The sequence below is a fragment of the Brevibacillus fluminis genome (genome assembly GCF_003710825.1).
GTDB lineage: Bacteria > Bacillota > Bacilli > Brevibacillales > Brevibacillaceae > Brevibacillus_D > Brevibacillus_D fluminis.
The window spans coordinates 1-52,750 of the sequence record NZ_RHHQ01000033.1 but is presented as its reverse complement, the minus strand read 5'-3'; the positions used below and the strand labels follow the sequence as shown (position 1 = coordinate 52,750).

At 48.2% G+C, this 52,750-nt stretch carries 46 protein-coding genes and 1 pseudogene; 18 read left to right on the top strand and 29 right to left on the bottom strand.

The window, feature by feature from the left end; all coding sequences use genetic code 11:
* On the top strand, nt 1–79 hold a 79-nt coding region (locus EDM56_RS30620), incomplete at its 5' end, for an IS3 family transposase (protein ID WP_148040436.1).
* 63 nt (nt 80–142) lie between these two features.
* Here the strand turns inward: EDM56_RS30620 and EDM56_RS30615 are convergent.
* The gene (locus EDM56_RS30615) at nt 143–1,507 is read right to left on the bottom strand and encodes a D-serine ammonia-lyase (RefSeq protein WP_122921719.1); all 1,365 of its coding nucleotides are present in this window, start codon (nt 1,505–1,507) and stop codon (nt 143–145) included.
* A gap of 269 nt (nt 1,508–1,776) precedes the next feature.
* On the opposite strand from EDM56_RS30615, the gene EDM56_RS30610 reads away from it, so the two are divergent.
* The 3 genes and pseudogenes from EDM56_RS30610 (at nt 1,777) to EDM56_RS30600 (ending at nt 5,148) form a co-directional block, all read left to right on the top strand.
* Nucleotides 1,777–3,744, top strand: a complete 1,968-nt coding sequence (locus EDM56_RS30610) for a methyl-accepting chemotaxis protein (RefSeq protein ID WP_183192655.1) — start codon at nt 1,777–1,779, stop codon at nt 3,742–3,744.
* A 137-nt stretch (nt 3,745–3,881) separates the two neighbouring features.
* Nucleotides 3,882–4,262, top strand: a complete 381-nt coding sequence (locus EDM56_RS30605; protein WP_122921717.1) for a DUF1259 domain-containing protein — start codon at nt 3,882–3,884, stop codon at nt 4,260–4,262.
* A 76-nt stretch (nt 4,263–4,338) separates the two neighbouring features.
* Nucleotides 4,339–5,148 (top strand): annotated as a pseudogene (locus EDM56_RS30600) (DUF2935 domain-containing protein).
* Between the two features lie 360 nt (nt 5,149–5,508).
* Here the strand turns inward: EDM56_RS30600 and EDM56_RS30590 are convergent.
* Entirely contained in the window at nt 5,509–5,823 is a 315-nt protein-coding gene (locus tag EDM56_RS30590) for a metal-sulfur cluster assembly factor (protein WP_122921716.1), read from the bottom strand.
* Between the two features lie 166 nt (nt 5,824–5,989).
* On the opposite strand from EDM56_RS30590, the gene EDM56_RS30585 reads away from it, so the two are divergent.
* Nucleotides 5,990–6,562 carry a GNAT family N-acetyltransferase gene (locus EDM56_RS30585; protein WP_122921715.1) on the top strand — a complete coding sequence of 191 codons (573 nt, stop codon included), beginning with the start codon at nt 5,990–5,992 and terminating at the stop codon, nt 6,560–6,562.
* 5 nt (nt 6,563–6,567) lie between these two features.
* Nucleotides 6,568–7,023: a helix-hairpin-helix domain-containing protein gene (locus EDM56_RS30580; RefSeq protein ID WP_122921723.1), complete on the top strand. Its 456-nt coding sequence runs from the start codon at nt 6,568–6,570 to the stop codon at nt 7,021–7,023.
* A gap of 86 nt (nt 7,024–7,109) precedes the next feature.
* Here the strand turns inward: EDM56_RS30580 and EDM56_RS30575 are convergent, their stop codons facing one another.
* Nucleotides 7,110–7,463: a hypothetical protein gene (locus EDM56_RS30575; protein ID WP_122921714.1), complete on the bottom strand. Its 354-nt coding sequence runs from the start codon at nt 7,461–7,463 to the stop codon at nt 7,110–7,112.
* Between the two features lie 200 nt (nt 7,464–7,663).
* On the bottom strand, nt 7,664–8,539 hold the full coding sequence (locus tag EDM56_RS30570; RefSeq protein ID WP_122921713.1) for a sigma-70 family RNA polymerase sigma factor: 876 nt from the start codon (nt 8,537–8,539) through the stop codon (nt 7,664–7,666).
* 216 nt (nt 8,540–8,755) lie between these two features.
* Here EDM56_RS30570 and EDM56_RS30565 point away from each other — a divergent pair, with 216 nt between their 5' ends.
* A complete protein-coding gene (locus EDM56_RS30565) occupies nt 8,756–9,175 on the top strand; it encodes a VOC family protein (protein ID WP_122921712.1) in 420 nt (139 codons plus the stop codon).
* A gap of 203 nt (nt 9,176–9,378) precedes the next feature.
* Entirely contained in the window at nt 9,379–10,866 is a 1,488-nt protein-coding gene (locus EDM56_RS30560; RefSeq protein WP_122921711.1) for a hypothetical protein, read from the top strand.
* Between the two features lie 136 nt (nt 10,867–11,002).
* Here EDM56_RS30560 and EDM56_RS30555 read toward each other — a convergent pair whose 3' ends face one another.
* Entirely contained in the window at nt 11,003–11,662 is a 660-nt protein-coding gene (locus EDM56_RS30555) for a response regulator transcription factor (protein WP_221176019.1), read from the bottom strand.
* Nucleotides 11,663–11,914: 252 nt separating this feature from the next.
* On the opposite strand from EDM56_RS30555, the gene EDM56_RS30550 reads away from it, so the two are divergent.
* Nucleotides 11,915–12,460, top strand: a complete 546-nt coding sequence (locus EDM56_RS30550; RefSeq protein ID WP_122921710.1) for a hypothetical protein — start codon at nt 11,915–11,917, stop codon at nt 12,458–12,460.
* Nucleotides 12,461–12,591: 131 nt separating this feature from the next.
* Nucleotides 12,592–14,703 (top strand): sensor histidine kinase, encoded by a 2,112-nt coding sequence (locus EDM56_RS30545; RefSeq protein ID WP_122921709.1) that lies wholly within the window; start codon nt 12,592–12,594, stop codon nt 14,701–14,703.
* Nucleotides 14,704–14,761: 58 nt separating this feature from the next.
* On the opposite strand, the gene EDM56_RS30540 is transcribed toward EDM56_RS30545, so the two are convergent.
* From EDM56_RS30540 to EDM56_RS30515, 5 genes are all read right to left on the bottom strand, one after another.
* Nucleotides 14,762–15,418, bottom strand: a complete 657-nt coding sequence (locus EDM56_RS30540) for a response regulator transcription factor (protein WP_122921708.1) — start codon at nt 15,416–15,418, stop codon at nt 14,762–14,764.
* Nucleotides 15,419–16,111: 693 nt separating this feature from the next.
* On the bottom strand, nt 16,112–17,206 hold the full coding sequence (locus EDM56_RS30530) for a Ger(x)C family spore germination protein (protein WP_122921706.1): 1,095 nt from the start codon (nt 17,204–17,206) through the stop codon (nt 16,112–16,114).
* Nucleotides 17,199–18,284, bottom strand: a complete 1,086-nt coding sequence (locus EDM56_RS30525) for a GerAB/ArcD/ProY family transporter (protein WP_122921705.1) — start codon at nt 18,282–18,284, stop codon at nt 17,199–17,201. The genes EDM56_RS30530 and EDM56_RS30525 overlap by 8 nt, the downstream gene beginning before the upstream one ends.
* Nucleotides 18,284–19,612: a spore germination protein gene (locus EDM56_RS30520; RefSeq protein ID WP_122921704.1), complete on the bottom strand. Its 1,329-nt coding sequence runs from the start codon at nt 19,610–19,612 to the stop codon at nt 18,284–18,286. The genes EDM56_RS30525 and EDM56_RS30520 overlap by 1 nt, the downstream gene beginning before the upstream one ends.
* Before the next feature lie 67 nt (nt 19,613–19,679).
* Nucleotides 19,680–21,017 carry an aminotransferase-like domain-containing protein gene (locus EDM56_RS30515; protein WP_122921703.1) on the bottom strand — a complete coding sequence of 446 codons (1,338 nt, stop codon included), beginning with the start codon at nt 21,015–21,017 and terminating at the stop codon, nt 19,680–19,682.
* A 188-nt stretch (nt 21,018–21,205) separates the two neighbouring features.
* Between EDM56_RS30515 and EDM56_RS30510 the strand changes: the two genes are divergently transcribed.
* Entirely contained in the window at nt 21,206–22,042 is an 837-nt protein-coding gene (locus EDM56_RS30510) for a GNAT family N-acetyltransferase (protein WP_122921702.1), read from the top strand.
* Between the two features lie 106 nt (nt 22,043–22,148).
* Here EDM56_RS30510 and EDM56_RS30505 read toward each other — a convergent pair whose 3' ends face one another.
* The 7 genes from EDM56_RS30505 to EDM56_RS30475 all read right to left on the bottom strand — a co-directional run bounded on the left by EDM56_RS30505 (nt 22,149) and on the right by EDM56_RS30475 (nt 32,397).
* The gene (locus EDM56_RS30505; protein ID WP_122921701.1) at nt 22,149–23,192 is read right to left on the bottom strand and encodes a P1 family peptidase; all 1,044 of its coding nucleotides are present in this window, start codon (nt 23,190–23,192) and stop codon (nt 22,149–22,151) included.
* A 204-nt stretch (nt 23,193–23,396) separates the two neighbouring features.
* A complete protein-coding gene (locus EDM56_RS30500; protein WP_122921700.1) occupies nt 23,397–25,190 on the bottom strand; it encodes an ABC transporter ATP-binding protein in 1,794 nt (597 codons plus the stop codon).
* Between the two features lie 210 nt (nt 25,191–25,400).
* Nucleotides 25,401–26,204 (bottom strand): hypothetical protein, encoded by an 804-nt coding sequence (locus EDM56_RS30495; protein WP_122921699.1) that lies wholly within the window; start codon nt 26,202–26,204, stop codon nt 25,401–25,403.
* The gene (locus EDM56_RS30490) at nt 26,197–28,680 is read right to left on the bottom strand and encodes an FtsX-like permease family protein (RefSeq protein ID WP_246009594.1); all 2,484 of its coding nucleotides are present in this window, start codon (nt 28,678–28,680) and stop codon (nt 26,197–26,199) included. Before EDM56_RS30490 ends, EDM56_RS30495 begins: the two co-directional genes overlap by 8 nt.
* Entirely contained in the window at nt 28,677–29,369 is a 693-nt protein-coding gene (locus EDM56_RS30485) for an ABC transporter ATP-binding protein (RefSeq protein WP_122921698.1), read from the bottom strand. Before EDM56_RS30485 ends, EDM56_RS30490 begins: the two co-directional genes overlap by 4 nt.
* Before the next feature lie 182 nt (nt 29,370–29,551).
* A complete protein-coding gene (locus EDM56_RS30480) occupies nt 29,552–30,199 on the bottom strand; it encodes a response regulator transcription factor (protein WP_122921697.1) in 648 nt (215 codons plus the stop codon).
* A gap of 5 nt (nt 30,200–30,204) precedes the next feature.
* On the bottom strand, nt 30,205–32,397 hold the full coding sequence (locus EDM56_RS30475; RefSeq protein WP_246009593.1) for a sensor histidine kinase: 2,193 nt from the start codon (nt 32,395–32,397) through the stop codon (nt 30,205–30,207).
* A gap of 256 nt (nt 32,398–32,653) precedes the next feature.
* On the opposite strand from EDM56_RS30475, the gene EDM56_RS30470 reads away from it, so the two are divergent.
* The 4 genes from EDM56_RS30470 to EDM56_RS30455 all read left to right on the top strand — a co-directional run bounded on the left by EDM56_RS30470 (nt 32,654) and on the right by EDM56_RS30455 (nt 37,566).
* Complete coding sequence (locus tag EDM56_RS30470) at nt 32,654–34,045, top strand: DJ-1/PfpI family protein (protein WP_122921695.1); 1,392 nt, start codon at nt 32,654–32,656, stop codon at nt 34,043–34,045.
* A gap of 265 nt (nt 34,046–34,310) precedes the next feature.
* Nucleotides 34,311–35,021 (top strand): response regulator transcription factor, encoded by a 711-nt coding sequence (locus EDM56_RS30465; protein ID WP_122921694.1) that lies wholly within the window; start codon nt 34,311–34,313, stop codon nt 35,019–35,021.
* A complete protein-coding gene (locus tag EDM56_RS30460; protein ID WP_122921693.1) occupies nt 35,018–36,487 on the top strand; it encodes an ATP-binding protein in 1,470 nt (489 codons plus the stop codon). Before EDM56_RS30465 ends, EDM56_RS30460 begins: the two co-directional genes overlap by 4 nt.
* 5 nt (nt 36,488–36,492) lie before the next feature.
* On the top strand, nt 36,493–37,566 hold the full coding sequence (locus tag EDM56_RS30455; protein ID WP_122921692.1) for a LolA family protein: 1,074 nt from the start codon (nt 36,493–36,495) through the stop codon (nt 37,564–37,566).
* A gap of 267 nt (nt 37,567–37,833) precedes the next feature.
* Here EDM56_RS30455 and EDM56_RS30450 read toward each other — a convergent pair whose 3' ends face one another.
* The 9 genes from EDM56_RS30450 to EDM56_RS30415 form a co-directional block, all read right to left on the bottom strand.
* Nucleotides 37,834–39,246: a serine hydrolase domain-containing protein gene (locus tag EDM56_RS30450; RefSeq protein ID WP_183192654.1), complete on the bottom strand. Its 1,413-nt coding sequence runs from the start codon at nt 39,244–39,246 to the stop codon at nt 37,834–37,836.
* Nucleotides 39,247–39,332: 86 nt separating this feature from the next.
* The gene (locus EDM56_RS30445; RefSeq protein ID WP_122921690.1) at nt 39,333–40,961 is read right to left on the bottom strand and encodes an ABC transporter substrate-binding protein; all 1,629 of its coding nucleotides are present in this window, start codon (nt 40,959–40,961) and stop codon (nt 39,333–39,335) included.
* Nucleotides 40,962–41,398: 437 nt separating this feature from the next.
* Nucleotides 41,399–41,530: an efflux RND transporter permease subunit gene (locus tag EDM56_RS31715; protein WP_148040435.1), complete on the bottom strand. Its 132-nt coding sequence runs from the start codon at nt 41,528–41,530 to the stop codon at nt 41,399–41,401.
* Between the two features lie 96 nt (nt 41,531–41,626).
* On the bottom strand, nt 41,627–41,908 hold the full coding sequence (locus EDM56_RS30440; RefSeq protein WP_122921689.1) for a hypothetical protein: 282 nt from the start codon (nt 41,906–41,908) through the stop codon (nt 41,627–41,629).
* On the bottom strand, nt 41,905–43,479 hold the full coding sequence (locus tag EDM56_RS30435) for a sigma 54-interacting transcriptional regulator (protein WP_122921688.1): 1,575 nt from the start codon (nt 43,477–43,479) through the stop codon (nt 41,905–41,907). Before EDM56_RS30435 ends, EDM56_RS30440 begins: the two co-directional genes overlap by 4 nt.
* A 147-nt stretch (nt 43,480–43,626) precedes the next feature.
* Nucleotides 43,627–44,832, bottom strand: coding sequence for a methionine gamma-lyase (megL, locus tag EDM56_RS30430; protein WP_183192653.1), 1,206 nt, complete (start codon nt 44,830–44,832; stop codon nt 43,627–43,629).
* Between the two features lie 155 nt (nt 44,833–44,987).
* Nucleotides 44,988–45,827: an SGNH/GDSL hydrolase family protein gene (locus EDM56_RS30425; RefSeq protein WP_122921687.1), complete on the bottom strand. Its 840-nt coding sequence runs from the start codon at nt 45,825–45,827 to the stop codon at nt 44,988–44,990.
* Nucleotides 45,828–45,861: 34 nt separating this feature from the next.
* Nucleotides 45,862–46,626 (bottom strand): SDR family NAD(P)-dependent oxidoreductase, encoded by a 765-nt coding sequence (locus EDM56_RS30420; protein ID WP_122921686.1) that lies wholly within the window; start codon nt 46,624–46,626, stop codon nt 45,862–45,864.
* A 22-nt stretch (nt 46,627–46,648) separates the two neighbouring features.
* Nucleotides 46,649–47,011, bottom strand: coding sequence for a DUF6220 domain-containing protein (locus tag EDM56_RS30415; protein WP_122921685.1), 363 nt, complete (start codon nt 47,009–47,011; stop codon nt 46,649–46,651).
* Nucleotides 47,012–47,202: 191 nt separating this feature from the next.
* Between EDM56_RS30415 and EDM56_RS30410 the strand changes: the two genes are divergently transcribed.
* From EDM56_RS30410 to EDM56_RS30400, 3 genes are read left to right on the top strand one after another with little or no spacing between them, the layout of a single operon-like run.
* Nucleotides 47,203–47,901, top strand: coding sequence for a response regulator transcription factor (locus EDM56_RS30410; protein WP_122921684.1), 699 nt, complete (start codon nt 47,203–47,205; stop codon nt 47,899–47,901).
* Entirely contained in the window at nt 47,898–49,232 is a 1,335-nt protein-coding gene (locus EDM56_RS30405; RefSeq protein ID WP_122921683.1) for a sensor histidine kinase, read from the top strand. The genes EDM56_RS30410 and EDM56_RS30405 overlap by 4 nt, the downstream gene beginning before the upstream one ends.
* Entirely contained in the window at nt 49,229–50,494 is a 1,266-nt protein-coding gene (locus tag EDM56_RS30400) for a PucR family transcriptional regulator (protein ID WP_122921682.1), read from the top strand. The genes EDM56_RS30405 and EDM56_RS30400 overlap by 4 nt, the downstream gene beginning before the upstream one ends.
* Before the next feature lie 56 nt (nt 50,495–50,550).
* On the opposite strand, the gene EDM56_RS30395 is transcribed toward EDM56_RS30400, so the two are convergent.
* The 3 genes from EDM56_RS30395 to EDM56_RS30385 all read right to left on the bottom strand — a co-directional run.
* Nucleotides 50,551–51,522, bottom strand: a complete 972-nt coding sequence (locus tag EDM56_RS30395; RefSeq protein WP_122921681.1) for an ABC transporter ATP-binding protein — start codon at nt 51,520–51,522, stop codon at nt 50,551–50,553.
* A 10-nt stretch (nt 51,523–51,532) separates the two neighbouring features.
* Nucleotides 51,533–52,510, bottom strand: a complete 978-nt coding sequence (locus EDM56_RS30390) for an ABC transporter ATP-binding protein (RefSeq protein WP_122921680.1) — start codon at nt 52,508–52,510, stop codon at nt 51,533–51,535.
* 16 nt (nt 52,511–52,526) lie between these two features.
* Nucleotides 52,527–52,750, bottom strand: a 224-nt coding sequence (locus tag EDM56_RS30385; protein WP_122921281.1) for an ABC transporter permease subunit, incomplete at its 5' end; no start/stop codon positions are given.

Genomic DNA, 52,750 nt, shown 5'->3' with positions numbered 1-52,750 from the left:
TAACAACAAACGAATCAAGATAAAATTAAAAGGCTTAAGTCCAGTGCAATACCGGACTCAAACCTTACATGCTGCTTAAAAAAATACGAGTCTAACTTTTTGGGGTCACTTCACTGCTTTCGGTAGCGTTTTTTCGCTAGTCTTACTTGCCTTTTGATGCCTGCACGCCTTTCGCATAGTACTCTTCCTGAACCTCAGGCGGTACCATGCTTCCTCCTGTTGCCCAGACGATGTGCGTCGCATCTTTCATCTTGTCGGTCAAGTGATGCCGTGTGAGATAGGCTTGTCCTGCCTCTGTTTGCTGCAATCGCACCGGACCTGGCATACCGGCCAACGCAGACGGCTCCAGACGGATCGACTCGGTGTCGTAAAGGTCGCGCAGCAACCGGTACAGCTCCTGATCATCCACGGTGTAAATGCCGCTCAGCAGCGACTCGATGGCTTTTCCGACAAAACGCGATGGGCGGCCGACAGCCAGTCCGTCCGCATCCGTCTTGTTATCAATGCCGAAATCTTGTACGGAGACCTGGTCATGCAGTCCGGTCATTAACCCGATTAGCATGCAGGGCGAATGGGTCGGCTCAGCGAATAAGCAGTGGACATTTTCACCATAAATCAGCTTCAGTCCATACGCAACGCCACCAGGACCGCCGCCCACCCCGCACGGAAGATAGACGAACAGCGGATGCTCGCGATCGACCGTGATTTGCTGCTCGTCCAGCTGCTTTTTCAATCGATTTGCCGCGACGGCATAGCCGAGGAACAGATGCTTGGAATTTTCATCATCGATGAAATAGCAGGTCGGGTCCGCTTCCGCTTGCTTCCGGCCTTCTTCGACCGCTTTTCCATAGTCGGCTTCATATTCGACGACCGTTACTCCTCGCTTTCGCAGCAAGTCTTTTTTCCACGCCTTGGCGTCAGCCGACATGTGAACGGTCACGCGAAACCCTAGCTTGGCACTGATTACGCCGATGCTTAGCCCAAGGTTGCCCGTGGAGCCGACAGCGATTGAGTAACGGGAAAACAAATCCCGAAACGCATCCGAGTCCAAAACCGCATAGTCGCTCTCCTTGCTGAGCATTTGGTGCTTCCACGCCAACGCTTCCGCATGTGCCAGCACCTCATAGATGCCGCCCCGGGCTTTGATCGAACCGGAAATCGGCAGGTGGCTATCGCATTTCAACCACAGTGAACCCGGCAGTTCCTGACCGCTTTTTTCTGCGAGCAGGCTCTGCATGTCCTTGATCCTGACGAGCTTCGATTCGATCAATCCACCAGACTCCGCCGTTTCCGGAAACGCTTTTTCGATAAAAGGTGCGAACCGTTGCAGCCGATCGCTCGCATCCTGCACGTCCTCCGCGGTCACTTGAGCAGCGGTCCCATCGAACCCGGTATAGAGCGGGTTCGTCCAAAACACTTCCTCCGTCTCGGAGAGTGGCTGAAGCAACGGGTAGTCATCCTTCCATTCCCTGATTTGTTTTCCCGCAATGATCGTATCGTTCCCCATTGTACGTAAACCCTCCCTTTCGTTTTTCCTCACCTGCAAACAATTCGGACTATCTATCAATATACCGAGAATCGGTTACATTGCAATCCTGTGCGTGTGAAACGATGTGTTTTTTAAGCGTCATGGTAGTTCGCCCCGCCTATTATTAAGGCAAATTTAAGATTTTGTAAATTCGTTTTCATAGTTCTTCTATCCTAGGAATGGCTTTGTTACACTTTAACAGGCACACGTTCAATGAATCACGACTGGGATATGGGGAGAACGGGGAAATGAAAAAACAGCTTAGCTTGCCTTTGAAGTGGAAATTGATCCTTTTTACATCACTGTTGTTGCTGCTTCCGTGCGTGACGATCGGCGTTTTCTCATTCATCAATGCCAAGGCGGAAATCGGTCAACAGATGATGCAAACAGCAGATCAAAATGTTCGGTCACTCAGCAAGTATATCGATCAGATGATTTCTCCAAAAGTGAACGATGTCGGCTATTTATCAGCGACGTTATCTGAAAGTTCATTCGAAAAAAATGAACAGTTTTTGCACCGTGAAGAATTCAATAAGTACAATATCCTCCATCCGGAGGCACTGCTGCTGATTGCAGCGAATGAGGAAACCGCTATCTTGTCTCCCGACCGCAACTTACCAAGCGGCTACGAAGTGAAAAAAAGCCCCTGGTATGAGCAGGCGATGAACGCCGTCGGGAAAACAATCATCACGGCCCCTTACCTCGACCCGATTACCGGCGTACAAGTCATCACGATCGCCCGTACGGTCAGCGATGATTCGGCTGTCTTTGCCATTGAGCTTGATGTAAATGCGCTCGCAAAAGTCGCCGACGAGCAAAAAATCGGCAGCACCGGCTACGTCGCCATTCTCGATCAAGATCAAAAGCTGGTGATCCACCCGACCGAAAAATTCGGGACACAAGTTGCGGGTGACTGGGTGAGTCAGCTGTACAAACAAGATACAGGTACGTTTTCCTATGTGGACCGTGGTCAAAAAATGTGGATGTCATTCGTCACCAATAAATTGACCGGCCTTAAGCTAGCGGGAACCATCTATGACCAGGAGCTGGCACATTCGGCAGATTCCATTTTGATTACAACCAGCATTGTGGTTGCGCTTGCTTTGCTGGTCGGTTTCGGAGCCAACTATGCCGTCATCGCTTCCATCGTAAGGCCCATACATACGCTTGTGACCGCATCCAAAAAAATTAAGCAAGGCGACTTAACCGTTCGCATCGCTGTCTCTTCCAAAGACGAGATTGGTCAGTTGGCCGAGCATTTCAACGCAATGAGCGAGTCGTTGCGCAGTATCCTGCAGAAGGTGCGGGAGCAGGCAATGATTTTGGCGAGTTCATCGGATGAGCTTGCGGAAAGCACGGAAACGACGAGCAAAGCGACACAGATGATTACCGAATCGATCCAGGGCGTAGCTTTTCGGGCAGACAAGCAAGTCGGCGAAATCCAGCACTGTGTCGCCACGATGGAGCAAATGTCTGCAGGCATCGAACAAATCGCTGCCAATGCCAAAACGGTTTCATCCACCGCTGCACAAGCAGCAGAAAAAGCCGGCGAAGGAAATGAAGCGATCCATATCACGACTGCGCAAATGAACAGGATGAACGATACGATGCTTCATCTGGCAAAGGTTGTGCAAGGATTGCAGCACCGCTCGGTGGAAATCGGCCAATTTGTCGATTTCATTAAGCAAATCTCTTCCCAGACGAATTTGCTGGCGCTGAATGCTGCGATTGAGGCCGCCCGAGCGGGAGAGCACGGGAAAGGATTCGCTGTCGTCGCTGATGAAGTGAGAAAGCTCGCAGAGCAATCAGCCGGTTCTGCTGGTCAGATTGCTGAGCTGATTGCCGCCATTCAGGCAGAAACGCAATTGGCGGTGAAATCAATGAACACTGGAACCGAGGAAGTTGCGGTTGGGTTAGAAGTCGCGCAGCGATCCGGAGAATTATTCAAACAAATTCAGGACTACGTCATCACCATCGCGGAGCAAATCCATGAGGTGTCCACCTCTTCCGCGCAAATCTCAATCGGAACGGCAGACGTCGCACAGTCGATCTCGGCAATCGCCGCAGCAGCTGAGCAAAATGCTGCCGGAAACCAGCAGGTGTCATCCTCTGCCGACGAGCAATCTGCCTCCCTGCAAGAAATCTCCGCATCCTCTGCTTCATTAACAAGTATGGCGCAAGATTTGCAAAAACTGGTCACCAGCTTTACGCTGTGAGTGGCTGGAACGAATGGAACAAGGGGCGGATTTCCGCCTCTTTCGTTTTTCCTATGAGCCCTCTCAGCTATGAAACTATTACTTTTTTTCTTCCTCGACATAGTTTGTATCATGCAAACTCGAAGGGGGGAACAGAAGTGAAAATTCCAAAAGGCTTATGCAAGAAACTAGCTTGCATCTTGGGGGGCATGGGCATGTCCAATGATACGTGCAGCATTACGGTAAAACGAAACCTGAACGCAAGGATTCTGGGCAAAAAGTACGAAACCGAACACGAGATCACCATCCAGTCGTTAGGGCGTGATGGAAAATCGTTAAATACGGCAGAAATCACCGTTCTTCAAAAAGAAGTCCAACGTTTTGTCGATGCCGCTCGCAAGCAAAAACTGAAAGTGACTGCAATCCACAACCATTGGCTGTTTGATGATCCGCGTCTGATGTACATCCACTTAGAATCGGTGAGCGAGCCCGTAAAATTCGCAAAGAAGCTTAGAAAAGCGTTGGATGTTTTGAAATAAGCACGTTCGCACGCTCTTTCTTACACACTTATGGGCTCCAGCACATAGGTTGAAGTGTAATAAGGAGGGAACGACGTTGAACCGTGATGCAAGGAACGATTTATTGTTTGAACATCGTTTTTGGCTGCAAATTCTCGGGGATCATGCCCGGTTTATCCATCAATCACTGGCTCCGGTTGAAAAGACAGAGATCGAGCAAGCGAGCAATTTCATCGGCTCCTTTGACAGCTTGCTCGCGTACGCACGCACAAACATTTCTGACGACGAGCTTCAGTCGCTTACGCAGTAAGCGAACGAACTGACTCGCTTCTTTCGCGATTTCAAGCTACACCTGCTCGAACGACATCTGGTCGGAAAGATCTCCATCAGCTTGCCTCCGACTTTTCTCAACCATATGGTGAACGAATTGGAAGAATATCTGCGAATCTTGAACTATTACCTATCCACTGGCGGGATTCCCTCGTTTCAAACCATCCATCATCATTTGCTTTGGCTGTCGGATGCAGTAGGACACGCTGCCACCATAACATCGCTTCTCGATATGGTGGAGCATGATAGCCAGCAAAAAAGCAATCGCTTCACGAAACAATTTGAGCACTTTTATTTGAAAGCGATCGAGCTGGCTGGATATTTGCGCACCAATGTCAAGGATTTCCCCGCACTCAATCGCTTCAACCGCCAAGCCGAAATGGAAATCCAGCTGTTCCAGGTTTTTCTGCATGAATTGACAGAAATGCGGCTGCAGGATGAATTATTAGGCGTTTTGTCTCCCCTGATGGCTGACCATATGTCGCGGGAGGAATGCTATTATTTGATGAAGCTGTCCGAGGTGTCCGACGTGCAAACGCCAGACTGTTATCCGACTCGACCGAGACTTGAGCAATGATGTTCATGCTCGCTGAAAATAAGGAATAGACTGGCCCTAAAAATGAAACAGCGGAGCACTGAGACTGAGAAATAAAGTCTTAGACGGCCGCTGATTTTTTATGCGAATGAAGCATACCGCTGCATGGATGAATGCGAAAGTCTTTTGCATTTTCTAAGACCTATGCATCGTTCATTTTGTTAAAAAATGCTACATCGTCGATTAGCGGCCTCACCGTCGGATGACCGGGCTTCATCGCTTTGCCGATGCTCTGACGCTGCTGTTTGCCCTCCTCAGTCTGTTTCGTCGGAGGGCGCTCTCTATTCCATCCACACTACTCCACGGTACTATATTTGAAACAATTGTTATGCTCAGCTGCCCTTATGAGATGCTTTGACGCGACCTGATTTCTTCACGGGCCCGGTCATTCATTCGCGCGGGACTCCATTTCGGTTCCCAAACAAGCGAAACATTCGCCTCTGAAATCCCGGAAATGGCAGTAACCGCCTCTTTGACATTTTTGACGATGTCATCTGCCAAAGGACACTCGGGAATGGTCAACGTCATTTCAATGTTTGCCCGCCCGCTATCATCCACATTTATTTCGTAGACAAGCCCCAAATCTACGATGTTTACCCCGATTTCAGGATCGATCACTTCCTCCAATGCTGCCCATACCGCATCCTCTTTTTGCAAAAAAGCACCTCTTTTCTCTTATTGGTTATGGTATAAAATGCCCCATTTCGCTTCAATTAGCCTTCACGAAGCTACTGTTTTTTCCAGCCCCTACACGATACACTGATTGGGTAACCATTTTTCCAACTGTCATATCGCCTATCTGACGGCGCCAAGGAGGATCGCTATGGAGCTCTCGAAATCGATATACGCAAAAACACCCCGCCTCATTCTCAGACACATGTGCCTACAGGACGTAGTTCCCTTCTACACGTACCGTTCTGCCCCATCGGTCGCGGCCTTTCAATCTTGGGAAAACTATACGATGGAAGAAGCCGAGTCATTTGTTCATAAGCAGATTGCTCATTCGCCCAACCAGCCCGGGACATGGTTCCAGTTCGCCATCGCTCTGGCAGGAACGAATGAACTGATTGGAGACTGTGCACTCCATACGCCTATGCCTGAACCGAGAATCGTGGAAATTGGTTTCACCCTCGCACCCGAACATCAAGGGAAGGGGTATGCCAATGAAGCTGTTACCGCGCTTTTGCATTACATCTTCCAAACGCTGCAAAAACATAAGGTGATCGCTTTTGCTGATGTGCGCAACGAAAAATCCATTCGTGTATTGGAACGTCTCGGCATGAGACGGGAAGGGCATCTCTTACAAAACTACATGTCTAAAGGGAAGTGGGTCGATGAATATCAATATTCCATTCTCCAGTCTGAATGGATCGAGATGAAAGGAGGAGGCGATTGAACGCGATGAAAACAACGAAAAAAACGCCAAAGCTTGATCTATCCACAACCGAGCGTGCTGCCCTGCGGTCACATCACATACGGCTAAATGAACTCCATGACATCGATGCCCAGCAGTTGAGTGCGCAGCTAGACATTTCCCTTCAGCGTGCCAAAGAACTAAAAGCAATGGCTGCGTTCCAACGCATTCCCTCTATCGGCCCACTATTCGCAAAAGATCTGATGCTGCTCGGATACTATCGCTTAGAAGACATAAAAGGGAAAGATGGGGCACTGCTGATCGAACAATTGGAGCGTCTTTATGGCGTTCAGATCGATCCTTGCGTGGAAGATCAGTTTCGCTTGGTCGTCCATTTTGCCGAAAATCCGGATAGCGACAAGCAATGGTGGGATTTTACCGAAGAGCGAAAGCAGTACCGCTTGCTGCATGGCTATCCCGCAGATCGCCCGAGTAAGGCATAAACACTTTCCAAAAAACAGGAGGCGGCCAACCGTCTCTTTTTTTCATACACGCAATCTCCCCTTTTTGACACGCCCCCATCGGACATTTACTGCTTTTCGATCAGCTCGCCGAGTTTCATTTGCGCAGCAGGCTGGAGCAGCTGGTCTGCGATTCGATACATATCCGGACGTCCTCTCTGCTTCCACCAGACAAAGGTCTCGCCGCGATCCTCTTTGACCCCTAGCACAGTAATACCGCCTGTCTGCATCGCGGTATAAGCCGCTTGCTCACGCGTAGTCGCTGTTTCTGACAGCTCACGCAGAACCAGTCCATAGCCGATCCCCAGTTTCAGATGTGAAGCAGTCTCCATCACACCGGCATCCTGTCGAAGTGACTTCATCGTCAACCGCCAAGCAAGCCATTCAAGCAGCTTTTCATTCACTTCACTTTTGGTAAACATGTTGTTACCTCGCCTCCGCAAATACAAGAACGTTTGTTCCTGTAGTATATGCAATCATAAGAACGACATGCAAATTAGAAAACCTGGTTACGACATGCTTTTGGCTTAAGCCGCGGTTGCCCTTATACTGGATAAGAATTTTATAAATTCTTATCTGTATAAAAAACTCCACGCATTCGTGGAGTATGTGCTGATCTTCATCATTCCAAAATCGCCAAGTCGAGCTCGTTAAGGCGTGTTTGATCAGCAATCATGCCGATTTCGGTAATTTTACCGTCAGCAATCGTAAACTCGAGCACGAGCAGCATTTTGCCGCGAGGTGCCACAAGGACACCCACTGAACCGTTTACGAGTACGGGTCGTGCTCCTTGGGCGCGACCTGCGAATTGCTTGGCAACCGATTGCGAACCGTAAACCTCTGGCACTGCGGAAACCGGTGCGAACGAAATGTCATTTCTGAGCACCACATTCGGGTCTAGCACCGACAGCAGCTTGTCAAAGTCACCGGTGCGCGAAGCGGCGAGGAAGGCATCGATTAGCTCCCGCTTTTGCATGACCTCCGCAGCATCGACCGCCAAATCCGTCCCTTGAACCCGTCGACGCGCGCGGCTTGCAAGCTGTCTTGCCGCGGCCTCATTACGTCCGACGATCGGTGCGATTTCTGAAAAAGAAAGGGCAAAAATATCATGCAGCACGAACGCGATGCGTTCAGCGGGATTCAGTTTCCCGAGAACCACAAGCATCGCAAGACCGACAGAATCGGCCAACAGTGCTTCTTGCTCGGGATCGCTTCCATCATGACGGCTTGTTGCCGGTTCGGGCACACTCTCCATCATCGGCTCCTCGTGCCGCGATTTCCGGGAGCGCAGCATATCAAGGCACACCCTCGAAACAATCGTCGTTAGCCAGCCTCCCATATTCTCCACTCCGCTCGTATCGGAGCGACTAAGCCTTATCCATGCTTCCTGCACCGCATCATCCGCTTCACTTAAAGAACCTAACATCCGGTAAGCTACCGCTTGAAGATGGTTGCGATACGACTCGAATTGTTCCACAAGCCATTTGTGATCGCTCATTTGCACGTTCCTTTCATCGTTCCCTTTACCTTATATGTCGTACCAGCCGAAGCAGATGTGACCAAAAATATAAAAAATCATTTTTTCGCTCATCGGTCACATTTCCTGTCGGCCTTTCGACATCAATAGTGACAGGGAAAACCGGTCAACCAACTTGAAGCAATGCCGGGCCGGTTATCCCGCAAAAAAACATTTAATCCATAGGAGATGATTCTTATGAAAACAAGTCTGATCCCTTTTTTAGAAATGAACGGTAACGCCAATGAAGCCATCGATTTTTATGTGAAAGCACTGGAGGCCAAAGTCCTCTACACACTTCGATTCGGAGATATGCCTGAAAATCCAGTATCTCCGCTGCCTCAAGAAAAGAAAGAGTGGGTGTCATTCGCCATCTTGAAAATTGGCGAATCGGAGCTTCACCTGACCGACAACGTCACCGGCAGTGACTACCAGAAGGGCACACAGGTGACCATCGTCGTTCAAACCGACGACAAAGAAAAAGCTGCACAATATTTTGAAGCGTTAAAGGAAGGTGGACGTGTAAACGATCCACTGCAGTCCAGTTTCTTCAGCCCAGCTTATGGCAATGTCACGGATCCGTTCGGCGTCACATTCCGGATTTTGGCAAAAAAATAGCAGTAGCAAACGCTGGTTGGCCTTACTATAGAATAACGCAGTACATGCCGAGCGCTCCTTGGGGGTGGCTCGGCTTATTTACATTGCCAACGTTCCTGAAAAACTTCCCAGATCGGCAAGGAAGAGATTCCCTTGTTCCTGGGAATTCCGTGCAGTTATATTGATACCATTCGAAATTGATTCATCAGGGAGCGTGTGTACAAATGAAGTGGGAAATGACAAGAAAAGCATTGTGCGTGTTTCTGTGCGCCATGCTAATGAGCGTATTTGCAGGATTTGCACATGCAGCGGAGTCGGATACGGCAGCAGGTGTAAGCATTACGAAGTTTGCTTTACTTGAGAAAAAATTCGATAAGACCGGCAGCGCGGAATTCAAACCTGATGGCACACGGGACGGTCACTTTCAAGTGAGCCTCACCTTTTCGCAAAAAACCGTCGTGAATGCCATCATCCTGCGTTCTACCGATGTATTTGGCAAAGAAAACTATCATGGAATCTGGAGAACCAACCGTGTGGGAGTTGGCTGGCTATTGGGGATCGTACAGGGGGAGAAAGTGATCACGCCTGCTTTCCGGCCAACTCCGACAGATCCTGTCGGAACGTTTGAAGGGGCGGTTTCCTTCGATTTGTTTGCGAATGACAACGGGACGATGAAGGAAGGACAGTATTACGTCCTGGAAATCGAAACGCCCGAGGATACGATTATCTCGCAGCCGATTACGTTCGGAAAGCCGATGAATGATTCCGCAAGTGGGGGTACGAATGGCACAGCCGGTGGAGGAACAACACCTAATCCGAATCCTACGCCTATTCCGAATCCTGTGCCCTCTCCTGCACCCGTGACAGATTTGACGATTACGGGCGGACAGGGGACGATCACCGTTCAAGGAGCAGCACCAGGCGCAACGATCACGCTATTTCAAGACAAAGTCTGCTACGGCGGTGCATATTGCGACGCCAAAAACGGCTCCAATTACGGCTCCAATTACGGCTCCAAGACCGCGGACAGCAAAGGCAGCATTACCTTTTCGAAATTGCCGAGCATTGGCGGCAAATATTACGTAATGGAAAGCGTGAACGGACAGAGAACCAGGACATCAGGGGAAACCACGGTTACGGATGAAAAAAACGCCGATTTGATCAAAACCGATTTGACTGGCGGTTACGTCACCTTCGTGAAAGGGAGCAGCCCGCAGGTAAGGCTAATGCTATACGGGAATGTAACGGATAGCGAAATCAAATCGGTCGATGTGTCGTATGCGGGCGTGTCTTCAACTATACCGGTCAGTGACAAAAAGAGTTTCGTCTTGCAAAAGAATTACGACCTGTATTCCCCACTAGATATTGTCACCGTTACGGCGACAGGGGCAAATGGGAAAAAGCATGTCATGCACATCAAGCTCGGCTATGATATTTTCGATTATAAGACCGTGAAAGCGGAGCGAAACGGAAATGAAGTGACACTTCAAGCTCGTAATGGAATCTCCCGCACGTCGGCTTTACGTGTGTACCTGCTCGACGGCAATAAGTTGATCCCCTTGGATGGGAAAGTAGAGCATGAGACAGAGTTACCCACATCGATGGTGACCGGCTATCAAGTGAAGTTCACGACAGAGAAAGCAACGCAGGACATTCGTTTGCTTGTAGAAATACCGGATTCCGTGATAGAAATCGTGCCGATCATGCCATAGGACGACGTTTTCCTAGGAACTCCCCCAGTTTATCGGACAGAGATTAAATCAAGTTAAGACGCCAGTCGTCGGATTCAACCGGCGGCTGGTTGTTTCATGTAAACACCCCCAAAGGTATCCCCTATCATACGACTTCTCATGTCAAATCAAGTTGATCCTCATCCCGCATCTTCTTCACCAGACGTCCGGCTTCACTGCGATCGACGACTTGCAGTTTGTTGAGAATCGTTGAGACATAGTTGGCGACAGTCTTTGTACTCAAATGAAGACGAAATGCGATTTGGGCATTGCTGTCCCCCTCCGCAATACGTTCGAGAATCTCCCGTTCACGCTTCGTCAATTCGGACAGGCTGGCATCCATCAGCGGTTCAACAGGAGCCGGATTCGAAAAATAATGAATCATCCGCGACGCGATATCGGAGCCGAAGACGGCCCCACCGTTTCCCACCATGCGAATGGATTGAATCAGTTCAATTTCATCCGCATCCTTCAGAACATACCCGCGTGCTCCTGCTCGAATGGCTGCAAAAACAGACTGGTCGTCCTTGAACATGGTGAGGATGAGGATTTGCATGTGCGAATGCTTTTCCAAGATCTGGCGGGTCGCTTCAATGCCGTTGCATCCCGGCATGCGTATGTCCATTAAAATCAGATCGGGTTGCAGGCTGGAAGCGAGGGCAATCGCCTCTTCGCCAGTCGATGCTTCACCAACCACGCGCAAGTCGTCAGTGGTGCGCAAAAGATTGATGACTCCATTGCGAAACAGGGGGTGGTCATCAGCGACAAGAATGTCCAACGAAGATCACTCCTTTTCTTTTTCCGTCATTCCGAATTGCCAACTTCACTTCCACAGGATACTGGGAATGGCTTCCATCGCGTAACTCATTATAGCAACTTTGCAAAATTTCGAATACTGCTCATCGTACCCTTCCCGAAAGTTCCCGAGCTTCTTCCTTGAAAGGAAGGTAGCCATTGCTCTACACGGTGGGAAACCTCGCTTGATACGATTGCTTTAGAAAAAATCAATCTTACGAGATGGAGGGTCTTTATGGAATGGAAAACGGTAGTGAAATGGTTAGGCATGATTTGTTTGCTGGCAGGGCTCACGCGGATGGGAATGACCCCGAGCGCATTGATCTGGGGCTCGGATAGCCCACAAGAATTAACATTTGGATTCATCGCTTGCGTATTGATGTCCGTGGGGACGATCGGGACGTATCTGGTGCAATCGCGGGAAACAGGCATCGTCGGCTTTTTGGCAACGCTCTTGATTATCGTTGGCAACATTATCATCACCAGCATGGTATGGAACGTATTTGCACTCGGTAATATCTTGCCGGAAAATCCAGGTATTTTTGTCACGATCACACGCATGATTGGCATGGTAGGGACCATGATCGGCACGTTGCTCTTTGCGATTGTGACGTTTCGGGCAAAAGTATATCCCCGCTGGATCGTCGCCCTGCACGTCCTCATGATGTGCTCAATTGTTCTACCCGAATGGTTTGCCTTTTTCTGGGGATTGTCTTATGTCGCGATGGGCTACCTCATTTGGACCGGCAAACTTGAAAATAAAATCACGGCACGTGCCTGACCGCTCACACGGGAACTTTCGAGAATAAGCAGGAATATTCGGGAACTTATTCCCGGGGTATATCCAAGCATTTTTGCCGTTGCTATAATAAGGGAATCCACTTACTGCCAAACCGCAAAGGGGATCTTCTAATGCATGTTCGCAAGCTTTTGCCCATTCAAATCATTGTTGTCCTATTCTGCCTCGCAGTGGTTTCCTGTTTTCTTGTCAGCGTCCCCCGCTATTATGAACGGTTGGTCGCCGAGTGCATTCTGTCCGCCTGCAAGGTGACGCCAGCGCCACCGATGCCGCTTGCGGTACTGCAGCAGGAGCATCTGACTGTCGAAGGCTACGCCATGACTTTCACCGTGATCGATGCATCCTTTACGCTTTTGTTTTATCTCGCGGCCTTGATTATTTTGTGGAAGTGTTTCCGTGAACCGCTCGGCCTACTCGCGTCACTGATGTTGGTTTCGTTCGGAACGACATTTCCTTCGCTCGTCTGGGCTGCAGCGGAGCTCACGCCAGCCTTGTGGCATTGGTACGACCTGGTGGACATGATCGGCTGGATTACCTTGATCTCATTCTTTCTCATCTTTCCCGATGGCAGGTTCGTCCCGGCCTGGACAGTAAAAGTCTTGCTGCTGATCTGCCTGGTTTACCTGTACAGCGGCCTGTTTCCGGGCGCCCCGTTCAGATTCACATCATGGCCCAATCTCGCAAAGGCGTTCTGGCTTCTCTCGATCATTCTCTTGCTGGTAAGCACCCAGATATATCGCTACCGGAAAAAGTCGCTTCCTTTGCAGCGCCAACAGACCAAATGGATTGTTTTCGGCATGTCGTGCGGGTTGGGCGGTTTTATCAGCATCAGTTTTTTGTTTGAGCCCGCACTGTTTCAATGGGGCGCGACTGCTTATATTTACTTGAACGGGATTCTGGAGCTGTTTCTGCTTATCATTCCGCTGACTTTGACATTGGCAATCGTCCGCCTCCGTCTGTGGGATATCGATCCACTGGTTAAGCGAACACTGGTATATATCGGCCTTTCCGTCTTTGTGGTCGCGGTCTACATTTTATCTGTTCTGTACCTCAGCCGCTTGTTCCAGACAAAAGACAATGTCGTAATCTCCCTGCTTGCTACTTCCGTGGTAGCCGTGCTGTTCGCTCCTTTGAAAGAGCGGCTGCAGCGTCTTGTCAACCGCATGATGAAAGGGCGGCACGATGACCCATATGCCGTTCTCGCGGAGCTTGGGAACCAATTGGTCAAACCGATCTCGCCGGAAGCCATGCTTGAAGTTGTTGTCACGACCATCAAGGAGTCGCTCCGGCTGCCCTACACAGGCATCTCGATTTCCGTCAACGGCCAAAACACGCTGGTGGCATCCGCCGGAGAGCGAACGGACGAACTTTTGCCATTTCCGATCATCCATCGGGGGGAAGAATTGGGGACGCTGCTCGTGGCCAACCGTTCGCTCGGTGAGACGTTCACTGCTGCAGACTACAAGCTGCTCGACGTGCTGCTTACTCAATCTGGCCCGATCATTCAAAACGTGAACATGACCATCGGAATGAAGCTGTTGGCGGATGCCTTGCAGGAATCTCGTGAAAAACTGGTGTTGGCGCGCGAAGAAGAACGCAGGCAAATTCGTCACAACCTACACGATGACCTCGCGCCTCGTCTGGCCGCACTTGCGCTGAATGCCGCCGCAGCCGAAAAGCACGTCGTCCACAATCCCGAGACTGCCAAAGAGCTGATGGTCGAGCTCAGAAAAGTCATTCGTTCCACTGTTGATGAGATTCGCACATTGGTCCATGACTTGCGCCCGCCCACCCTGGATGAATTGGGATTGATCGGGGCCGTGCAAGAGAGAATCAACGAGCTTGGCCAATCCACCCGCCATCTCACTGCGGCTGGCATGCTGGCTGGGATGGAATTCTCCCTTCATGCGCCCGATCATCTACCGCCTCTGCCTGCTGCCGTCGAGGTTGCTGCGTATCGAATCATCACCGAGCTTGTGGTGAATGTCGTGCGCCATGCGAACGCTACCGCCTGCACCGTCCAGATCAAAATTACCCCTTCCCACCAGTTGGTTCTGGAAGTGACGGACAACGGCGTTGGCATCCAACCGCGACCAAAACCCTCCGAAAAAGGCGGGCTCGGCCTCGTGTCCATTCGCGAAAGAGCGGCCGAGCTCGGGGGACATTGCGTCTTTGAACGACTGGAGACAGGTGGAACTCAGGTGACGACCACCCTGCCGTTATAAATGAAAAAGTCCTTGATCGTTTCTGATCAAGGACTTTTCTGTTGAGACTTCCTCGTTACTACTCTTCCGGAAGCTCTACGCCCAAATTCTGCCGATTGGCCAATAGTCTCGCCGCGTGGCGGTCCGTTACATGAAGCTTGTTTAAAATCGTCGTCACGTAATTCGCCACTGTCTTTGAGCTCAGGTGAAGCTTCGCCGCGATTCTCGCATTCGATTCGTTTTTGGCAATCAATGCGAGAATTTCACGTTCCCGCGCCGTCAAGTTCGCAAATAGCGGATCTAGCGCGGTAGGAGTGCGGGAATCCGCGAAATAATCCATCATCCGCGAAGCGATATCTGCCCCGAACACCGCTCCGCCGTTCGCCACCATCCGAATGCTGTATAGCAGCTCATCCTCGTCGACATCTTTTAACGTATATCCTCGTGCGCCGGCACGCATCGCTGTAAAGACCGATTGATCGTCTTTAAACATGGTCAAAATCAAAATGTGCACCTGCGGCAACGCTTCTCTAATCTGCTTCGTCGCCTCAATTCCGTTCAAACCTTGCATCCGAATATCCATCAAAATCACATCCGGCTTGAGCGCCAGCGCCTTTTCGACCGCTTCCTCTCCGCTTGAAGCCTCGCCGACGATCTGCATGTCATCCGTTGTTTCCAGTAAATTACGCACCCCGCTCCGAAACAACGGATGGTCATCAGCCAACAAAATCCGCATTCTTTCCTTTTCCCCCTAAAAATTGTTTCCTCTTCTCACAATAGTATCATATCAACATTGCCGCGAGCTGCCGGTGATAAAAATAATGTGAATTCTCTTGCAAAAACGGGTAGTACATTGTCTTTACGCGAAGCTGGCTGCTATCCACTTCTCTCGCTTGCGGATGCTTAAACAACTCTCTGGACTTCCTGTTGGGTTTTACAATGTGGTATTTTCACCACATTATTCGTCCAAGCAGAAAATGCTCTCCTAGCGTAGAAATATAGCATCCCGTTAAAAAGGAGGAATTCTTCATGAGCAAACATTGTCACGTCATTACTTTAAAACGTGGTGAGTGCATTCTGGTGAAAACCAAAAAACGCCGCCGCACACATCGTCGTTGCACCTGCACTTGCCATTGCCGCCGTCGCCGCACTCATAAAAAATGCGGCTGCCATTAATCGTTTCAAGAGCATCTGTCTTGAACAGGTGCTCTTCTACATAATGCTGATAGCTGTACAATCTAGCGCCCTAAAGAAAAACCTCTAGGAAATCTCCTAGAGGTTTTGCCCTGAATCAGACTGATTTCCCCTGCCCTGATCCATCTTAAGAACTTCCGTCTCAAACGACTGGTACCCATTTTGGATGCCCATGATGACGTCTTTGATTTTAAAATAGCCTTGCGAATAGGCAACGGTATCCGCCTAAATCGCTTTATTCAATCAGACCTGTGGAGCGAATGCAAAGATTGGTTGTAACGTTGAATACAACTTTCGGATATAACTGTTGCCACTTTTTCCATTCGTCGTCAGGATGGTCATGGTGTGACGCTCGATACTGCAATCCAAATCCAATGGGATCAACTCCCCCTTTTTGCAGTTTTTGCAGCAAACGGCGAATACGGTCATTAGACGTCTTGTTGATCTCTTGCTCAAACGCATGCAGATTCACCTTAATCGATCTATGGGATTCTTCCAGTGTCCCCCGCATTTCCATGTGAACGCGGATGATCGGGCTTTCTTGGTTCCAATCAAATTGATACTTGGTTTTCAAGTCTGAGATAGAAACCGCAACCCGATCGCGTTTATTGGCAGAGACAACATCTACTTTCTTAAAATCATACATCAATTCATGTAATAATCGCGTCTCTTGTTTGGTCAGTTCCATGACCATTTTTTCCTTGTTAAAAAGAGCCACCTTGTCCACAATGTAATGCTGATCACTGGCCTCTACGATCGGTAAAAAGGGGTCTTTCCCACGCTCTTTTAACCTGCGGTGAAAATCGGCTAAATGCTCGGTGAGAGTAAAGGCCGATTCTGTACCCGACTTATCAAAAAACAAAATCAGTGCATTAGCCGCAAGCTTTTCATTCACCGGTTTCACTTTTAATACATCGAGGGCACGTGGTCGCCCCATCGTCATTAAAGCGATTTTTTGTATATCACGGCGTCGAAGGAGCCAATCGATCACATCATGCACGTTCTTCTTGGCCAAGCCTTCCCCAATAATGACCATTTTCGCTTGCCCAAAATCTAATTCTTTGCTGACCTTTGACTTCAACAAGCGAACTGCTTCCGTGATCGTAAACGCTTCTTCTGAAAGTAAAATAAATGGATTGCTGGCAGCCTTTTGCGTTTCGGCGCTTGGTACGGCAATCTTTACTGTAATTTTGTAGGGCAATTTTTCACCTTGATCTACCCCAATGCTGACAACCAATGCTCGTTTGTCCAAATCCTTGAACCCGCACGAATAAAGGGGCAACAAAAAGACAAACAAGAAGAAGCCAAAAAGAAAGCGCTTGTTATTCATTTGTTTTCCCCCGTTTTGCCAGAACTAACAAAATAATGACAGAAACGAATTCGGTTGCAAAACGAATGTTTAACCATATCTTACTTGCCTTAACAAAATCTTGTTCATTGTTAATGAGGTTGTACCAGATCGTGAATGTACAAAAGAGAAGCAAAACCAGGGTTTTTTTGAGTGGGAAGAATTTCGTTTTTTCAAACAAGCTTTGAAACAACTGGATCGATACGTGCCAATGGACACATGCGCTAAGGAGCGAAATGCTGATGTAAAGGGTTAAAAACATAAAAACCACTCGTTCCACAATTCCGTATTCGAAACGAATCGAATCTGCACTAGAGATCCAGGGAAACGTCAAATCGCCAACGGCATCAGTGCCATAAAAGCCGATCGGGATAAAAAAGGTTGTAACCAGCGTGATGAATCCCGTGATCGGTATCAACCATGGAACACGTACAATAAATTCCTTCTTCATGTATCGATTGAAGATTAAAAAATTGGTATATCCACTAAACAAATAAGAAGCTGCCGCCACCGTCGAATAGGAAGGGATTGTGTACGTAGATGAACTGATCACTTCTTTTACTGCCACCCAATCCATTGTCGCCGAACTGAACGCTTTCGAATAAATAATAAGAATCAACGGTATGTTGATCAAAAATAAAAGCTCGACCGTAAATATCAAGGCAATCGATTTCCGACTCGCAATCCAGCCAACCAAGAGTAAAAAAAGCAACAACGTTTGCGTCGTCGAAATTTCAGGATTGATGAAGCGAACCGAAATCGTCGAAAATCCGATAAGCGTGATCGCACCAGCGAAAAAAAACATCAATGCATTTATAAATAGAAAAGGCCAGAAAAACCAAGGGGCTGTTGCTTTTTGCAGAATTTCCGGCAAACCTTCCTCAGGAAACGCTTTCATGAAACGAACAAACAAAAACATAAGGATCGTACCTATGACAAAGCCCGTAACCAGCCCGATCGTTGCGCTATCAAAGCGGTGCTCAATCAACACCTTTGGCACCAATATAATGACATTGGAAATCATATTTAAAAGAACAAAAAAATAAAAATAGCGAACCATCACGGCCCCCTCCCTTGATCCCTCATATTCGGTTTTCTACGCAAGAAAGGTTCCCCCAGACTATCGAGAAGTGCCAGACGATGCACCAAAAAGATCAAACTTATGACGACGCCCAGAAGACCAAATAACGTAGCAACCAACAAAATGGGATACTTCATCACACGCATGGAGAAGCTCATCGTGTTAATCGGGATGACAAAGTTTGAAATGGCTACCGCAGCGACCAAGATAATCATGATATTCGAAACCAGACCGGCTGCTGTTGCGGCTTGTCCCAAAATGAGTCCACCAACCGTTGTCGCTGTTTGACCGATCGATTTGGGAAGACGTAAGCTTGCCTCCGTCAACAATTCCATCATCAGCAGCATAAATAAAACCTCTAAGAAAGAGGGATACGGTACCGCTTCTCGACTACCTGCAATTGATAAAGCTAGCTGGATACGAAATATTTCGGGATTATACGAAGTGAACACAACATAGAGTGCGGGAAGAAATAAGGAAATGAAAAGACCTATATAACGCAAGCAAACCAAAAAATGAGTGATCCAATAGGGTAAATTTAAATCGTCCATGGCAGAAAAAAAATCCCAAAAAACACTCGGTGCGAGCAAGGCAAATGAAGTGCCGTTTAAGAGAATCACGACTTTTCCTTGTGACAAATTCAAAACGACGCGATCTTGTCGCTCCGTAGATAACAAGGTCGGAAACAAGGAGGTCGATCGTCCATTTAAGAGTCGTTGCAAATGCCCGATCCCTTGCAGCGAAGGAACACAAATCGAATCGATTCTTTTTTCAATTTCAGAAACGATGCTTTCATTTGCGAAGGATTCATCATACAAAATGGCTATCTTCGCATTCGTTTTCGTACCAATTTCTTTCGTGATAATTTGCAAATTTTTGTTTTGGTATCGTTGTCTCAGGATAAACAAACTGGTTTCAATGTTTTCACTTAATGCATATTGAGGCCCCTGGATGATCGATTCAACGGTAGCTTCCCTTACATTAATAGAAATTGTTTTTTTCACATCGACAAAGTAATGTCGATCGAGAACAAAAACCGCAGCGTTTCCGGCCAATAGCTCGACATCAAGGGGGAAGGGATCTTCCCTTCTTGTTCGAGGGTTCGATATCAAAGCGTGTTCGAACTCGGTTTGATCGTTCGCACGCAAAAATGGTTTCGTAATCACTTCTTCGATAATCGATTCATCACACAACGTCTTAATATAAACCATTTCACCTTGTAGTTGCTTGGAGCGAAGCGGATGTACATGAAAGTCATAGGAGGCGAGTGATTCTTTGATTTCTTTCAATTGTTCCTCATTAATCATTCGTTGCTCACCTCTTTGGACATAGAGTTACCAAGGTTGGCCATTCTATGCAAAAAAAGGCCATCGCTCAAAGCGACAGCACCTCTGCTTCCTCACAGATCATTGCGATCCCTGCCCGTATTTGCTTTGTAGATAACTTGGCGATACAGATGCCATAGCTATTTTCATCCCAGGCCTGACCGATATAATTTTTCTCTGGCGATGCGATATAGACGTTTCTCTCTTTCAGCCGACGGATCAATGCCGCTCGATCTATTTTTTCATTCAATCGGATCCATACAAAAAAGCCCATATCCGGGACGGCAAACTCAATAGCCGTCGTTTTTAGATGCGTGACGCACTCGCGCAGACAGGTCATCTTTTTCCCATATTCAAGCCGTGCCTTCCGAATCTGTTTCTTGTACATCCCGCTGTTGATAAAAAGCTCCAGCGCCCCTTGCGCCAAAACGCTCGTGTTTACATCCGCGCATTTTTTATGGATGAGAAACTCCCGGTGCAACGCTTTGTTCATCACCACTGCACCTAATCGAATGCCGGGCATAAAAGCCTTTGAAAAGCTTTTGACATAAATGACCTTGCCTGATATGTCGTAAAAATGAGCCGGAAGGACGTTTGTCTGGCGATCCAGATCGACTAAATAGTCGTCTTCCACGATATAGACATCGTATTTTTCCGCTAAAGCAACGATTCTTTTTTTGTCCTTTTCCGAAAAACTCGTTCCGAGCGGATTATGGAACCTTGGCATGGTATAAAAAAACTTAACTTCTTCGTTTTTGAAAATTCTTTCTAATTCATCGAGATGGATGCCATTGAAATCTCGCGTAATCCCGATCGTCTTTTCTCCAGTTAGTTCCGCGGTCTTCTGAATCAGGCTGTAGGTTGGTTGTTCCACTAGGATCGTTCGCTTCCCATTCGGAAAAGGCATCTTTGCCAAAATGCTCAATGCTTGTTGAGAGCCAGAAGTAATATAGATGTCTTCCTCACAAGCAAATATTTGCTGATCTGCGAAGTGGCCGATCAAAGCTTTTCGCAATGATAACAGTCCTTGTGGATCACAATAGGTAAACAAATGATCTTTATACTGCTCTACAGCACGGTTCATGCAGTGAGTAAACTCTCGATAGGGCAGCAATGTCGTATCGGGCATGACCTCCGTAAAATCAATTGCCCCCTGGCTTACACGTACTTCATTCATTTTCTCGAGAACATAATAACCGCCTTTGGGGATCGAGTAGATCTTATGGTTGGATTCCAGTTCCTTATATGCCCTTATCACTGTTGTTTTTGTACAAGCGAATTTCTCCGCCATAGAACGTATGGATGGTAGCCGTTCGCCCTGCTTCAACTGATTTTGCGCCTGCAAATCCTCGATGTAATCGATGATCTCCTCGAACTTTCTTTTCATCCGCTCCCCCTTATTGCAGTTATCCCTGTGACCATTTTACCACCGTGCAAGAGCATGTGACGAGTTGTCCCGCGCCCTCTTTCCTTGTCTTTGTACCAGTACAGAGCGTGATAATCCAAATTGTACCGGTTCGTTCCAGCTATTTATAATCAGCATAGAAAAAAAGAACATTGGAAGGAGAAAGCACAATGATTCAACTAAACCCGCTCGATTATGCAAAGGTAGCTCCGATGGTAAGGAGCGTTCCCTTCAACAACCTATTTGCTCGCGTTGTTATCGAAAACAAAGTAGACGGGCATGTTTTTGTCGATGACGTCAGCAATCCGTCTGTCAGCTTGATCGTGCATAAATATGGGATGGCGCTTTTATGTGGCAGCTATGAAAATGACGCCTTCAATCACCAGCTCGTTCGGTTCTTGAAACATCCAACGGTCGAGTTCCCGGCCAAATATTTGCTAACGCACCCGGAGCAGTGGGGGCAAAAGCTCGCTGCTTTGCTCGGATCAGTGAAGCTAAAGGTCGACGGCAAGGAGCTGGAGCTGGAGCAGGAGAACAATGCTTTTTGTCTGCAAACCCAACGAATCAATTATGCCTTCGCTTCTCCGTCCCGCTTGCATGATATCCTGGTCCCCGCTTCGTTTACCGTCGCAAGAATCGATCAAGACATTTACCGGAAAATTCATGAAGTACAAAACTCGGTAGTACCTGACCATTTCTGGAATTCGGCAGAGGACTTTCTTGAGAATGGGATCGGCTTTGCCCTGCTATACGATGATCAGATCGTCAGCGCATCGTTTGCCTCGTACATTGTGGATGACCAATTGGAGCTGGGTGTCGAAACGACAGCGGCGTTCAGAAAAAAAGGATACTCCGTCTATGCCGCATCCGCATTGGTTTCCTATTGTCTGACCAATGGCTATAAACCGTTGTGGGCATGCAGGCGTGAAAACATCGGCTCATCACGCTTGGCAGAGCGGTTGGGCTTTGCTCCTGCTTCTTATCATCCTTATTTTTGCATGACTTAGCGTTAAGATGAGTCTTCCTCGATCACCTGATCAAGTTTCGCGTGGCAAAAATAAATCCCCCACCTCAGCGAGGGAATGGTTGCTACATTACGATTGTGCTGCCTGCTTACGCTTTCGATGATGAAGTGCTTTCGTCTTGCTTCAGTTCACGATTAGCTGCTATGACCCCGCGAATAATGGCCTCTTCCAATACAACCGCAGCAGTTGTGCCGATTGCGGTCACGGCATCATCTCCTACAAGGCCGCTTGTGTCGGTACCGGTGGCAAGACAGAAGATCGTGTCACCATCTCCTTGCGTATGCACAGGGGAAATCGCGCGGGCCATTCCGTCGTGGGCAAGTGTCGCAACTCGGCTAGCCTCGGCTTTGGTCAATCGAGCTGTGGTGGCCACGACAGCGATCGTCGTATTTCTGTTTGCACCAGTTAGCGGGCGCTTTCCTTCCAGGATCGCCCGTGTTTGATTGACAAAAGTGCCATTCGGCCGCCGCGCTCCTGCGATAATGTGATCCTGATACCAGATATCCCCCAGCGCGTTGACAACAGCCAAGGCTGCCACCACTGGCCCACCCGGGATTTTCCAGGAGGCTGTTCCCACTCCTCCCTTCATCGGGACTCCGTAAATTTTCCCTACCGTTGCACCCGCCCCAGCCCCGACGCTTCCTTCCGGTACTGGTCCCTTATTCGCTGCTTGACTGGCCGCATACCCCATTTCCGCATCGGGTCTGCGGGCTCCTTTCGCATAAGTCAGGTCAAAGATGACAGCTGCAGGCACTGTTGGAAGGATCCCCCCATCCGTTTTGGCCCCTATTCCTCTTTCGGCAAGCCAATTCATCACACCCGCTGCCGCCGCCAGCCCAAAATTGCTGCCTCCCGTCAGAAGGACGGCTTGCACCCTTTTTGTCGCCGTGCCAGGATGGAGGGCGTCGGTCTGCTCCGTCCCCGGAAACCCTCCTCTGACATCCACCCCAGGAACAGCTCCCTTGGGACAGATAATGACGGTGCAGCCTGATCGCCCACTTTTATCCATTGCATTCCCTACAAGGAAGCCGGGAACATCGGTAAGTCCTCCCTTGAAGTCGATTCCTTTTTTCTTGCCAATCAGGCTGTCTGGACTTGGGCCGATCGGCTGCGTTAGTATGCTTTTTGCCATGAACTGCACCTCTCCTCACTACATCTCACCAACGTCGATCTCTATATCGCCGTCAATAGCTGAAACCCCTTCGTCCGCGTGCCGATAAAGGGGAAAATGCCATTCAATGGGGATAGTAAAGGGTATGGTTTTCTAGACACATGTGGATAGGCGAATGGAAGGGGGGCATTCGCACATTTTTTTTTGCAGCCTCGTTCCTTTCAATTAAAACGAAACGGATACGGCATACTTCTCCTGTAGGCTCTTATTTTCTTGCCCACCATCCATTTGCTTCGCATACAGCTCCTTGTAATAACCATTCCCCTCCATCAACATCTGATGGTCTCCACTTTCGATAATCCTTCCATTCTTGATGACAAAAATCGTATCCGCATGCAATACCGTAGACAATCGGTGGGCAATCATCACGATCGTTTTCGCACGACCGATTTGTTGAATGGAACGTTGGACCAGTTCTTCGCTTTCGTTATCCAGTGCGCTCGTTGCTTCGTCCAGCAAAATCAATGCAGGATCCTTCAAAAAGACGCGGGCAAGCGCGATCCGCTGCTTTTGTCCCCCTGATAATTTCATCCCTCTTTCCCCAACTTCCGTATCATAACCGTCTGGCAGCGCTTGGATGAAGTCATGCGCGAAAGCTTTCTTTGCGGCGGCAATGATCTCTTTATCCGTCGCGTCCAGCTTCGCCATCCTGATGTTATCTTTGACCGATGAGCTGTACAAAAAGTTATCCTGTGTCACAATTCCCATCAGATTCCGTAAACTCGCCAGCGAATAGTCTTTGATATTCACACCGTCGATGAGAATCTCCCCTCGGCTCACATCATACATACGGGTCAACAACTGCAAGACCGTGCTTTTGCCTCCGCCGCTCTCCCCAACGAATGCATACGTCTTTCCTTTCTCGATGGTGAACGACATGCCTTTGATCACTTGATTTTGATCATTATAAGAAAATGAAACTTCATCGAATGTAATCGATTCTGAAAACGTGTCTAATTTTTTCGGTCGATCGGTTTCCACTATTGTGACAGGCGTCGATAAGAATTCGAATACCCGATGAAGAGCGACGCTTCCTTCGGTGATCGCGGGAAATGCTTGCACGAGAGCCGCAACAGGGCCCCGCATCCTGTCTACGTAGGCAAAAAAGGCGATCAGACTACCGAGGGTCAGTTTCCCATCGATCACAAACAAACTCCCAACCAGCACCACGAGAAAAGGGGTTACATCGCTTAGCACGTTAACCGCAGCCAATGAAAATGCATTGATTCCGGCCTGTTGATCCGTGATCCGTTCGTAGTGTTTCAAATGTTGATCGAGCTGCTCTTTATCTCTTTTTTCAGCTGAGAATAATTTCGACAATAACGCCCCCTGAATTTTTTCAAACACAAAACCGCTTAATACGGAACGATAGCTCATCATGTGGCGCGTGGTTTTTTTCAGCTTTTTAGAGAGAATGTGGGCCAACGAAAATTGGACTCCGACAAGCAAAACGGCGAGCAGCGTCAACGATAGATCCAAAGTAAGCATCACACCAATGACAAACAGCAACACAATGATTTCGATCCAAACGTTCGAAAAAACGGCCGTCATATACCCCCTTATTTTTTCGATATCATCGAAAAACCGAGTTCCGATTTCTCCGCTTTTGTTTTCGGCAAAATATTTCGTATCGAGGGAATGCACTTTACGAAACGCATCCTTGCGCAGCTGCATGATGATATTGTTATTCGCCTTGTTCAAGAAAAACTGCCTGACATATTCCATCGGTGCGCGAACCACAAAAAATACCGCAACCATGAAAGCCGCAATGTACAGAAGATGCTCTACTTTGTCCGTCCGGGAAAATGCTTCGTTGCGAAGCAGCTCATCGAACAGATACTTGATGACCAACGGCACAGACAGCGGGATCAGAAAGCGAAATAAGCTACCGATAAACCCCAATAAATACAGCTTCTTTTCTTTGTTCACGTACGGTAAAAACTGACGCAACTCTCTCATATGAAAAACCCCTTTATCGGTTTTATTGACTAAAAGGATCCAGTGTCTCTTGCAACCATCTTATCGCGGTGGGATGACTCGCATCGCGCAAACGATAACCATCTCCACGCAAAAGATTGCGCTCCGCACGCAAAAGACAAATTAGAAATAAAAAAAGCTCCCCACAGGAAACAGCCGGGCTGTTTACAAATGGGAAAGCTATTTTCATGTTTATTGCACATTCACCACGTAGGATGTCGTAAATACATGCTGATTTCTTTGAAATTGCCCCCAGATCTTATAGATCCCTTTCTTGGGAAATTCCGCTTCAAAACGGGCTTCCGGTCCCGAGCCCTGGTCTTCCTCCGCGTGGGCGTGCACATAGTTTTGGCCGTCTTCCGATAAAATGACCACATGTCCGATTGCCCCTAAATAAGGTTCCAGATCGGAAATCGGTTTTTTGGTTTTTTCATCCAAAAAGGAAAACGTTACGATTACCTCTTTTTGTGCCTCTAAGGCGCTGCTTGTAAGTGTAACCTGATTGCCTTCGATTGTTTTTTCCAAGCTTGTGTCAGGAACTAGCGGAACCGGTGCAGCAGGAGTGCCTTCAACGCGAACCCATTCCATTTTGGTCATCGCATCTCCGTCTGTCGGCTTGAAATCAGCAATGACCTTGTACTCGCCACCGGCCGGAAAATCATTGGTTATGTCGAAAACACCATTCCCTTCATACACGGGATGAATATGATTGAAATACGATAAATCTTTGCTGACCACGATGAGGTGCAGCAGTTTTTCGTGCGTTTGATCAAATTTTTCAATCGGCGTGCCGTCTGTCTTTTTGATCGCAAGGCGAATCGCCGTCTTGTGGTGCCCCGCTGCTGCGTCCTGATCTAGCTTCCATTCAACTTTCACGTTGTCAGCCATGATTCGCTCGCTGACAAACGTTTCATCCTCCTTGTCCCAGGAAGAATTCGTGCCGCAAGCTGACAGCAACAGGGACATCACGATCAAAATCAGAAATCGTCTACTCATAGCGAAGCGCCTCACTCAAATGGGTTTTTGCGGCTTTAGATGCCGGTGTGAAACTGGATATCAGGCTGACCAATAGACCAAACAAGGCAATCGATAGAATGATGATCCACGGTACGCCAAATTGGTAGGTTAATGCGTTAATTTCAAAGAAAGAAGAAGTCAGATAGATCAGCAGGATGCCGAATGCGCAGCCGATTACGGTAGCGGCAAGCCCGATACCGAAGCCTTCCAAGATGACCATGTGGATCACCTGTCGTCGCGTAACCCCGACCGCCCGCATCATCCCGAGCTCACGGATTCGCTCCATAATATTTAAGAGAAGGGTATTGGTAATGCCGACACCAGAAATGATGATCGACAATACGACAAGGAAGTTGATGACCGAAAACGAACCCGTCAGCATGGAGCTAACGACAGATACTTGATCCTCCGGTCCGAACATTTTCATGATGCGAACCCCGAATCGGTCAAAAATCTTTTCCCTCAATTCGAGCGGATTGGTGCCCTCTTTTTTGAGAACAAGCGCATTTTTTTCATAGGTGAGCCCGAAGCTGTCTTTAAACAGATTTTTTGTCATAAACGCGCCATATCCACCATTCTTCATCGTCTCCACAACGGCGACCACTTTGAACGATTGGGCTCCTTGAAGCGTATCTAGCATGATGCTGTCCCCGATTTTCCCGCCCCAGACGCTGTATGCGACCTTATCCAAAATGAGCTCGCCATTACCCAAGCTGCCGATCAGTTGACTGCGGGTGCTGCCGGTAGTCGAGAACAAGGGAAAACGGTCGATCCGCGCCGCATCCACCGCAAATACTGGGAGATTGCGTTTTTGCCCATTCAATGTCCAGATCACGGAATGCATGCTGTACATTTCCGCATCGGCCACTCCTTCAATCTGCTTCAGCTGCTCCAGATCCGTTTTCTCCGAATGATGAAACATGACGTCCAAATTGCCGCCGTAGGACGCGTAAATGAGCTTTTCATACGTCTGCACGAACGCCGAGTTCAATGAGCTCATCAAGACGATCATGGCAATTCCCAGACAGAGAATAACAGAGGTCATCGCTGTGCGGCCCAAGTTCCTGTGCAGGTTGCTAACAGCCAGTGTACCGCTAAAGCCAAACAGCAGCGTATAGACCGGTCTTAACACAAAAACGAATCGTTTGAACAAAGAGGGATACAGCAATACGATGCCGATCGATAACGGTACAACCAGTAGCAAATGCTTGATGAAAAATGCCGACAGGATCAGAAGCGCACCGAGAATCGGCTGCCACTTTTTCTGAGCGGCCGAAACGGCAGCGGTTTCCTTCAATGCCTGGATCACGCTGACTTTCCCGGCTTGACGGATCGGGTACAGGGCGGCTACGATCGGCACCAGAATACCGGAGGCCGCGGAAATGACGATCCCTTTGCCGAGCAGCATGCCGCCATCGTCACGGATGCTGAAGATCATATAGACAACGGCTTTTAGCAGGTAGGCAAGCCCGAACCCAAACACCAACCCCAGGGCAGTGCCAATGACGGCAAGCAGAATGACCTCGGACAAGACAAGTCCCTGCAGCTGTGCGGGTGTATAACCGATCGTCTTGAGCGTGGCAAATTCATTCTTGCGTTCTTTGATGCTGACATAGAGCGAGTTGAAAATAACGATGGCGCTTAAGGCAATCCCCAAAAATCCCGCGATATACAACGCCATAAAGAACGTGTTCATCTCATTCGATGTGGAATCGAACTGGATCACGACCGGCTGTGTATAAATATTGCCGTACCGTTTCGCCAGTTCGTTCAACCGCTCCTGTAAAACATGGGAATCTGCTTGAGGGAGCGCCTTGATTTGCACGTTTTGAATTTTCCCGGGTAAATCAAACCACTCCTGTGCTTCGTGCAGAGGAACGGCAACCGCCCACGGATGATATTTGGCCATGCTCCAGCTGGATGGCCCCATCAGCTCTGCCGTATACTTGACGATTGCAGCGATTTGAATCTGCTTTTTCCCGTTCACCGTGTCGAACGTGATGGTATCGCCCACACCCGTTTTCCAGACAGAAGCCGTTCGATCCGTGATGACGGCGCCGCCCGACGACAGATTTCCTTCGACCACCTGAAACGCGGTAACCGGTGTGTCCAAATTGCTGTAGCCGCTTATTTCCACTCTTTTCTGAATGGATGCTACACCTTCTTGTTCCCAATGCAATGTCGTGGGTTGTTTTAACACCGCAACGGAAGCGATATGTTGCAGCTTCTCGATATCGTCTTGGACCGTCTCAGGAAAATATTCCGCCGTACCGGAGACGGTATAATCCGCTTTGCCGAAAGCTGCCTTCAAATAGAGGGGAAATGTCCTCTTTGCGGTGTCGACAGAAGCAATGACCCCAAACGTAGCGCTGACCCCGATCACGATCGAGATGATGGTCAACAACGTCCGGAGCTTCCGGCGCATGAGATTGCGCCAAGCTGTTTGCAGATTCAACGCAGCTCCACTCCTTCCAATCTCTCCTGCACCACTTCGCCGTCCTGTATCGTGATGATTCGATCCGCTTTTTCTGCTGCTTGCCGATCATGGGTGACCATCACGATGGTGATTTGCTCCTCTTTGTTCAACCGCGATAAAAGCTGTAGAACGTCCTTGCCGTTTTTCTGATCGAGATTGCCTGTCGGCTCATCCGCCAAAATGAGCTTCGGCTTCATCGCGAGAGCTCTGGCGATTGCCACCCGTTGCTGCTGTCCTCCGCTTAATTGAGCCGGAAAATGATTTTCTTTGTCGGCTAGGTTCACGTCCTGCAGCAAGCGCTGCACTTTCGTCTTTATATCGGCCTTCGGTGTCTTATTGGCAGCCAACGATAGCGACACATTTTCCGCTACCGTCATCATGGGAAGCAGCTGATAGTTTTGGAAAACGAATCCCACTCTCGTTCGGCGAAATATCGTTCTTTCGATTTCGTTCAGCTTGCTTATTTCAACACCATCGACGGTGATGGAGCCGTAGCTGGGAAGGTCTAGGCCCCCGATCAACTGCAGCAGCGTGCTTTTGCCGGAACCGCTTGGCCCCATGATGGCGATGAATTCCCCCTTCCGAATGTGAATGCTGTTTTCCTTCAATGCGGTGTAACTGCCCGCTTCCAATTGAAACACTTTGGATACTTTATCAAGGATGATCATGGCTTTGTCGTCCCTCCATTTAGTAAAAGTCCTGTTCGTTATCCGATGAGACCATCTTACAAGAGGACGACGCCAGCCAACGCGCAAAGGATGAACACCCTTCCGCAAAAATTTGCGGTCATCACGCAAAGCATCTTTGGCTAAAAAAAGAAAGAGGCCAGCATATACCGGCCCCATTCCTGTCAATATAAGTCCTCCGTAGGGAGGATCCCCAAGCTTTTCGCTCTTTTGATCAAATCGACTCGTGAACTGACATGCAGCTTCTGAAACAGCTCCGTCAAATTATATTCCAACGATCGCTGGCTGATCATGAGCGTTTTGGATATCTCTTTGTTGCTTTTCCCTTTCGCTAACTCGCGGAGAAGTCGATCTTCCTCCTGGGTGATCGTTGTTGGTTCATGATCCGTTTCCCCCTGCACGATGACCTCCTGACGCCTCAGCTGCCTGAGCAGGCGCATCGGGATGATGGCTTGTTTCCTTGCCGCGCAGCGGATCGATTGAATCAGTTCCTCCCGGGTGGATGTTTTGGAAATAAAACCGGACACGCCCGATTCCATGAGCAAATTGAAATGTGGCGCAATTTCAAAACCCGAATAAATCAAAATGACTGCATCTGGCACATAATCGAGTACTTTTCGCGTCAAATCGGCACCATTCATGTGTGGCATATATAAATCGAAAAGAATGACATCAAATTTCTTCAGCCGTACCAAATCCAATACGCAATAAACATCCGTTTCAACCGTGACATTGATGTCAGGCTCTGATTCGATCAGCATTTTGGTTCCTTCAACTACCGACCGATGATCGTCTACAAGTAATACCTCCATCCCGCTCACCTTTCCGCTTGATTTTTAGGAAAATGTATGTGTACATGAAAACCTCGTTCAGGGGCAGACTCAAACCTGACTTTCCCTTCCAAACTGAGCACCCTTTTCTCGATCCCTGCAATCCCCATATGCTGAAACGAGCCTTCCAGCGCAGATAAGTCAACCCCTACCCCATCATCGGAATAGGAAAAATGAAGATGATCATCGATTCTCGCCAATGCCATCGTTATCTTTGTCGCCCTGGAGTGTTTAGAAGCATTGTTTAATAGCTCCTGTACAATCCGATAAACCCCGAGAATCTGCTCTTCATCCAGCAGGCAATCCAGCTCCTGAGCCGAAAAGTCAATCTCGTAATTCGCAAACATGCGCGTATAGGAAAATAAGCTTTTCAACGATTCAACCAGCCCCATTTTCAGCAGGAATGGCGGCCGCAGCTCATTGCACGTGATGCGGATCTGATGAATCGCATCCAAAAGCCCCTCTTCAATTTCGCTCAATTCACGCTCTATTTCTATTTCAAAGGGAGTGGATGACCGAAGTGATTCTAGCTTTCGATACCAGATGATTAAATCTTGCAAAACCGAGTCATGCAAATCGCTGGAGAGTGAGGAGCGCTCCTTTTCCGACAGCTTGAACAGGAGCCTTAGCATCCATTTTGGTGTTTCATTCGAGGCTACCAAAACCTCCAGACGCTTCATCAGGTCTTCGATCCGGTGTAGATTATCATAAAGAATCGTTACATAATGAACGGCTGTCTCCAACCATTCTTCTTCAATTTTGAGCAGCTGTTTGTCCATTTCGACCCGCAAATACACAGGGTGCTGCTTCTCGCCAATTTTCACCAGAATGTGATTCGCGCTTGTCTGTTCGAGCTCCTGGCCCTTTGGCACCTCTTCAATCGAAGCATTGGGCACTTGCAGAACAGTCCTAACCTCATCTAGCAACCGGTTTTCCAACTCCGAGACTTTCATGACATTAGCCAGGTCGTTCGAAAATCGATTTAAGCTCTGCTGTAGAAATTTGGATCGTTCTTCACTCTTGATTAACTCCCGCTCCTCACGCTTGCGTTTGGTAATATCTTTGATGATTCCATGAATGCCATTCAGTTCTCCAGCCAAAAAGATCGGAACAAACGTGATGCTGACAATCCTCTCTCCCTGCTGCATATTGGCAAGCCTGCATTCAATATCTCGCGGTTGCCCGTGCTGCATGACTTCCAGAAGCGTCTCATACACCGCTCCGTGATCTTCGTCAAAAATCAAACCGATAAAGCACCGATCCGTCAGCTCATGGAGCTTGATTCCGGCAATTTTTTCAAAGGAGCGGTTGGCATTGATAAAGTAAAAATGCTTCAATTCGATCGAAAAAACGCCATCCAAATTATTTTCAAACAATGATTTATAACGTTGCTCGCTTTCTTCCAATGCCATCTCGGCCCGCTTTTTATCGGTTATATCGAGGATGATTCCGTCGATCCGTTCACTTATACCAGTCTTGTCCCGATAAGGATGGACGATCATCTGCCCCCATCTTGTTTCTCCAACATAGTGGTTCCAGCGAAAGTCAACGCGAGACGGTATCCCCATGTCCAGCTTACGTTTTACTTCTCCCATGAGAATTTCGTTATCATCCGGGTGGATATGATCATGTGCACGGATCGGATTGTTCCAAAGCTCCTCTTTCGGAATTCCGCCAAGCTTTTCCATGGTGTCAGAACAGTAGATGTAATGGGTAAAATCTTTGTCGGTTGCCCAAACCGCGGCGTTTACATTTTCCAATATTTTCCCCAACAATTGTTCTGCCGTTTTCCGTTTGGTCACATCCCTGGCGACAGCGACAACATATTGGACGTTGTCTTCTGCATCCAAAACCGGTTTGACACGGGCTTCAACGTCAATCAAATAGCCGTGAGCATGGTAGACATGATACTCCACATCCACCGGTGTTTTTGTTTGTACGGCAAGGGTAAGTGATGCTCGAACGTGCTCCCTCTCTTCAGGAGGAACGACCTCGAAAGCATCCTTCCCAAGATACTCCTCTACACTGCCCCCTGTAAGCGACTCGTATGACGGTGAAACATAACGAACGATCCCCCTGTTATCGACGACGACAATCGTGTCCGAAGTATTTTCTGCGACAATTCGGAACATTTCAGCCTTGTCGTCGTACACGTCCCTTTTCGCGATTCCTTCGCCCATCGCACCCATCTTCTCCTTTTCCCCGCTTTGCTTGTCGGTTTCACCAAGCGCTTGAGCCCATTATAAAAGAGTTCGCCCGTTTTACCACGCAAATAAATGCGGAACACCCGCAAATTATGTCATTCTCCTCTGCTTTGAGCTGCAAGTTGCGCGCAGACCGCAAAAATTTGCGGTGGGCTGTGCATCGTTTGCGCGGTAACAAGGCTATTTCGGTTTTATCCTAGTTTACAGAAGCACGTTTCGAGGAGGAAAAAAAATGAAGAAGTTTTTATTACGTTTCACTGTTTATGTAGTGAGTTTGCTTTTGATTGTAGGAGGGCTTGGGTATTATGGCTTAATGCGTACGCAGAAAGATTTTTATTTAAATGTCCGCCATGAGCCCGTTCCATCCTTCCCAGCAGTAGAAGCCCCTCCTTATGATCCGACGAAGCCCACGGTGGCCGTCGTATTAGCGGATACGACGCTCCCCACTGAAGATTTCGATTTTCTCATTCCCTATACGCTTTTTTCGATGACGGATGCATACAACGTATACGCCGTTGCCCCGGATCATAAGGTGAAGTCGTTATCCGGCGGGCTCGATGTGATGCCGCATTACACCTATCAAGAATTGGATCAGATCGTAGGGAAAAGTCCTGACATTATCGTGGTTCCATTCATGCCGATCATCGATGAAGCGAAATATCTACCCACCCGCAAGTGGATTCAGCAGCATGCAAACAGCCAGACGACGACGTTCTTGAGCATCTGTGGCGGATCAGGAAATCTTGCCGATGCCGGCTTATTACAAGGGAAATCAGCCACCTCACACTGGCAAGCAATCCCAGATTTACGAAAGCTGTATACCGATACCCACTGGAAGGAAGACGTCCGGTACGTGCATGAGGGCAACACGTTAACTTCAGCCGGTCAAAGCGCCGGGTTCGATGCCGTTCTCCATCTAATTTCCCAGAAACTTGGTGAACCCGTTGCGGCAAAAATAGCGAAAGAAATCAGCTATCCTTCTTACCACTTTGTTGCGAATCCAAAGGTCGATCCGTTTTATGTGGACGTGAAATTTGCGACATACATCCTGAATAGCGCATTCCACTGGAATAAGACGCAAATGGGTGTCATGCTCTATCAAGACATGGATGAACTGGCTTTGTCCTCGATTTTTGATTCCTACGCAGATACAGGAACGACACAGATTTTAACCATTTCGAGCTCGGAGGAACCTGTCGTCACGAAACATCATCTCACGGTAGTTGCAAGGCATTCAATCGCCAGCGCTCCCCGTTTGGATAAAATGATCGTGCCAGGCGGTGATGCAAAAACACTTGCAGCGGAAGATCTCAAGCTATGGAGCGAAAAAGGCCATGCGGGTGAGACCCTGCTGATTCACAGCGATGCGCCAATCCGCTATGTTTTTGAGGCGCCGTTGGAGGACTTGGCCAAACAAGATGACCTGCTGACTGCCGCGCACGGTGTGAAGCGATTCGAATACCGTTCGGATAACATCCATCTTGAAGGCAGCCCGTTTCCGCTTGCAACCTACGGCTATATGCTTCTGGCATGTTTCGTCGCTTGGATGGTAGCCTTTATGATTGATCGACGATTCATTTTAAAGAAGGCCGTTTTCAAATCAGCTAAACAACGCACCCTGTGACGCTTTTTTCCACTTTGCCATTGAACGTAATCGAGTTTCCCGCCTCTGGCATAACTTCCAACAAAAATCCTCGCATCTGCACAGATCGCGAGGATTTTTCATTTTGATATCTTTTGTATCAGGTGTTCAAAGATGGTAGACTTTCACTTGGTAAAAAGCTGGAACTTCATACAAAGCAGCTTACATCGAAAATAAAGAATTTCTTAAGTCAAAAGAAATGCCGCAGGTGGCTTTTATAATAAAAACCGAGGAGAGGAAATGGTTCATGCTTACAACGGCTCAAATTTTACTGGTAGAAGACGATCCTGAAATCGCGCGAATCGTACGCGATCATTTGCGGAGGGAGGAGTATGGCGTAACGTGGTCAACAACGGGAATGGAAGGATGGGCAGATTTTCAAACCGATTCGTTCGATCTGGTCATCGTGGATCTCATGCTTCCCGAAATGGACGGCTTCACGCTCTGCAAAAACATTCGTCTGATCAGTGAAGTTCCACTGCTGATCATGAGTGCAAAGCATGAGGATGAAAGCAAGGTTAGGGGCCTTGAACTCGGTGCGGACGATTATTTGACAAAACCTTTCAGTCTGACGGAGTTGTCTGCTCGCATATCGTCTCATCTCCGTCGCTTTCGTCGGTATCAAAACAAACCTGACAACGGTAAACGAAGCGAGTACAAACAAGGGCTAACGATCGATTTCGAAGTGCGTGTCGCGTATGTAAACGGAGAAGAAGTGGCATTGACATCCAAAGAATCTGCATTGCTGTTCTTGCTCGCGAGCCATCCGAATCGAACCTTTTCAAAGAAAGAGTTGTACGAACACATCTGGCAGCAGCCCGACACGAATGGTAACAATACGGTGACCGTCCATGTAAAAAGCCTCCGCGACAAGCTAAAGGATACGATGCGTCAGTCCTCTTTCATTCAAACGGTTTGGGGAATCGGCTATCGCTTCGTTGGCGAGCAAGTGTCATGAAAATTAAGCGCTGGCTGATGATTACCTATCTTGTTGTCATGCTTTTACCTCTCGCAGCGGTTTGCTCTCTTTACTTGCTCATCAGCGCTTTTGATGAGCGTCGAGATTTCCTGGAGTATTTTGAAGTCAGTAATAAGATGTCTAGCATCGAACAAAAGCTGCAGGACCCTTCTCTTTATCAGATTCAGCCTTCGGAACGGTATCGTGACATTCGTTCCTTCGCCGGCGAATCGGTCAAAATCACGTTATACAACGCTGACGGGATCACGCTGTTTTCATCAACTGAAGATGGGATTCTCCCCTCGCTCACACGGGTGCAAACTGATTTTTTACTGGGTCACTTATACGAGATGCGTAAGACAAACCGCACATATTCGTTGAAAAAACCTGTTTTTACAAACAACCGGATGGTCGGAATTTACGAAATTACGCTTGCCCGCGCGGAATGGATCGAGGGCGTTCAAGTGCGGACATTTTGGTTGATCAGTTCTCTCATTCTCTTTTTTATCCTGCTCTATTTGTCGGTTGTCTTTTTGTTAAATCGGAAATTAAATCGCCCGATCGCTTTTTTGATGAAACAAATGACGGCTTTTGCCCATGACAAACCAGTCCCATCCCTTCAACACCATGGAAAAGACGAAATAAGCGAGCTGCTTGTTCATTTCGAGAAAATGCGGGAGCTAATCGACATTGGCAGACTGGAATTAGCAACTACCCAGCAAGAGAAAGAGTATATGATCGCTTCACTGTCGCACGATTTAAAAACGCCATTAACTTCCATTCGTGCCTACGCAGAGTCACTCGCTACCCATAAGGGGGTATCCCCTCAGGAACGAGACGAGTATGTTGCCATTTTGTTCAGTAAAATCGACTACATGCAGCAAATTCTGGATGATTTGACGATGTATACGACGCTACGCTCTTCCCAGCAATCGACGAATATGGTTCGCGTAGATGGTGGCGAATTTTTTGACATGCTCCTCTCCGGCTATGACGAGCTTTGCAAACAGCATCGATTTCAATTGACGACATTCGTGGCTGTAACCAGCGAATACCAGGTCGATGTACAACAGATGCTGCGACTGGTTGACAATCTGATGAGCAATGCCATTCGATTTACCCTTGGAGAAGAGTCGATTTGGCTTGCTGCACTTTCAGCGGAATGCCCCCTTCCAGATTGGGTCTTTCCTCCCTTTCAACAAGCGGTAACGGAATGGCGGCGCGATGGAGTCATTCTGCTCGTTCAAAACGTAGGGGAAGCCATTCCGCTGCAGCAGCAAGACCGTCTTTTTGAGCCATTTTTCCAAGCAGACCCGGCGCGAACGAAAGCGGGTGCTAGAGGTTCTGGACTTGGTTTGAGTATTGCCAAAATGATCATGGACAGGCATCAAGGAGATATACGGATCTGGTCAGCAAATGGCTACGGTACGCTGGTAGCCTGCTATCTCCCAATAATGAAAGGATGATTTGCATGAATATGAAGAAGATTTTGCTTGGCAGCTGTTTATTGTTCGGGGTAATGGCTTCGGGATGTGAAGAGAACCAAACCGTATCCACGGATGAGATTGTCTCAAAGACGCTGGAAGCGCGAAAACAAATTGCCTCGTACGCCGCAGAGGGTCATATCCGTACGTATGAAGGCAAGAATCTCACAGATGATTCCGTGATTCAAGAATGGTACGACACCAATGGGGGAAAAAGGCGGATTGAGCTGAAAACAAATGACAAAGTAACACGCACCGTTTCAGATGGAAAGCAGATTACAATGTACCAGGATGGGAGCGATACCGCTTACACAATGGATGTATCTGCAGATATTCAAGATGGCATGCCGTCCCAAAAAGACCAGTTAAAAACGATTTTGGAAAAAGTAAAAGGAACTCATCAGGTTGATGTGGTCGGCAATGAAAACATGCTAGGTTTCAACACCATTCATCTCAAGGCTGTACCGAAAGAAAAGAAAACATTGTTTGGTGAATCCGAGTTCTGGATTGAAGAAAAAACATGGCAAATTTTAAAAGGAACCATGGAAAGCGGCAACACAAGAACCGAGTTTCTTTATACCAAGTATGATTCGTCACCGGTTTTTACTGACAAAACGTTCCAACTGGATCTGCCGAAAAACGTAAAGATTACTCCCTTACAGGATGCGAATCCTTCCAAGAAAGTGACATTGGAACAGGCGCAAACAGAGCTGGGATTGCCTTTCTTATATTGGGATTTGCCAAAACTGACTTTAGCCGATACCGAGCTGATGGACCTGAAAGGAGAATTCAATCGAAAAGAACTTACCCTGACCTATACCAAAAATCAGGTTCCTTATTTCAGCATTAGTATTTTTCCGACACCCAAGGATGCCTCCTCCTTCCCCGAAGCACAAACAGTGAAAGTGCGCGGGATCGAAGGTTATTACGAGGAACAAATTCGTTCCCTCATTTGGGACGAAAAAGGAATGCGTTATTCCCTGCTCATGACACATCCCGATCTGAAGCTCGAGGAAATGCTGAAATTGGCGGAAGAAATGAAGTGGACTTCCTCGAAATAGAAACAAGGTATAAATGGTGAAGCAAGCACCCTTAAGAGGCGGTTTTCCGCCTCTTCTTTCATACCCTGTGCTTTTTCATTTTTTGCAGGATGGCCGAATGAGCCAGGGAGAGCATCGGTTGATTCCATGCCCACTCTACGGACTTTTCGCTCCTCTAAGATTATCTTTTGGCAAGGAGAATGCAACGGCAAGTTTGATCGTTTAACCGAAAAAGCGGTTGCCCTTTATCAAAAGGATGAAGGGCTGCCTGTTACCTTTTTCCTACATTTACCTAATTCGGGTCAGTTGTCTGCTGAGACAATTGATTCTGATAATTTGTCCATCGTTGTTACGGATGAAGCTAGCCATGACCTGCATATTCTCTTCCACGAAGATATTGTCGCCTATATGACGAAGCGGTACAGAAATAGCACCAAAGACTAACAAGAGCTTGCCATTTTCATTTTTGATAGACAACCTGGTACCCTCTTCTTCCGTGCCGTAATCACCTGCGTATTGGTCTGCATTCACAATAGGCAAATCGTGTTCAGGGTAACGGACAAGCGGTGTATCAAGCGGCAACCCCTGAATCGCATTTAGGACGCTAAACATGAGTTTTGCTGACGGCGCACCCATTATATTCGTTAGCACTACCCCGGTGATACCCAGCTCTGGAATAAGACAGATATGAGAGCTGACACCTTTTGTATTTCCTCCATGACCAATCATCGTAGCTCCATGATACTCAGTCGTTATGGTTAGACCATAACCGTAGAATTGAGAGAGGTTGATTTGAAAAAAGGGTGTCGTCATTTGCTCTACACTGGCGGAACTAAGAATCCGCTGAGTACCGACCACTCCACCAGTACGGTACATTTCCAAGTACCTCAATAAATCTCGTACTGTAGATTTTAATGCGCCAGAGCCAAGCATCGCAGGCTGTTTCCACCAGAGAGGGGCTGGAAACACTTCCGTTTCAGAGCCAGAAACGCGAGAGGAGTAGAGCGTTGTGATGTCAGTATGATCTTTCAGGTCCTCAATATAAAACACAGTGTTGGACATACCCGCTGGATCTAGAATGTTTTCTTTCAAATATCCTTCAAATGATTTTCCGCTGGCACGGTTAATGATTGCACTAAGTAAACCATAGGCGTCATTTGAATAATTGTACTGGGTTCCTGGCTCACCCAGCATTTCGAAATCCCGGGACGCAATATAAGCCATCAATTCTTCGTGTGTATCAATCGGAGGATGCTTTTTTAATATGTCTTCCTGCCCAGGCTCGTGCATATCGGGATCTGCTTCCATGCTTCGCTTTAAGGCAAATGTAAGCGCTGAGGACACTGGCAGTCCTGACGTATGATTCATCAAGTGATGAATGGTGATTTTTTTGGTTTTCTCTTCATCAGGAGTACGAAATTCCGGCAAATACTTCACTACTGGATCGTGAACAGATAGCTTCCCCTGTTCCTGAAGATGCATAATGGTTGCACAGGCAAACGACTTGGTAACGGATGCCAGACCAAAAACGGTGTCCAACTTCATTGCTGTTTTGTTTTCTACATTGCTATAGCCAAATGTTTGATAATAAACAAGTTCTCCTTCTTTGGCGAGTGCGACAATCGCTCCGGGTGTTTTGGATTTTATCAGAAGATTCTGAGCGTATTCTTCAAAAGGTTGTGCCCAATTGTGGGTATTCATTTCCATCATCCTTTATTTTCCATTTTTAAAATACAGTAATAAAGAAAAAGACGGACTTGAAGTTACATACCAACGACGTTCGTGAATTATTGTTTAATCCACATATCGTACACGGATAACTTAGCCATCGGATTTTGCTTTGCCCCTTGAACACGGTTGTTTACGACCTTGAATACTTTTGATGTATAAAGCGGGACCATAAAGGCTTGCTCAACAGTTACTTTCTGAATGTCTGTATAGATTTTCTTTCTATCCTCTTCGTTCCTTGTCATACGTCCCTTTTCTAACAGGGTATCAATCTCTTTATTGTTAATTCGCCCTGGATTGACTACTCCAATTTGGCTGGAGTGCATCATCAAAAATAGAATATCAGGGTCAACGTCACCGTATTCATCCATTGCCAAATCGTATGTGCCTTTCATTTCTTCTTCGAAGAAAGCGGCAGTTTCTACCATTTTCATTTGCACATCTATGCCAATTTCTTTTAACATGCTCTGAACTAACTGATTGCCAGGTTTCGCATCTGATATCATCAGGGAAAGACTAAGTGTTTTTCCACCTTTTTCTCTGATTCCCTGCGCATTTTCCTTCCATCCAGCCGCCTCCAGCATCTTTTTCGCTTCTTCTACGCTGTATTTATACCCGTATTGTTCAACTGCTGGATCGTATCCAAACATCATAGAAGGGATTGGACCATAAACAGGCACCCCTTCACCCTGTAAATCAGCTTGAATAAGTGCTTCCTTGTTTATTGCCAGATTGATCGCTTTACGTACATTAACATCCTTCAGGAACTCGTTTTCTACGTTCATCGAAATGCATTTCATCACAGGTTCCGTTCCCTCGAGGACGGTAAATTTGTCGTTGTTCTTATATTTTTTTATATCTTTGCCCCGTACAGTGGCTATGTCGACTGCTCCGCTATCCAATGCAGCCAGCATAGTCTGGTTGTCTTTAATGAACTTGATTACAAGCTTGTCAGGTCTGGGAGCTCCCTTATTTTCCGCATAGGGAAGTGCCCAGTTAAATTCTTCGTTCCGTACCATGGAAACTGATTCGCCGGTCTTCCAGCTTTCAAACTTCCAGGGGCCGACTCCCACGGGATTTCTGCCATACTCTTTTCCAAACTTTTTGATTGCTTCCATGGAAAGAGGCTGCATATACCCCTGGTACGTCAAGTGGGGAAGAAGTGGAGCTGCCGGCTTTTCCAGATGAAAGATCAGAGTTGTGTCATCAGGAGCAGAAAGGGACTTTACAGATGGTAAATTTGACGCCGTTATAGGTGAAGCCGTTTCTTTTGCCAGTGCGCGTTCATAGCTTGCCTTGAAAGCTGCCGCATTTAACGGTGTACCGTCGTGAAACTTCACACCCGTACGAATTTTAAATGTTACTGTCTTCCCATCCTCGGAGATTGTATAGGATTCAGCCAGATAGGGTTTCAGTTCATTTGTTTGAGGATCAAAGGTGAGAAGTGATCCTCCCATGAAGCCTGAAACAAAATCACCTTGCGACATAAACGTTTTCTGTGCATCCAAGGTATCAGGCTCCGCTGTCTCTGCTATCGTAAGTGTCCCGCCTTTTTGTGGCTCTGAACTGCTACTCTTACCTCCTTCATTGCTTGATGGTGTTGGAGCTGAGCTACAGCCAATCAGAGAGATTACTAACAAGCAAACAAACGTAAGATACGCCGTGCGGTTACGTGTGTTTTTAAACATAAATCGATTTCCCCTTTTCTAGTTTGAATGGTCGTAAAATATTTGTAACAACCTCTCCCGCATTACTACATAACTACTTTTTCCGTCTAGGGAGACATTTGTTTGATAGCTGTAAAGAAATGCAACTTATTTTTGTAACTGAAAAAGCTTACCTGCAGAGAAGAACAGGCATGAAACTTAGATGAAAGGAGAGTGAATACGGTGAATTTTCAGAAATTTTAGAGTGCGCCGAATGGAATTTGAAAACCGCTACTGGTTTTCTCGGTCAATATTATTCATCTCCATAACCTCCTTATTTATATTTTTCTTATTTGTACACCACAAGAACATAAAACGCAAGTTTGCCAGCTAGCACGGTAGTATTGCACTTGTTTAGCAAGATAAAGTTTCAGATAAGAGATGGTTTTGGTATGCTAGGAGAAAAACTACAAGAAGCGTTAGAAACATAGCTTCACCTGTTCCGAAATCCCGCCAAAGGTATACGTAACTCCCGTCGGCATTTGCATCTCTTTCAAAATGAGATCCACTTGGCCAGCGGTTTCCTGCACTTGCTTATTTTTCAGATACAATGCAACAGCTCCGGACACATGTGTGATCCGGAGCTGGTTCTTTTACCTATTGATTATTCTGTGGTTCATAAGAGAGTTGTCCGTTCCGAACCTTTTTTATGATTTATTTTTCACTAAGCCGAACAATATTACGTCTACGATTGTCGTGAGTGCTTCTTGCAAGGTAATCTTATTCTCCATATAAAAACGTTGATCATATACGGAACTTGTAGCATCTACGATCAGCTTTATGGCGAGCATTGTATTGACTTCAATGAATTCACCTTTCTGAATCCCTTCCGCGAGCAACAAGCGTAGGGCTTCCCAATCACTAATAGAGGCATTCACTTTTGCCCATTGTTCCGGGTTCAAGAGGCGTGTTCCCGCCTCTTCTTTCATAACCCGTGCTTTTTCATTTTTTGCAGGACGGCCGTATGGCTGATCCCTAAATAAGCCGCAGCTTGCCGAATCGAGGGATGCTCTTTCAAGGCACGAATCAGTAAGGTTTTTTCATACGCATCCATTTGTTCTTTGAGCAGCTTGGATGACGACAGAGGAGATCGTGATTCCTCCCCTGGTGAATCCTGCTGCATATCCACATACAAGTTCTGCGCTTGAATCTCATTGCCAGGATTGCCGGGACAAAGATACACCGTACGTTCCATCACATTTTGCAGCTCGCGCACGTTACCTGGCCAATTGTGAGCTTGCAGGGCACGAATGGCCGAATGAGCGAGGGAGAGCATTGGTTGATTCGTGGCTCGGCATACTTTTTGGATGAAAAATTGAGCAAGCATCGGGATGTCACTTTTGCGTTCGCGCAGCGGAGGAATGACGATCGGAATGACGTGCAAGCGATAATATAAATCCTCGCGAAAGAGCCCTTTGCTCGTCATGTCAGCCAGATTTCGATTGGTGGCTGCAATAATTCTTACGTCGATCGGCAGCGCTTTGCTCCCGCCCACTCTGCGGACTTTTCGCTCTTCTAAGACTCGCAGGAGCTTTGCTTGCAAATGAAGAGGAATGTCACCGATTTCATCCAGAAAAAGTGTTCCGCTTTGGGCAACTTCAAACAGTCCCTGCTTTCCTCCTTTTAACGCCCCCGTAAACGCACCCGGCTCATACCCAAAGAGCTCGCTTTCCAACAGGGCATCGGGAATGGCCGCACAGTTAATCGGGACAAAAGGGCCGGCAGCACGATTGCTTTCAAAATGAATCGCTCTGGCAAACAGCTCTTTGCCTGTCCCGCTCTCTCCCTGCAAAAAGACGGTTGCTTCGCTTTTGGCAACTCGTTTTGCGGTCTCAATGCACTTTCGCATATTGTCGCTCTGTTGAACGATTTCATCAAAAGAAAACCAATCGTTTCGCTGAACGGTGGACAGCAATTCCTGGATCTGCTTATTGTCCCGAAGCACAACCACGACGCCTTGGCGCTCGCTGTTTTCAGCGGGGATGATGGGATGGTAGCTGCAGATGTAGGTCATGCGTTTTTTTTGCCCTGTCAAGAGACTCACTTGAACGCTGGGCAGTTCAAGCGCTTCGTCCAGACACCGCTTAATCTCGCTCGTTGATTCCCCCCACAATTTTTCGATGGACTCATGCAAAAGCTGTGCAGGCTCCATCTTCAGCATCGCTTGGGCAGCCCGATTTATCGTGGTGACGCGCAACTGATCGTCCAATAAGAGAATTCCTTCCGAAACGGTAGTCAATATCGTATGGATGCGATTTTCACGCTCTTCTGCTGGGAGAGAAGGAATTGTCTTTGCCCGTTCGATACCCTTCACCTGTTTGATCATACCAATAATCGACTTGATCTGTTCCGTAGATACCGGGGGGATTTTCACATAAATATAGTGGGGCTTTACTTCCATTCCGATGATGTCAAGCTGGTTGGCGGCAAGACATGCGATTACCTCATGGGTAATTCCCACCCGGTTTATGCCTTTGATCTCCAAGGTAGTACCCGTCAACGCAATCCACCTCACCCGTCACACGTTCTATCTTCTGTTTTCATCATAATGAGAAAACCTGTCTGCGCCAAGCTTTTTGGCGGAATTGCGGTTGCATGTATACGGGACAAAAAAAAGCCCGGTGCGAAACACACGGGCTGGCCTAGATTAAGCAAAAGAAAGAGCTGTTTCCAAATCATCCAAAATATCTTCCACGTCCTCGATCCCGACGGACAAGCGAATCAGTCCATCCGAGATCCCCATCTTCTCTCGCTCTTCTGGAGGGATGACCGAGTGAGTCATCGAAGCAGGGTGCTGTATGAGTGAGTCCACATCACCAAGGCTGACGGCTCGTTTACACAAGCTTACATTGTTCATCATGCGAATCCCCGCTTCCATGCCGCCTTTCAGCTCAAAAGCGAGCAAGCCCCCAAAGCCATCCATTTGCCTGCAGGCCAATTCGTATTGGGGAAACTGGGGCAAACCGGGGTAATGAACGATTGCCACTTTCGGATGTTTGTGTAAAAATTCAGCCACTTTTTGGCCGTTTTCGCAATGACGATCCATACGCACGCCGAGCGTCTTTAGCCCGCGAATCAACAAATACGCATCAAATGGCGCCAGAATGCCCCCAATATCTTTCTGGGAGGTCATGCGAATCGTATCCATGATTGCTTTCGGACCGGCAGCAACACCGGCAATGACGTCACCATGTCCACCGATAAACTTGGTCGCGCTATGGATGACAATGTCACATCCTTGCTCAATCGGTCGCTGTAAATAGGGCGACATAAATGTGTTATCCACTACGACACAGGCGCCAACCTCTTTGGCAATTTTTGCGACCAGCTTCAAGTCGACTAACTCCATGGTCGGGTTAATCGGCGTTTCCACATAAATCACACGAGTCGTTGGCCGAAGCATCTGACGAATAGAAGCCTCATCGGTCATGTTGCAGAGGGAGTAATCGACTTGAAAGCGGTCTTTCATTAGATTCAGCAGTCCATAGGTGCAGCCATACAAACCTTTCGTCCCAAGGATATGGTCGCCCGTTTTCACCATTGCCATGAGAACAGCGGAAACAGCTGCCATTCCCGATGCAAATGCAAGACCAGCTTCTGCCTTTTCCAAGGCAGCGATCTTCTCTTCCAAGACAGTGACCGTCGGATTTCCCAGACGCGAATAAATGTAACCCGCTTCTTCCCCGGCAAATCGCCTAGCCCCTTCTTCTGTGGAGGAAAAAACAAACGTCGAGGTTTGATAAATGGGTGTGGCCAATGAGCCTGTTTGCGGATCGGAATGATAGCCAGCATGGATCGCCGTCGTGGATCGTCCCTGTTTTTTCTGCGTGTTTATGGTTGGGTTGTTATTCATGCAAGAATCACCTCATGAATTCGTTTTGAAAGCGTATTCATGCATGAGGTGTGCCAGAGGGTAAAACTGGAAGTTGATAAGGAGTTTCACGATTAAGCGGGAAGAAAACGGAACGAATTATTGCCAAATGGAAAGAAAAGTTGCCACCTATCCCTTCAACCCGCTTTTCCTCCCGTAAGCTCTTCGACAAGCAGGGTCACAATCGCCTTATGCCCTGCGATTGTCGGGTGAACTCCATCCATTCCTATGAATGCCGCTGGCGCCTGTCTCCCGAATCGCGTTTGCACGTCAATCACCAGATCAGACAAATGCCGGATCATTTCGCCGATCGCGAGGATGTCGGCATTCCTCCAGCTTATCTGTGCTTGTTGAAAAAATGGAAATGCGGCCATTCGTTCTTCGTCGATGGTCGGCGGGGTCATCCAAACCCGCCACGACTTTGTCCGGGTTGCGGCAATACGCCGAATCTCTGTTACGTTTCGAGCTGTCTCCTCCAGGCTGACTTGCGTTTTGGTTGAATCCGGACCGACGCGCAATGCATCGTTGCTTCCGATCATGAAAAGAATCCAATCCGGCTGCCTTGCAGCTATGCCGCTGAACCGTCCAAGGACTTGTGTTGAGGTATGACCAGAAACTCCTTCATTGATCAGGCGTATTCGGTCCTGCGGCCTTTGCAGCTCCAGCAGATGGCGAAGGATCTCAAACCAAGAAAGCAGGTCGTCTGTGGTGCTCTCGCCTACACCGATAACCGTTTGGTCAGCCTTAAACGGCAAATGGTCGACCCGATCGGCAAATTCCTGATCCTCCAGCAATTGCTGCGCAGTGTCTCTCACCTGCTGAGCCAACAGGCTTTTAATGGTCAGGTAAGTATTCGCATCCATGCCGTATATGGCCGCCAAAGCGTTATCATCGAGATGTCGTGCAAAGGGTAACAGCTTCTCGGGGTGCTGATTTTGTACAAGCTTGATCCATTGGGGATTCAAAGCAGATTCCATCGTGAATCGATCTCCTTTCTGTTTGTTTTTCGGGCTAGCGCATAGACATACCGCCGTTAATCTCCAGCGTCTCACCAGTTATGAATGCGGAAAGATCGGATACCAGAAAAAGCACGCCGTTTGCCACATCTTCCGGTAGCCCCTCGCGTTGAAGGGGAATACCGGCGATAATTGATTTGCGGATTTCTTCGGTTTTGAATCGATCGTTCGAAGTATTGGCGATGACACCGGGACAAATGGCATTCACCCGAATTCCTTTATCGGCATATTCTTTTGCCATATTTTTAGTAAAAGCGAGCATTGCATTTTTGGCCGCTGCATAGATCGCGATTCCCGACCCGCCACCGTTGTGGGCAGCAAGTGAGGCAATATTGACAATATGTCCCCTTCCTTTTTCCAACATAGCGGGTAGGACGGCTTTGCTTACGAACACGCATGATTTGAAATTAATCGCCATCGTTTGATCGTAATAGTCCTCCGTCATCTCCGTTAAGGAAGAACGACCGCTCATTTGTCCCGCATTATTAACCAAGATGTCCACCGACGCGCCAAATGACGATTGAACTTGCTTTACTAACGAGTCGATCTGCCCAAGATCGGAAAGATCGGCTTGGAAGGCTTCAGCCTGCCCTCCCGCCTCACGAATGGCTCGAACCGTTTCATCGGCGCCTTCCCGATTCCGCAAATAGTGGACCGCGACGTTCGCTCCTTCCGATGCAAGGCGAATGGCGATCGCGCTCCCGATTCCTCCGCTCCCCCCGGTCACGAGTGTGAGTTTTCCGTCTACATGCCTTTTCATGGACATTCCTCCCAGCCCTAATTTAGTTTCCTACAGAATGGTTTCTTACCGTTATGACAGAGCCCCAAAACAGCAGCAAGGCGATAACTGGATGAAGCGACGCAAGTACAAATACCGACGAGAATACTTGAATCGTCAAAAACTGAAACACGATCAGCAAAAATAACCCAAGACTGATCCACCGATCGCGTCCCTTGATACCGCCGATAAACGTCAGCAGAAACATGACTAATGGAACAAAGGCAAAAATCTTGACGAATGATTGATGCAATACCCAGTTTACGGGGTTGGAAAAAATCGCCAAGCCGGCAATGAACACTTGCAGTACAATGCAGCTTAAAAAAATCCATGCCAGCCCTTTATAAAGCAATCGTCCGACCTGCATATCTGACCTCCCTCACATGATTTGAACGACCAACAATTCTCACAATAGCGGTACCCTCTCACAAACGACTGTGCAAAATAGTCACAAAGCAGTCACCAACCCCTAACATTCCGATCAATCGGAACAGGACCGGAATCAAATATGCTACAATGTTGCCAAATCTGTTACATCTTGTAAGGAGGGAGCACCTCGTGTACAGAAACCGTTCGGTATTGGTCGTTGACGATGATAAAGAAGTCGTGGAAATGATGCGGGATTATCTGGAGGACGAACAGTTTGAAGTATTTGAAGCGTATAACGCGGAACAAGCGATGGATGTGTTGAACCGCCATGGGAACCGAATCGATTGCCTGCTGCTTGATGTGATGATGCCTGGCCAGAGCGGCTTGGAGTTTTGCCGAAAGCTTCGCAAATCAATGGATACGCCCATCCTTTTTCTTAGTGCACGGGGTGAGGATGTCGATAAAATAAGGGGCCTCAGCTTGGGAGGCGACGATTATATTGTGAAATCGGCAACACCCGAGGAAGTCATTGCCCGAATTAAAGCCGTCCTCCGACGGTACGGTAGAAAGGAAAACGCTCCTACCCTTGAGCTTGACTTTGGCAGACTCGTCCTGAATGCAAAAGCATTTGAAGCAAAAGTAGACGGCCTGCCGGTACCAATGACGCCAAAGGAATTCGAGATTCTTAGTCTGCTTGCGGCATACCCGCGTCAAGTATTTACCTACGAGCAACTTCTTCAGCGATTCTGGGAAGGAGTCGGAGACAAGCACTCGGTCATCGTTCAAATCGGTAGAATTCGCGAAAAAATCGAAGAAAACCCGAGAAAACCTGCCTATATTACGAATGTTTGGGGCGTTGGCTACCGATTCGAAGGGGTGCGAAGATGAAAGCTCTCCGCATCCGCGTATGGATGACGATCGGAATGCTGATTGTTCTCCTTCTCCCTCGTTTGATCTACGAAATTCCGAATATTTTCGATCGCTATGTATTGGAGAACTCCAATCATTCTAAGCAGCAGGCTGCATTACAGGCCGTCATTCAAAAAGTCAGCAATACGAAAGTTACAGACTGGCATGATCCAGTTTGGCAAGCATCTCTTGGGAAAATGACCGCTTCTTCGCAGGTGGGAGTCGTTCTGCTTGATTCATTGGACCGTGAAATCTATCATTCCATCTCTTCTGAAGCAAATACAGCTTCCGCGTATCGGCAGATCAGCATCGTTGAACATGGGAAAATTCTGGGGAATGCGCTTTTCTACGCGCCGGAGAAAAAGAGCGGACTCGCAACCGTGCTCGCTCTCATCGCCGGATTAAGTGCCATCCTGTTTATAGGCTGGCAGATGGGCCGTGTTGTGGTGAAACCTTTAGAGGCAATGAGAGTCGCCGCAAGACGGATTGCCAGCGGCGATCTTGATTTTCACCTTCCTCAGTCAACCGTATTGGAGGTGGCGGATGTGCGGTCCGCCTTTGAAGCCATGGGTAAAGGTTTGCGGGAATCGTTGCTTCGGCAGTCTGAAATGGAGGAAGAACGGCGCTTCTTCATTAGTTCGATTGCTCATGACTTACGAACGCCGTTATTTGTTTTGCGTGGATCTATCATGCGGCTGGAGCGTAGTGTGGCAGACACCCCGGGGAATGCTGCGAAATATGTTGCCATCTGTACCAAAAAGGCCGATCAACTGGAGCGGCTGGTGTCCGATCTTTTTTCCTACAGCAGGATGGCGTATATGGAGCAAATTTTGCATCCGGAGCCCGTAAATATCGGGGAGCTGTTCTCTGATATCGTGGCGGATTACATACCAGTTGCCAAAGAAAAAGGAACGGAGTTGATGTACGAAGCGCCTGCTCCTGCTGGTTGCCGAAATCTTCAAGGCGACGCCCATTTGTTAAGTCGCGCGATTAGCAATCTGCTCGATAATGCGATCCGTCATACTCCAGCAGGCGGTACAATTACGGTACGCCTGCATGAAGAACCATCGCGAATCGTCTTCACGATTGAAGATACCGGTCCGGGAATTCCCGAGGACCTATTGCCCCACATTTTTAAGGCGTTTTACCGAGGGGACGATTCGAGGAATCCTGAGAATGGAGGGACCGGACTCGGCCTTACGATTGCCCGTCGGATTTTGAGAGGGCACAACGGCGATCTCATTGCTTCCAATGGTAGCAGGACCGGCGGTGCTGTGTTTACGGGGTGGATCGGGAGCGAAAACAGTTGATCCAACGCTTGATTTCTCATCGCCTTTCCATAGACGTTACGGATTACCGTATAGTACAATTTTCGAAAGGTTCAAAAAAGAAAAAGCATTGCGAGGGATCATCCATGGCTGTGACGGTTAACGACGCTTTAACCCTCGCCCCCTTTAAAGAAGCGAGGATTCTTGCAGGCGCAAATGGATTGGATAATGTCATTAAAGGCGTCTCCATTTCAGACAACCCATCTTCTGAAATTGATCATGCTTTTTCATTTGATGGGTATTTCTTTCTATCGAGCTTTTATTTTGCAGGAAAAAGCACGTCCGACATGTACGAATTTTTACAAACATCATTACGGACAGGCGGAAGCGGTTTATGTCTGATTGACGCATATGTCAGTGGTATTCCTGATGAAATACGAGACTTTTGCGACCAATCTAGGTTTCCGGTCATCATGGTTGATAAATATGTCCCCTATGCCGATATGATTTCCGGGATCATGCAATTAATCATCTTCGATCAGCAAACGATCGTCATGGAAAATAAAATTACCGCTCTTACCAGTGGTCACCTGGATGAATGGCAAAAAGCGAAAATGATCCAGGAGATTAATCCCCAATTTAAAAGTCATGTCACCGTTATCTACTGTAAGCCTGCGAATCGGTCAGCAAAATCGAATGCAGCCATTCTCGGCACCATCAATCGCAATCCCTATATGTCTGCACTTGAATACAAGGGCGGTCTTTTGCTTATCATCAGCTACGCGATCGCCAAGACGCAATCGCCTCAAGAGAAAATCGATTATGTGATCGAAACGATTTCAGACTACTATGACGATTGCGTGATCGGGGTGAGCCGCACCAACAACCTGCTCGATTGTGGAACGGCCATTAATCAAGCGATCACTGCGGTGAATTCCAAAAACATCAAAAAGTCACATACGATTTATTACGACAACCTCGGCATCGTCCGATTGTTAGAGCTGTTTCACGGACATGGAGAGTTGGAGAGCTTTTATATCGATATACTCGGACCCATTTTGGAATTTGACAAAAAGTCGAACCAACCGAACCTGTTGGAAACCATGATTTGCTTTATTGAAAATGGCCGGGATTATCGCAAAACATCAAAAGACTTGTTCCTCCATGACAACACCATTCGCTACAGAGTAACCAAAGTCCAAGAACTGATCGGCGCAAAATGCTCCAGTAATGATTTTTTAGAAGAACTATCAATCGCGATTAAAATTTACAGGCTGCGACAAGCGGAAAATTCGGGAGGCTAGCGATCGCGGCTGACGCGGTTACGCTCCCTACCCCAATTCCGGACAGCGAGCGCATTTTATCGATGCATTGCAGCAACGGCACAGCGAACCCAATGTCCCGGCTTCACTTCCAGCAGCTGCTGCGGTGTCGTTTGACAAGTGTCCATGCCATGTGGACAACGCGTAGCAAAACGGCAGCCTGCTGGCGGATTCACCGCCTTGGGCATCTCCCCTTCGAAAAAGGAGAGCGCAAACTCGGTTTCATCAATGCTCGGCAGCGACTGTAGCAGCAGCTGTGTATACGGGTGCAGTGGATTATTGAAAATCGATGCCGCATCGCCCATTTCAACGATTTGCCCCAGATACATGACCGCCATCCGGGTGCACATGTGTTTAATCACGCTTAAATCATGGGAGACAAGCAAATATGTTAGGTTTTTTTGCTCCTGCAGGTCTTTCAGCAGATTGAGAATCTGCGCCTGCACGGACATGTCGAGCGCCGATGTCGGCTCATCGAGGATGACCATGCGCGGATCAAGCGCGATCGCCCGCGCGATGCCGATGCGCTGCCGTTGCCCACCACTTAGCTGGTGTGGGAACCGTTTGGCGAAATCGGCCGGCAGTCCTACCTGCTCAAGCAGCTCGCGGACCTTCGCCTCACGCTCCGCTTTGGACAGCTTGGTATGGGTGACGAGCGGTTCCTCTACGATGGCGCCGATCTTCATCTTCGGGTTGATGGACCAGAATGGGTCCTGAAACACCATCTGGATATGCTTGCTGTTTTCACGCGCCTCCCGCTTGCCCATCGAAAACAGGTCTTGTCCTTCAAAGCGAACCGTCCCCGCGGTGGGGCGATACAGCTGCAGCAGCGTGCGGGACAAGGTGCTCTTGCCACAGCCCGACTCGCCGACCAGACCAAAGCATTCGCCGGGTTGCAGCGAGAAGCTGACATCATCGACGGCATGCACCGTCTGCTTATCGCCCAGCCAGCCTGTGCGAACGGTAAAAAACTTGCTCAGTTGTTCCACTTCCAAAATCGGTGTCGTCATCGATTTCCTTTCACCTCGCTTCTTCCAGCGGTTCAAAACAAGCTGCTTCATGCCAATCGCCGACGGTTGCAAGCGGTGGCACCGCTTGTCCGCATTGGTCGGTCACGCGCGGACAACGGTTGGCAAAGCGGCAGCCGCCCCCTACCTCCGTCGGGCTCAGCACCCGTCCGCTGATTACCGGCAGTCGGTCGCGCTCTTCACTGATACGCGGAATCGCGTCCAGCAGCATGCGTGTGTACGGATGGCGCGGCGAGCGGAATACGTCCTGCGTCCGACCCGTCTCCACGATCCGCCCCGCATACATGACGGCGATGCGGTCCGCCATCTTGGCGACAACACCCAGATTGTGCGTGATGAACAGCACGGACGTGCCTTTTTCCTTCTTAAGCTTATCGATTAGATAAAGGATTTGTGATTGAATCGTTACATCCAAGGCGGTCGTTGGCTCATCGGCGATCAGCAGCTTCGGCTCGCACACCATCGCCATCGCGATCATGACGCGCTGCCGCTGCCCACCGCTCAGCTCGTGCGGATAGCGGTTCAGCATCCGGGCTGGATCGGGCAGCCCAACGAATTTCAGCGCCTGAATTGCGCGTTCACGCGCTTCTTTGGTCGAAACGCCGGTATGCGTGCGGATGACATCGATAATCGGGTCGCCGATACGGAACACCGGGTTGAGCGAGCTCATCGGGTCCTGGAAAATCATCGTGATCTCTTTGCCGCGAATGTGGTCAAGCTGCTTGCGCGAGCATGTCAACAGATCAGTTCCTTCAAACACAATACGCCCGCTGCCGATGTACGCCTTTTGCGTCGGAAACAGCTGCATAATCGAGGATGCTGTCATCGATTTGCCAGAGCCGGTTTCCCCGACCAGCGCAACCAACTCACCCTCATGAAGCGTCAAATGCTCCAAATCCAGAGCCGTGATCTCCTGGGTGTGCGTCTTGATGCGCACCTGGACGTCTTCCATGTTCAGCAATTGCTTCATTTCGTCCTCCCCCTTCTCACTGGTCTCTGGTTTTCGGATCGAGATAATCCCGCAATCCGTCACCCAAAAAGTTAAATGCCATGACCGTCACCAAAATGAACAGGCCTGGGAACGTGACATACCACCAGCTGGTCAGGAAAAAGTTACGTCCGGTGCTGATCATCAATCCCCATTCCGGTGTTGGCGCCTGCGCACCAAGGCCCAAAAAGCTGAGCGAAGCTGCCGTCAAAATGATGGCGC

What these genes read in the sequence shown, in the direction of transcription:
- EDM56_RS30460 (WP_122921693.1), top strand. Translation starts at nt 35,018, where the DNA reads ATGAAAATTAAGCGCTGGCTGATGATTACCTATCTTGTTGTCATGCTT.
- EDM56_RS30390 (WP_122921680.1), bottom strand. Translation starts at nt 52,510, where the DNA reads ATGAAGCAATTGCTGAACATGGAAGACGTCCAGGTGCGCATCAAGACG.
- EDM56_RS30540 (WP_122921708.1), bottom strand. Translation starts at nt 15,418, where the DNA reads ATGCGGATTTTGTTGGCTGATGACCATCCGTTGTTTCGGAGCGGGGTG.
- EDM56_RS30530 (WP_122921706.1), bottom strand. Translation starts at nt 17,206, where the DNA reads ATGAATAACAAGCGCTTTCTTTTTGGCTTCTTCTTGTTTGTCTTTTTG.
- EDM56_RS30585 (WP_122921715.1), top strand. Translation starts at nt 5,990, where the DNA reads ATGGAGCTCTCGAAATCGATATACGCAAAAACACCCCGCCTCATTCTC.
- EDM56_RS30525 (WP_122921705.1), bottom strand. Translation starts at nt 18,284, where the DNA reads ATGGTTCGCTATTTTTATTTTTTTGTTCTTTTAAATATGATTTCCAAT.
- EDM56_RS30575 (WP_122921714.1), bottom strand. Translation starts at nt 7,463, where the DNA reads ATGTTTACCAAAAGTGAAGTGAATGAAAAGCTGCTTGAATGGCTTGCT.
- EDM56_RS30560 (WP_122921711.1), top strand. Translation starts at nt 9,379, where the DNA reads ATGAAGTGGGAAATGACAAGAAAAGCATTGTGCGTGTTTCTGTGCGCC.
- EDM56_RS30615 (WP_122921719.1), bottom strand. Translation starts at nt 1,507, where the DNA reads ATGGGGAACGATACGATCATTGCGGGAAAACAAATCAGGGAATGGAAG.
- EDM56_RS30515 (WP_122921703.1), bottom strand. Translation starts at nt 21,017, where the DNA reads ATGAAAAGAAAGTTCGAGGAGATCATCGATTACATCGAGGATTTGCAG.
- EDM56_RS30395 (WP_122921681.1), bottom strand. Translation starts at nt 51,522, where the DNA reads ATGACGACACCGATTTTGGAAGTGGAACAACTGAGCAAGTTTTTTACC.
- EDM56_RS30485 (WP_122921698.1), bottom strand. Translation starts at nt 29,369, where the DNA reads ATGATCATCCTTGATAAAGTATCCAAAGTGTTTCAATTGGAAGCGGGC.
- EDM56_RS30550 (WP_122921710.1), top strand. Translation starts at nt 11,915, where the DNA reads ATGGAATGGAAAACGGTAGTGAAATGGTTAGGCATGATTTGTTTGCTG.
- EDM56_RS30455 (WP_122921692.1), top strand. Translation starts at nt 36,493, where the DNA reads ATGAATATGAAGAAGATTTTGCTTGGCAGCTGTTTATTGTTCGGGGTA.
- EDM56_RS30425 (WP_122921687.1), bottom strand. Translation starts at nt 45,827, where the DNA reads ATGGAATCTGCTTTGAATCCCCAATGGATCAAGCTTGTACAAAATCAG.
- EDM56_RS30570 (WP_122921713.1), bottom strand. Translation starts at nt 8,539, where the DNA reads ATGAGCGATCACAAATGGCTTGTGGAACAATTCGAGTCGTATCGCAAC.
- megL (WP_183192653.1), bottom strand. Translation starts at nt 44,832, where the DNA reads ATGAATAACAACCCAACCATAAACACGCAGAAAAAACAGGGACGATCC.
- EDM56_RS30495 (WP_122921699.1), bottom strand. Translation starts at nt 26,204, where the DNA reads ATGAGTAGACGATTTCTGATTTTGATCGTGATGTCCCTGTTGCTGTCA.
- EDM56_RS30405 (WP_122921683.1), top strand. Translation starts at nt 47,898, where the DNA reads ATGAAAGCTCTCCGCATCCGCGTATGGATGACGATCGGAATGCTGATT.
- EDM56_RS30440 (WP_122921689.1), bottom strand. Translation starts at nt 41,908, where the DNA reads ATGAAAGAAGAGGCGGGAACACGCCTCTTGAACCCGGAACAATGGGCA.
- EDM56_RS30510 (WP_122921702.1), top strand. Translation starts at nt 21,206, where the DNA reads ATGATTCAACTAAACCCGCTCGATTATGCAAAGGTAGCTCCGATGGTA.
- EDM56_RS30610 (WP_183192655.1), top strand. Translation starts at nt 1,777, where the DNA reads ATGAAAAAACAGCTTAGCTTGCCTTTGAAGTGGAAATTGATCCTTTTT.
- EDM56_RS30520 (WP_122921704.1), bottom strand. Translation starts at nt 19,612, where the DNA reads ATGATTAATGAGGAACAATTGAAAGAAATCAAAGAATCACTCGCCTCC.
- EDM56_RS30580 (WP_122921723.1), top strand. Translation starts at nt 6,568, where the DNA reads ATGAAAACAACGAAAAAAACGCCAAAGCTTGATCTATCCACAACCGAG.
- EDM56_RS30500 (WP_122921700.1), bottom strand. Translation starts at nt 25,190, where the DNA reads ATGAGAGAGTTGCGTCAGTTTTTACCGTACGTGAACAAAGAAAAGAAG.
- EDM56_RS30480 (WP_122921697.1), bottom strand. Translation starts at nt 30,199, where the DNA reads ATGGAGGTATTACTTGTAGACGATCATCGGTCGGTAGTTGAAGGAACC.
- EDM56_RS30505 (WP_122921701.1), bottom strand. Translation starts at nt 23,192, where the DNA reads ATGGCAAAAAGCATACTAACGCAGCCGATCGGCCCAAGTCCAGACAGC.
- EDM56_RS30445 (WP_122921690.1), bottom strand. Translation starts at nt 40,961, where the DNA reads ATGTTTAAAAACACACGTAACCGCACGGCGTATCTTACGTTTGTTTGC.
- EDM56_RS30465 (WP_122921694.1), top strand. Translation starts at nt 34,311, where the DNA reads ATGCTTACAACGGCTCAAATTTTACTGGTAGAAGACGATCCTGAAATC.
- EDM56_RS30450 (WP_183192654.1), bottom strand. Translation starts at nt 39,246, where the DNA reads ATGAATACCCACAATTGGGCACAACCTTTTGAAGAATACGCTCAGAAT.
- EDM56_RS30475 (WP_246009593.1), bottom strand. Translation starts at nt 32,397, where the DNA reads ATGGGCGAAGGAATCGCGAAAAGGGACGTGTACGACGACAAGGCTGAA.
- EDM56_RS30545 (WP_122921709.1), top strand. Translation starts at nt 12,592, where the DNA reads ATGCATGTTCGCAAGCTTTTGCCCATTCAAATCATTGTTGTCCTATTC.
- EDM56_RS30420 (WP_122921686.1), bottom strand. Translation starts at nt 46,626, where the DNA reads ATGAAAAGGCATGTAGACGGAAAACTCACACTCGTGACCGGGGGGAGC.
- EDM56_RS30415 (WP_122921685.1), bottom strand. Translation starts at nt 47,011, where the DNA reads ATGCAGGTCGGACGATTGCTTTATAAAGGGCTGGCATGGATTTTTTTA.
- EDM56_RS30565 (WP_122921712.1), top strand. Translation starts at nt 8,756, where the DNA reads ATGAAAACAAGTCTGATCCCTTTTTTAGAAATGAACGGTAACGCCAAT.
- EDM56_RS30470 (WP_122921695.1), top strand. Translation starts at nt 32,654, where the DNA reads ATGAAGAAGTTTTTATTACGTTTCACTGTTTATGTAGTGAGTTTGCTT.